Annotated in this window: 56 protein-coding genes (1 of these 56 running past the window's edge); 40 read left to right on the forward strand and 16 right to left on the reverse strand. The window is 43.8% G+C overall.

Going from position 1 to position 57,671, the window contains the following annotated elements:
* Positions 1-19 precede the first annotated feature (19 nt).
* The 4 genes from hydF to BN3282_RS02980 all read right to left on the reverse strand — a co-directional run bounded on the left by hydF (position 20) and on the right by BN3282_RS02980 (position 4,044).
* Positions 20-1,207, reverse strand: coding sequence for a [FeFe] hydrogenase H-cluster maturation GTPase HydF (hydF, locus tag BN3282_RS02965; RefSeq protein ID WP_059066628.1), 1,188 nt, complete (start codon positions 1,205-1,207; stop codon positions 20-22).
* Between the two features lie 62 nt (positions 1,208-1,269).
* On the reverse strand, positions 1,270-2,691 hold the full coding sequence (gene hydG / locus BN3282_RS02970) for a [FeFe] hydrogenase H-cluster radical SAM maturase HydG (RefSeq protein ID WP_059066629.1): 1,422 nt from the start codon (positions 2,689-2,691) through the stop codon (positions 1,270-1,272).
* 36 nt (positions 2,692-2,727) lie between these two features.
* Positions 2,728-3,777: a [FeFe] hydrogenase H-cluster radical SAM maturase HydE gene (gene hydE / locus BN3282_RS02975; protein WP_059066630.1), complete on the reverse strand. Its 1,050-nt coding sequence runs from the start codon at positions 3,775-3,777 to the stop codon at positions 2,728-2,730.
* A gap of 18 nt (positions 3,778-3,795) precedes the next feature.
* Entirely contained in the window at positions 3,796-4,044 is a 249-nt protein-coding gene (locus BN3282_RS02980) for a TM1266 family iron-only hydrogenase system putative regulator (protein WP_059066631.1), read from the reverse strand.
* 398 nt (positions 4,045-4,442) lie between these two features.
* Here BN3282_RS02980 and BN3282_RS02985 point away from each other — a divergent pair, with 398 nt between their 5' ends.
* From BN3282_RS02985 to BN3282_RS03040, 12 genes are all read left to right on the forward strand, one after another.
* On the forward strand, positions 4,443-5,348 hold the full coding sequence (locus BN3282_RS02985) for a trans-4-hydroxy-L-proline dehydratase activase (RefSeq protein WP_059066632.1): 906 nt from the start codon (positions 4,443-4,445) through the stop codon (positions 5,346-5,348).
* Between the two features lie 15 nt (positions 5,349-5,363).
* Positions 5,364-7,739: a trans-4-hydroxy-L-proline dehydratase gene (hypD, locus tag BN3282_RS02990; protein WP_059066633.1), complete on the forward strand. Its 2,376-nt coding sequence runs from the start codon at positions 5,364-5,366 to the stop codon at positions 7,737-7,739.
* A gap of 78 nt (positions 7,740-7,817) precedes the next feature.
* Positions 7,818-8,087 carry an acylphosphatase gene (locus BN3282_RS02995; protein ID WP_059066634.1) on the forward strand — a complete coding sequence of 90 codons (270 nt, stop codon included), beginning with the start codon at positions 7,818-7,820 and terminating at the stop codon, positions 8,085-8,087.
* A 23-nt stretch (positions 8,088-8,110) separates the two neighbouring features.
* Positions 8,111-8,905, forward strand: a complete 795-nt coding sequence (gene proC, locus BN3282_RS03000; protein ID WP_059066635.1) for a pyrroline-5-carboxylate reductase — start codon at positions 8,111-8,113, stop codon at positions 8,903-8,905.
* A 1-nt stretch (position 8,906) separates the two neighbouring features.
* Positions 8,907-9,509, forward strand: a complete 603-nt coding sequence (locus BN3282_RS03005; protein WP_059066636.1) for a TetR/AcrR family transcriptional regulator — start codon at positions 8,907-8,909, stop codon at positions 9,507-9,509.
* Positions 9,509-10,204 carry an anaerobic ribonucleoside-triphosphate reductase activating protein gene (locus BN3282_RS03010; RefSeq protein ID WP_059066637.1) on the forward strand — a complete coding sequence of 232 codons (696 nt, stop codon included), beginning with the start codon at positions 9,509-9,511 and terminating at the stop codon, positions 10,202-10,204. Before BN3282_RS03005 ends, BN3282_RS03010 begins: the two co-directional genes overlap by 1 nt.
* Positions 10,205-10,355: 151 nt before the next feature.
* A complete protein-coding gene (locus BN3282_RS03015; protein ID WP_059066638.1) occupies positions 10,356-12,764 on the forward strand; it encodes a ribonucleoside triphosphate reductase in 2,409 nt (802 codons plus the stop codon).
* Positions 12,765-12,779: 15 nt separating this feature from the next.
* Positions 12,780-13,688: a thioredoxin-disulfide reductase gene (trxB, locus tag BN3282_RS03020; protein ID WP_059066639.1), complete on the forward strand. Its 909-nt coding sequence runs from the start codon at positions 12,780-12,782 to the stop codon at positions 13,686-13,688.
* A gap of 214 nt (positions 13,689-13,902) precedes the next feature.
* Positions 13,903-14,346: an OsmC family protein gene (locus tag BN3282_RS03025; RefSeq protein ID WP_059066640.1), complete on the forward strand. Its 444-nt coding sequence runs from the start codon at positions 13,903-13,905 to the stop codon at positions 14,344-14,346.
* A gap of 54 nt (positions 14,347-14,400) precedes the next feature.
* Positions 14,401-16,044 (forward strand): dihydrolipoyl dehydrogenase, encoded by a 1,644-nt coding sequence (lpdA, locus tag BN3282_RS03030; RefSeq protein WP_059066641.1) that lies wholly within the window; start codon positions 14,401-14,403, stop codon positions 16,042-16,044.
* Complete coding sequence (locus BN3282_RS03035) at positions 16,044-16,964, forward strand: lipoate--protein ligase (RefSeq protein ID WP_059066642.1); 921 nt, start codon at positions 16,044-16,046, stop codon at positions 16,962-16,964. Before lpdA ends, BN3282_RS03035 begins: the two co-directional genes overlap by 1 nt.
* 45 nt (positions 16,965-17,009) lie before the next feature.
* Positions 17,010-17,417, forward strand: coding sequence for a MarR family winged helix-turn-helix transcriptional regulator (locus BN3282_RS03040; RefSeq protein ID WP_205408512.1), 408 nt, complete (start codon positions 17,010-17,012; stop codon positions 17,415-17,417).
* A 292-nt stretch (positions 17,418-17,709) separates the two neighbouring features.
* Here BN3282_RS03040 and BN3282_RS03045 read toward each other — a convergent pair whose 3' ends face one another.
* The 3 genes from BN3282_RS03045 to BN3282_RS03055 all read right to left on the reverse strand — a co-directional run bounded on the left by BN3282_RS03045 (position 17,710) and on the right by BN3282_RS03055 (position 20,384).
* Positions 17,710-18,210, reverse strand: coding sequence for a DUF6106 family protein (locus tag BN3282_RS03045; protein ID WP_059066644.1), 501 nt, complete (start codon positions 18,208-18,210; stop codon positions 17,710-17,712).
* A 2-nt stretch (positions 18,211-18,212) separates the two neighbouring features.
* Positions 18,213-19,139: a PucR family transcriptional regulator gene (locus tag BN3282_RS03050; protein WP_242866580.1), complete on the reverse strand. Its 927-nt coding sequence runs from the start codon at positions 19,137-19,139 to the stop codon at positions 18,213-18,215.
* A gap of 132 nt (positions 19,140-19,271) precedes the next feature.
* Entirely contained in the window at positions 19,272-20,384 is a 1,113-nt protein-coding gene (locus tag BN3282_RS03055) for an ABC transporter ATP-binding protein (protein WP_059066646.1), read from the reverse strand.
* Between the two features lie 267 nt (positions 20,385-20,651).
* Between BN3282_RS03055 and BN3282_RS03060 the strand changes: the two genes are divergently transcribed.
* The 23 genes from BN3282_RS03060 to BN3282_RS03175 all read left to right on the forward strand — a co-directional run bounded on the left by BN3282_RS03060 (position 20,652) and on the right by BN3282_RS03175 (position 41,433).
* Positions 20,652-21,551, forward strand: coding sequence for a DMT family transporter (locus BN3282_RS03060; RefSeq protein ID WP_059066647.1), 900 nt, complete (start codon positions 20,652-20,654; stop codon positions 21,549-21,551).
* A 12-nt stretch (positions 21,552-21,563) separates the two neighbouring features.
* Positions 21,564-22,199: a hypothetical protein gene (locus tag BN3282_RS03065; protein ID WP_330382134.1), complete on the forward strand. Its 636-nt coding sequence runs from the start codon at positions 21,564-21,566 to the stop codon at positions 22,197-22,199.
* Between the two features lie 61 nt (positions 22,200-22,260).
* The gene (locus tag BN3282_RS03070) at positions 22,261-22,779 is read left to right on the forward strand and encodes a peptidylprolyl isomerase (RefSeq protein ID WP_059066649.1); all 519 of its coding nucleotides are present in this window, start codon (positions 22,261-22,263) and stop codon (positions 22,777-22,779) included.
* Positions 22,780-22,798: 19 nt separating this feature from the next.
* Complete coding sequence (locus BN3282_RS03075) at positions 22,799-23,749, forward strand: DMT family transporter (RefSeq protein WP_059066650.1); 951 nt, start codon at positions 22,799-22,801, stop codon at positions 23,747-23,749.
* Complete coding sequence (locus BN3282_RS03080) at positions 23,715-24,566, forward strand: energy-coupling factor transporter ATPase (protein WP_059066651.1); 852 nt, start codon at positions 23,715-23,717, stop codon at positions 24,564-24,566. The genes BN3282_RS03075 and BN3282_RS03080 overlap by 35 nt, the downstream gene beginning before the upstream one ends.
* Positions 24,551-25,408, forward strand: coding sequence for an energy-coupling factor transporter ATPase (locus BN3282_RS03085; protein ID WP_059066652.1), 858 nt, complete (start codon positions 24,551-24,553; stop codon positions 25,406-25,408). The genes BN3282_RS03080 and BN3282_RS03085 overlap by 16 nt, the downstream gene beginning before the upstream one ends.
* The gene (locus BN3282_RS03090) at positions 25,405-26,229 is read left to right on the forward strand and encodes an energy-coupling factor transporter transmembrane component T family protein (protein WP_059066653.1); all 825 of its coding nucleotides are present in this window, start codon (positions 25,405-25,407) and stop codon (positions 26,227-26,229) included. Before BN3282_RS03085 ends, BN3282_RS03090 begins: the two co-directional genes overlap by 4 nt.
* A gap of 24 nt (positions 26,230-26,253) precedes the next feature.
* Positions 26,254-26,991 carry a tRNA pseudouridine(38-40) synthase TruA gene (gene truA, locus BN3282_RS03095; RefSeq protein ID WP_059066654.1) on the forward strand — a complete coding sequence of 246 codons (738 nt, stop codon included), beginning with the start codon at positions 26,254-26,256 and terminating at the stop codon, positions 26,989-26,991.
* Positions 26,992-27,216: 225 nt separating this feature from the next.
* A complete protein-coding gene (gene nagB, locus BN3282_RS03100) occupies positions 27,217-27,948 on the forward strand; it encodes a glucosamine-6-phosphate deaminase (RefSeq protein ID WP_059066655.1) in 732 nt (243 codons plus the stop codon).
* Positions 27,949-27,981: 33 nt separating this feature from the next.
* Positions 27,982-28,749: a copper homeostasis protein CutC gene (locus BN3282_RS03105; RefSeq protein WP_059066656.1), complete on the forward strand. Its 768-nt coding sequence runs from the start codon at positions 27,982-27,984 to the stop codon at positions 28,747-28,749.
* Entirely contained in the window at positions 28,727-29,617 is an 891-nt protein-coding gene (locus BN3282_RS03110; protein ID WP_059066657.1) for a Cof-type HAD-IIB family hydrolase, read from the forward strand. The genes BN3282_RS03105 and BN3282_RS03110 overlap by 23 nt, the downstream gene beginning before the upstream one ends.
* Positions 29,618-29,888: 271 nt before the next feature.
* Positions 29,889-30,821: a GntR family transcriptional regulator YhfZ gene (gene yhfZ, locus BN3282_RS03115; protein ID WP_059066658.1), complete on the forward strand. Its 933-nt coding sequence runs from the start codon at positions 29,889-29,891 to the stop codon at positions 30,819-30,821.
* A 226-nt stretch (positions 30,822-31,047) separates the two neighbouring features.
* On the forward strand, positions 31,048-32,367 hold the full coding sequence (locus BN3282_RS03120) for a YhfT family protein (RefSeq protein ID WP_082667444.1): 1,320 nt from the start codon (positions 31,048-31,050) through the stop codon (positions 32,365-32,367).
* Positions 32,368-32,389: 22 nt separating this feature from the next.
* On the forward strand, positions 32,390-32,752 hold the full coding sequence (locus tag BN3282_RS03125) for a DUF2620 domain-containing protein (protein ID WP_059066659.1): 363 nt from the start codon (positions 32,390-32,392) through the stop codon (positions 32,750-32,752).
* On the forward strand, positions 32,745-33,095 hold the full coding sequence (locus BN3282_RS03130) for a PRD domain-containing protein (RefSeq protein WP_059066660.1): 351 nt from the start codon (positions 32,745-32,747) through the stop codon (positions 33,093-33,095). The genes BN3282_RS03125 and BN3282_RS03130 overlap by 8 nt, the downstream gene beginning before the upstream one ends.
* A gap of 19 nt (positions 33,096-33,114) precedes the next feature.
* Positions 33,115-33,993, forward strand: a complete 879-nt coding sequence (locus tag BN3282_RS03135) for a phosphotriesterase family protein (protein ID WP_205408513.1) — start codon at positions 33,115-33,117, stop codon at positions 33,991-33,993.
* 19 nt (positions 33,994-34,012) lie between these two features.
* Positions 34,013-35,038 carry an amidase family protein gene (locus BN3282_RS03140; RefSeq protein ID WP_059066661.1) on the forward strand — a complete coding sequence of 342 codons (1,026 nt, stop codon included), beginning with the start codon at positions 34,013-34,015 and terminating at the stop codon, positions 35,036-35,038.
* Between the two features lie 16 nt (positions 35,039-35,054).
* On the forward strand, positions 35,055-36,146 hold the full coding sequence (locus tag BN3282_RS03145; RefSeq protein WP_059066662.1) for an aminotransferase class V-fold PLP-dependent enzyme: 1,092 nt from the start codon (positions 35,055-35,057) through the stop codon (positions 36,144-36,146).
* A gap of 2 nt (positions 36,147-36,148) precedes the next feature.
* Positions 36,149-37,324 (forward strand): alanine racemase, encoded by a 1,176-nt coding sequence (locus BN3282_RS03150; RefSeq protein ID WP_059066663.1) that lies wholly within the window; start codon positions 36,149-36,151, stop codon positions 37,322-37,324.
* Entirely contained in the window at positions 37,321-38,541 is a 1,221-nt protein-coding gene (locus BN3282_RS03155; protein ID WP_059066664.1) for a phosphopentomutase, read from the forward strand. Before BN3282_RS03150 ends, BN3282_RS03155 begins: the two co-directional genes overlap by 4 nt.
* Before the next feature lie 459 nt (positions 38,542-39,000).
* Entirely contained in the window at positions 39,001-39,630 is a 630-nt protein-coding gene (locus BN3282_RS03165) for a DUF3267 domain-containing protein (protein ID WP_059066666.1), read from the forward strand.
* Positions 39,631-39,663: 33 nt separating this feature from the next.
* Positions 39,664-40,887: a tyrosine--tRNA ligase gene (tyrS, locus tag BN3282_RS03170; protein ID WP_059066667.1), complete on the forward strand. Its 1,224-nt coding sequence runs from the start codon at positions 39,664-39,666 to the stop codon at positions 40,885-40,887.
* A gap of 36 nt (positions 40,888-40,923) precedes the next feature.
* Positions 40,924-41,433 carry a flavin reductase family protein gene (locus tag BN3282_RS03175; protein ID WP_059066668.1) on the forward strand — a complete coding sequence of 170 codons (510 nt, stop codon included), beginning with the start codon at positions 40,924-40,926 and terminating at the stop codon, positions 41,431-41,433.
* A gap of 529 nt (positions 41,434-41,962) precedes the next feature.
* Here BN3282_RS03175 and BN3282_RS03180 read toward each other — a convergent pair.
* From BN3282_RS03180 to ymfI, 5 genes are all read right to left on the reverse strand, one after another.
* On the reverse strand, positions 41,963-42,829 hold the full coding sequence (locus BN3282_RS03180) for an Rpn family recombination-promoting nuclease/putative transposase (protein WP_059066875.1): 867 nt from the start codon (positions 42,827-42,829) through the stop codon (positions 41,963-41,965).
* 488 nt (positions 42,830-43,317) lie between these two features.
* A complete protein-coding gene (locus BN3282_RS03185; protein WP_059066669.1) occupies positions 43,318-45,327 on the reverse strand; it encodes a DUF6449 domain-containing protein in 2,010 nt (669 codons plus the stop codon).
* Complete coding sequence (locus BN3282_RS03190; RefSeq protein WP_059066670.1) at positions 45,302-46,204, reverse strand: ATP-binding cassette domain-containing protein; 903 nt, start codon at positions 46,202-46,204, stop codon at positions 45,302-45,304. Before BN3282_RS03190 ends, BN3282_RS03185 begins: the two co-directional genes overlap by 26 nt.
* Positions 46,205-46,249: 45 nt before the next feature.
* The gene (gene pduB, locus BN3282_RS03195; RefSeq protein ID WP_059066671.1) at positions 46,250-46,975 is read right to left on the reverse strand and encodes a microcompartment protein PduB; all 726 of its coding nucleotides are present in this window, start codon (positions 46,973-46,975) and stop codon (positions 46,250-46,252) included.
* A 97-nt stretch (positions 46,976-47,072) separates the two neighbouring features.
* The gene (ymfI, locus tag BN3282_RS03200) at positions 47,073-47,804 is read right to left on the reverse strand and encodes an elongation factor P 5-aminopentanone reductase (RefSeq protein WP_059066672.1); all 732 of its coding nucleotides are present in this window, start codon (positions 47,802-47,804) and stop codon (positions 47,073-47,075) included.
* A 156-nt stretch (positions 47,805-47,960) separates the two neighbouring features.
* Here ymfI and BN3282_RS03205 point away from each other — a divergent pair, with 156 nt between their 5' ends.
* From BN3282_RS03205 to BN3282_RS03225, 5 genes are all read left to right on the forward strand, one after another.
* Positions 47,961-48,530, forward strand: a complete 570-nt coding sequence (locus BN3282_RS03205; protein WP_059066673.1) for an HD domain-containing protein — start codon at positions 47,961-47,963, stop codon at positions 48,528-48,530.
* 60 nt (positions 48,531-48,590) lie between these two features.
* On the forward strand, positions 48,591-49,376 hold the full coding sequence (locus BN3282_RS03210) for a ParA family protein (protein ID WP_059066674.1): 786 nt from the start codon (positions 48,591-48,593) through the stop codon (positions 49,374-49,376).
* An 8-nt stretch (positions 49,377-49,384) separates the two neighbouring features.
* Positions 49,385-50,365: an AraC family transcriptional regulator gene (locus BN3282_RS03215; RefSeq protein WP_059066675.1), complete on the forward strand. Its 981-nt coding sequence runs from the start codon at positions 49,385-49,387 to the stop codon at positions 50,363-50,365.
* Between the two features lie 111 nt (positions 50,366-50,476).
* Complete coding sequence (gene rhaB / locus BN3282_RS03220; protein ID WP_059066676.1) at positions 50,477-51,877, forward strand: rhamnulokinase; 1,401 nt, start codon at positions 50,477-50,479, stop codon at positions 51,875-51,877.
* Positions 51,878-51,897: 20 nt separating this feature from the next.
* Positions 51,898-53,316, forward strand: coding sequence for an arabinose isomerase (locus BN3282_RS03225; RefSeq protein WP_059066677.1), 1,419 nt, complete (start codon positions 51,898-51,900; stop codon positions 53,314-53,316).
* Positions 53,317-53,461: 145 nt separating this feature from the next.
* Here the strand turns inward: BN3282_RS03225 and BN3282_RS03230 are convergent, their stop codons facing one another.
* From BN3282_RS03230 to BN3282_RS03245, 4 genes are all read right to left on the reverse strand, one after another.
* On the reverse strand, positions 53,462-53,959 hold the full coding sequence (locus tag BN3282_RS03230) for a DUF6512 family protein (RefSeq protein ID WP_059066678.1): 498 nt from the start codon (positions 53,957-53,959) through the stop codon (positions 53,462-53,464).
* Positions 53,960-54,009: 50 nt separating this feature from the next.
* Positions 54,010-54,729: a phosphatase gene (locus BN3282_RS03235; RefSeq protein WP_059066876.1), complete on the reverse strand. Its 720-nt coding sequence runs from the start codon at positions 54,727-54,729 to the stop codon at positions 54,010-54,012.
* Between the two features lie 93 nt (positions 54,730-54,822).
* Entirely contained in the window at positions 54,823-56,565 is a 1,743-nt protein-coding gene (locus BN3282_RS03240; protein ID WP_059066679.1) for an ABC transporter ATP-binding protein, read from the reverse strand.
* 1 nt (position 56,566) lies between these two features.
* Positions 56,567-57,671, reverse strand: the 3' portion of a protein-coding gene (locus tag BN3282_RS03245) for an ABC transporter ATP-binding protein (RefSeq protein WP_059066680.1). 620 nt of this gene lie beyond the right edge of the window; 1,105 of the gene's 1,725 nt are visible here — the last part of the coding sequence; the start codon falls outside the window, past its right edge; it ends in the stop codon at positions 56,567-56,569.

Genomic DNA, 57,671 nt, shown 5'->3' on the forward strand with positions numbered 1-57,671 from the left:
CTTTAATGTGTAAAAAATTCTATAGAGAGAATATACTTGTACTGCGTTTTAAGATCCCTTTCATGTGCGCGATGGCAGTGCCGTAATTGGTGATCGGAATACCCTGATCCTTTGCGCAGCGAAGGCGGTATTTCATTTCTCGGTCATTGAGCATGCAGCCTCCGCAGTGGATGACGAGCTGATAAGGGGACAGATCATCCGGGAATTGCGTTCCGCTTGTAAAGGCAAAACGGAGCTGTCTGCCTGTATGTTTTTGGATCCAGTTAGGCAGTTTGACAGTGCCTATATCATTACATTGCCGGTGGTGCGTGCACCCCTCAGAGATGAGAACCGTGTCATTTTCTTTTAATTCATCCAAAACAGCGGCGCCTTCAGTCAAAATTTTCAAATCCCCTTTATATCTGGCAAATAGGATAGAGAAAGAAGTAAGGGGGATATCGGGCGGAGTAACGGCGGCAGCTTGTTCAAATACCTGACTGTCGGTAATGACAAGAGCAGGCTGTCTGTCCAAGCGCCGCAGGGTATCTTCTAACTCTGTGTCCCTGACAGTAACGGCAACAGCGCCGGAATCTAAAATATCTCGGATCGTCTGCTGCTGCGGCAGAATCAGACGTCCTTTTGGCGCTGCGGAGTCAATGGGGACTACAAGAACGACAAAATCGCCGGGAGAGAGCAGATCGCCTACGATTTTTTTGTCGATATTTTCTGTCGCAGCACAGCGGGCGATCAGTTCTTTTAACTGGTGTATGTTCTTTCCGGTTGCGGCGCTGACGTGTATGACATTTTCTTCTGCCGCAGGGGAGAGAGGCGTCCTATCGCATTTATTGTAGGCAATGACATAGGGGATTTCTTTTTCCTGTATTTTGCGTAGAATCTCCCGATCTTTTTCTGTTAGTCCCACACCGGCGTCTACTACGAGAACGGCAATATCTGTCTTATTTAACATCTGGAAGGCTTTTTTGACACGGAGCGCCCCCAATGCTCCTTCATCATCCAGTCCCGGAGTATCGATCAGGACGACGGGGCCCAGAGGCAGAAGCTCCATAGCTTTTAAGACAGGATCGGTAGTGGTTCCTTGTATATCGGATACGATTGCCAGATCTTGTCCGGTGAGCGCATTGATGATGCTGGATTTTCCAGCGTTTCTCCTGCCGAAAATACCGATATGAAGGCGGTTAGCAGACGGTGTGGCATTTAAGTTGCTCATAGGATCCTCCTTTTTGCAGTATGTATTTGTGCTGCGTATATCTGCGTGAAAGACTTGTTGTGTCAGAAGCGGAAATCTCGGCGATTGTCCTGTTCGATCAGCCGCAGATTTTCCAGCACCACAGAGCGTGCTTTCTCATTGGGGACATTGAAGACTTCCTTTTCAATGAGCGCGTCGCCGATTGCCTTTGTTTTTGGAGAAGCGTAGTCCATGAGATATTCTTTCAGCGTCATCAGTGCGTTCGGGTGGCAGCAGTTCTGGATCTGTCCGCTTTTACACAGGGACATGAAACGATCTCCGGTTCTTCCTTCACGGTAGCACGCAGTGCAAAAGCTGGGAATATAGCCCATCTCCATCAGCCAACAGACGACTTCATCGAGTGTTCTTGTATCGACCACGTCAAACTGTTCTGACTTTTCTGTATCCGGTTCCGGCTCACAGTAGCCGCCTACACTGGTACGGGAGCCGCCGCTGATCTGAGAAATACCCAGGTGCAGCACCCGTTCTCTTGTTTTCTGGCTTTCTCTTGTGGAGATGATCATGCCTGTATAAGGAACGGCGATACGGATACAGGCAACTAATTTGGCAAAAGTATCGTCATCAATACCGTTTTTAAATGAGGAGGAGTCGATATCATCCGCGTCACGCAGGCGGGGAACACTGATCGTATGTGGTCCTACACCGAAAGCAGCCTCTAAATGTTCTGCATGCATCAGAAGTCCGGCGAATTCGTAGCGGTATTTATCCAGACCAAATAAAACGCCGATTCCGACATCGTCGATACCGCCTTCCATAGCTCGGTCCATTGCCTCGGTGTGATACGCGTAGTCATGCTTTGGACCTGTCGGATGTAATTTTAGATAGCTTTCTTTGTGATAGGTTTCCTGGAATAAGATGTATGTTCCGATCCCTGCTTCTTTTAATAAACGATAGTTATCTACAGTCGTCGCAGCAATATTGATATTGACCCGCCGGATCGCGCCGTTTTTGTGCTTAATGCTGTAGATGGTATTGATAGAGTCCAGATAATAATCCATTGTATTGCGTATCGGGTCCTCTCCGGCTTCCAGGGCAAGACGTTTATGGCCCATATCCTGCAGTGCGATGACTTCTCGGCGTATCTCTTCCTGTGTCAGCTGCTTTCTGGCGATATGCTTATTTTTTGCGTGATAAGGACAGTAGGTACAGCCGTTGATACAGTAATTAGACAGATAGAGCGGAGCGAACATAACGATGCGGTTTCCATAGAAATCTTTCTTGATCTGTTCTGCCAGACGAAAGATTTCTTCATTTTTTTCTTTTAAGTCACAGGCAAGCAGTACAGAAGCTTCTCTGTGGGAGAGTCCTTTTCGTTTCTTCGCCTTTTCGATCAGAGTGTCGATCAAAGCGGCATTATGTTTGTTTTCGTCGGCATAGGCAAGTGTTTCTAAGATTTCCTCGTGATTGATAAAGTCTTCGGCATGTTTTGAATGTACATCATACATAGTTGCATCCTCCTTCATTTTTATTAAGCAATGGTTTTAAATATTTAAAGAATCTCCGCGGGCAACGACGGTGCGGCAACCGATGCTGTTCATGCGGCGTTCCAGGCATTGTCTGCATTCTGCCGCTTCATCCCCGGTACAGATCTTATTATCGTAGAGCAGATAATCTTTGCGCACATCCTGCGGGGAAAGATTGGGCATTACCACGTTTGCTCCGGCGAGGATCCCCTGTTCTCGTCCGTCCGGCGCTATGGTGCCAAGTGCTGTTGTAGCAGGCAGCAAGACTTTGGGAAGCATGACCCGGATGAGTGCGAGCATAAAGAGCGTTAAGGAAAGCGTACCCGCCTGTTCTCTGGCAAAAGGCGTCTCCTGGTGCGGAATGAAAGGTCCTATCCCTACCATATGTGGATCCAGCCTTTTTAAAAAGAGCATGTCATCTGCCAGATTTTCGGGTGTTTGGAAAGGAGAACCTACCATAAAACCTGTTCCCACCTGGTAGCCGATCTCTTTTAGATCCCACAGGCACTTTTGGCGGTTCGCAGCGCTTAAAGCGGCAGGGTGCAGCCTGGCATAGTGGGAAGCGTCAAAGGTTTCGTGGCGCAGCAGATAACGGGAGGCACCGGCGTCAAATAAACGCTGATAGCTTTCAAGGGAGCGTTCTCCAATGGATAGAGTAATGGCACAATCGGGATAGGAGCTATGGATCGTACTTACGATATCTTCCATTACTTCGTCGGTATAATAGCCATCCTCTCCGCCTTGGAGCACAAAAGTACGAAAACCAAGCGCATAACCTGTGCGGCAGCAGGAAAGGATTTCTTCTTTTTTGAGCCGGTAGCGTCGAGCGTTTTTATTACTTCTGCGAATGCCGCAGTAGAGACAGTCGTTTTTACAATAATTGGTAAACTCGATCAGCCCGCGTATATAGATGTCGTGTCCGTAATATTTTTCACGAAATTTTCGTGCCAGTAAAAACAGATATTCGCTGTTTTCTTTCGTTCTGCCCCGAATAAGCTGTACCCATTCGTCTTTGGAGAGAGTATGGGCACGGGCAAGCTTGTCGATCAAAATTTTCATATTGTCCATAGTAACTCCTGCTGTTTGTTATTTTGGTTTTGCATAGATTGTCTTTGTGCTGATTCCGGGAAGCATGCCCAGCTTTCCGGACAGGGCGCTGATGACGTCGCTGGGAGCGTCAAGCGTGATACTAATGATAGAAATTCCCTTTTCCCGGTAAGGAATTCCCATTCTGCCGATAATGTAGGCAGAGTATTGACTCAATAGATGATTTAGATCGTCTATGGCTTCATTGGAATTGACTACAATACCGATCAAAGCAATCCTGGTATCCATGGAAAACCTCCTCTCATAGATGGAATCAGAGAAAAAAATACCTGTGCCCAGAAAGCACAGGTATGACAAAAACAGGGGACTCCCCTGTCAGCTTTTCCTATATGTGCCTTCTTACTTAGGAAATCCCTTTGTAATCAGAACAAAAGTATGAGTATAGTATAGCATAGGGAAGAAAAATATACAATCATAGAGTTGTTTTGCATAGATATATTCTATGTATTCAAAAAGAGAGGCGACATGGTGTTAAAAAATATAAGACAGAGCTGACGCAGCGGAGATTTTTCTGCGGCACCGATTCTTTTTCCTATTGTAACTTACGCAGTTGTATGGTATTATTAGACTAAAGTACAAACAATAGTCTAAAATGAAAAATCAACAGATGAGAAAGGAAAAAAGAAATGAGCTTGATCACAGATATACAGAAGTATTCCATCCATGATGGGGATGGGATCCGTACGACTGTATTTTTTAAAGGCTGTGCTCTGCGCTGTCAATGGTGTCACAATCCGGAGACGCAAAATACCGGACGGGAGCTGCTCTGCCACACGGAATCTTGTGTTGGATGCGGAGCATGCGTAGAAATCTGCCCTGCGCATGCCGTGTGCATACAGGAAGGCAAGGCATGGACAGACAGAGAGATCTGTACAGCGTGTGGAAGATGTACGGAAGTTTGTAATCTGAATCTGCGGGAGATTGCGGGAAAAGAATATACAGTGGATGACCTTGTAAAAGAGCTGAAAAAGGACGAAATGTTTTACGAAGAGTCTGGCGGCGGGGTGACACTGTCCGGCGGCGAGGTGATGCTTGCGGACATGGATTTTGTGGAGGCAGTGGCAAAGAGGCTGAAAGCCGCCGGGATCCATGTGGCGATAGATACGTGCGGCTATGCGCCTCGCGCAAATTTTGAAAGACTTCTGCCCTTTGTGGATTTATTTCTTTATGATATAAAGACCATGGATACAGCCGTACATAAGAAGTACATGGGGTTTGGAAATGAACAGATACTGGAAAATCTGGAATATCTCAATCATGCGGGCGCAGATATATATATACGGATACCGACGATCAAAGGAGTTAATGCGGATGAAAAGAGTATGAGGGCGATCCTTTCCTATCTGAAAGAAAAACAGATCCGGGTCTTGCAGATCAATCTGCTTGCGTATCACAATACGGGAAGCGCAAAATATGCAAGGCTGGGCAGAGCGTATGAGGGAGACGCACTTTGTGCCCCATCGGGGGAAGAAATGCAGACATTTGCAGATTTATTTCAGGAAGCAGGATATAAAGTAAAAATAGGTGGATAAAAGGAGATGGGTAAGATGGAAGAAAGAGGAATGAATGAAAGAATCAAAAAATTGAGAAAAGTCAGCCTGGATACAGAGGCACATATTGACCTGGAACGGGCAAAAAGCGAGACAAGGACATATCAAAAATATGAAGGGGAAATATCGGTGCCAGAACTGCGGGCGCAGGTGCTCAAAGAGTATTTTGCGACAAAGACACTCTATATCGGAGAGGGAGAGCTGATCGTGGGAGAGAAAGGGGATTCTCCCCAGGCTGCGCCTACTTTTCCCGAATTGTGCTGTCATACTGTAGATGATATGCGTGTGATGAATGACCGGGAACTGATCAGTTTTAAAGTGAGAGAAGAAGATTATCAAGTACAGGAAGAAGTGATGATTCCCTACTGGGAAAAACGTTCGATCCGTCATAAAATACTGCGGCAGATGACGCCGGAATGGAAGGCGGCATATGAAAGCGGTATTTTTACAGAATTTATGGAGCAGCGGGGACCGGGACATACAGTGGGTTCTGTGAAAATCTATGAGAAGGGGTTTTTAGATTATAAAAAAGAGATCGAGGAAGCGATCGATAGACTGGACTTTTTAAATGACAAAGAGGCATATGATAAAAAAAATGAACTAGAAGGAATGAAGATCGCGTGTGACGCGATCATGGTTCTGGGAGAACGATATGCGGCATATGCAAGGGAATTGGCGCAGACAGAAAGAGACGAGACAAGAAAGGCAGAACTGCTTCAGATCGCTGCCAACTGTGATGTCGTTCCGGCACACAGACCGCAGACGTACTGGCAGGCGATCCAGATGTACTGGTTTGTACACTTAAGCGTGACAAGCGAATTAAATCCATGGGATGCGTACAGTCCGGGACGCTTTGACCAGCACTTAAATCCATTTTACCAAAGAGATATAGAGGCAGGGATCTTAGACGAGAAACGTGCCCTAGAGTTATTAGAGTGCCTGTGGGTAAAATTCAACAATCAGCCGGCTCCTCCAAAAGTGGGCATCACGCTGAAAGAGAGCGGGACGTATACAGATTTTGCCAATATGAATACAGGCGGCATCACGCCGGATGGGGAAAATGGTGTTAACGACGTCAGTTACCTGATCTTAGACTGCATGGATGAAATGAAACTGCTGCAGCCAAGTTCAAATGTGCAGATCAGTAAAAAGACGCCGCAGAAATTCTTAAAACGCGCCTGCGAAATTTCTAGAAAAGGCTGGGGACAGCCTGCCTTTTATAATACCGAGGCGATCATACAGGAACTGCTCAATGCTGGAAAATCGCTGGAAGACGCAAGACGAGGCGGAACAAGCGGATGTGTGGAGACGGGGGCTTTCGGAAATGAAGCATATATCCTGACAGGCTATTTTAATCTGCCTAAGATCTTTGAATTGACACTGCATAACGGATATGATAAAGTGGCAGGAAAACAGTTAGGACCCAAAACAGGCGATGTGACAGAATTTACGACATATGAGGAAGTATTTGAGGCATATAAAAAACAGATTGCCTATTTCCTGGATATTAAGATCAAGGGAAGTAATGTGATTGAAAAGATTTATGCAGAGCATATGCCTGTTCCGTTTTTATCTGTGATCACCAATGATTGTATCAGCAAAGGAAAAGATTACAATAGCGGAGGCGCCAGATATAATACAAAATATATACAGGGCGTGGGGATCGGAACCATCACGGACTGTCTGGCAGCAGTCAAATATAATGTATTTGATGAAAAGAAATTTACAATGGCAGAGCTGTTAGAAGCGTTGGAAGATAATTTTGAAGGACATGAGAGGATTTTAAACCTGGTAAGGAATAAAACGCCGAAGTATGGCAATGACGACGATTATGCTGACGACATTATGAAGGCGGTATTTGCGTACTACCGGGAACAGGTGACTGGCAGACCGAATATGCTGGGAGGGACATATCGTATCAATATGCTGCCGACTACCTGTCATGTATATTTTGGGGAAGTTATGATGGCGAGCGCCAATGGCCGCCTGGCACATAAGCCTGTTTCAGAAGGGATTTCCCCGGAAAAAGGAGCGGACATAAACGGACCGACGGCAGTCGTAAAATCGTGCTCTAAGATGGATCATCTCCAGACGGGAGGCACGCTTTTGAACCAGAAGTTTACACCGAGTGTGGTGGCGGGCGAGGAAGGCCTTGATCAGATGGCGAACCTAGTCCGTACGTATTTCAATATGGACGGACATCATATCCAGTTTAATGTGATCGATAAGGAGACGCTGATAGAGGCACAGAAGCATCCGGACGACTATAAAGATTTAATCGTCAGAGTTGCAGGATACAGCGATCATTTCCGGAATCTAAGCAAGGCTTTGCAGGATGAGATTATTGAGCGGACGGAACAGAGCTTTCACTAAATGATAGAAGAACTTCCGGCAGGGTAGTGACTTTTTTTGAAATTCGTAATAGAATGATAAGAAAAGGACGGTGGGACCATGTCGGAAGTAAGACAGCATATTGTATTCCACGGCAGAGTACAGGGAGTGGGCTTTCGCTATACTGCGAAATATCTTGCCCAGTCTTTGGAGCTGACCGGCTGGGTGAAAAATGAATGGGACGGCACTGTGACAATGGAGATCCAGGGCCGGGAAGCTTTGATACATAAATTATTAAAAGGTTTAAATAACGGACATTTTATTTCGATTGAATGGATGGATACTATAGAACTTCCGTTGGAGGAAGAAAGGGGTTTCTACGTAAAATAAAGGCTGAAGGAGGAAAAAATAAGATGAAACTGGGCTTTATCGGAACAGGAAATATGGCAGGTGCTATTATGGGAGGCATTATCAAAAAAGGGATTTTTAAACCGGAAGAGATAATGGGCTCAGATATAAGCGAACAAGGAAGAAAACGTGTGCAGGATATGTATGGCATCTGCGTGACGGGAGATAACCGGGAGGTAGCTTCAAAAGCAGAAGTACTGCTTCTCTCTGTAAAACCGCAGTTTTATGCAGAGACGATAGCGGAAATAAAAGATGTTGTTGCAAAAGAGCAGATCGTGATCACGATCGCACCGGGGAAGACGCTGGACTGGCTGCGGGAGCAGTTTGGAAAAGAGGTAAAGATCGTTCGTACAATGCCAAATACGCCTGCCATGGTGGGCGAAGGAATGACGGCTGCCTGCCCGAATGAATTTGTGACAGAGGAAGAAAAAGCGTATGTGCAGAAGATATTAGAGGCTTTTGGAAAGGTAGAGATCATTCCGGAAAGACTCATGGATGCGGTCGTTTCTACGAGCGGAAGTTCTCCTGCCTATGTATTTATGCTGATCGAGGCAATGGCAGACGCGGCTGTTGCGGATGGAATGCCAAGACCACAGGCGTATAAATTCGCGGCGCAGGCAGTGTATGGCAGTGCAAAGATGGTGTTGGAGACGGGAAAACACCCGGGAGAATTGAAAGATATGGTCTGCTCGCCGGCAGGTACTACGATAGAGGCCGTGAGGGTATTGGAAGAAAAGGGCTTCAGAAGTGCTGTAATAGAAGCGATGAAGACATGCGCGGAAGTTTCAAGGAAGATGTAACATGGATAAGGAAGAGAAAAAGAAAAGCGTAAAGACTAGGATCGTATCTGCGGCATGGCAGTTGTTCTATGAGAAAGGGTATGATCAGACGACAGTGGACGATATCATCGCACTGTCGGGAACTTCCAAGGGGTCTTTTTATTACTATTTCAGTACAAAAGATGAACTGCTTGGCACATTGTCCAATGTCTTAGATGATTTCTATGAGGAATTGGCTGCCAGGATGGAACCGTCTATGAACAGTTTTGATAAGCTGTTATATCTAAATGAAAAAGCACATGAGATGATTGAGAAAAAGATCCCGCTTGATCTTTTGACTTCTCTGTATTCTACGCAGCTTACGTTTAAAGGCAACCGTCATCTTCTGGATAAAAACAGAGTATACTATCAGCTTATCACAGAGATTGCGGAGGAAGGGCAAAAGCGGGGAGAGATACGCACGGACAAGCCGGTCAGTGAGATCGTGAGATATTATTCTTTGTGTGAGAGGGCGTTGATAACAGATTGGTGTTTAAATCAGGGAAGTTATTCTCTGCATGCTTACACGAAGGAATATATGCCTGTTATGTTGGCGTATTTCAGACAAAAATCGGAGGAAGCATAATGGTGATACAAGGACTACAGAAGTTGACGCTTTTAGACTATCCCGGAAAGGTGGCCTGCACGCTCTTTACGGCAGGCTGTAATTTCCGCTGTCCGTTTTGCCACAATGCTTCGTTAGTGACACATGTAGACAGAAAAAATGATATACCTGAAGAGGAGGTACTTGCCTTTTTAAAAAAGCGGCGGGGACTTCTGGACGGGGTATGTATAACAGGAGGAGAGCCGCTGCTCCAGCCGGATATAGAAGTATTTATAAGAAAGATACGGGATCTTGGCTATCTGATCAAGTTGGATACAAACGGAAGCAACATATTGTTGCTTAAGCGTCTGGCAGAAGAAGGATTACTGGATTATGTAGCAATGGATATTAAAAATGCGCCTGATAAATATGGAGTGACTATCGGAATCGAGGAATATGATCTGGAAAATATACTGCAAAGTGTAGAGTTTCTCCTCTCGGGTTCCATACCGTATGAATTTCGCACCACTGTTGTAAGAGAATTTCATAAACGAGAAGATTTTGCGGCGATTGGAAGATGGATAAGAGGAGCGGAAAAATATTATCTGCAAAGCTTTCAAGATTCCGGGGATCTGATCGCTCCGGGACTGCGGGGATATACGAAAGAAATTATGGAACAGGCGCTTGAGATCGTCAGAAAAAATGTACCGAACGCAGAATTGCGAGGGGTTGAATAAACACCAATATCTAGTGTATTGTTTTGGCAACAAAAACTAGATATTGGTGTTTTTGATTGACATGATTTTAGAAGGATGATACAATAGATACAGTGTCTGACGAAATACAATATGTAAATATTATTAAAAAGAAAGGGGACGGAATAAAAATATGTATCAGGTAACAAAAAGGGATGGGAAGATTGCCGAATTTAATCTGGTAAAAATCAGCGAAGCGATACGGAAGGCTTTTGAGGCGCAGGAGAAACAATATAACCAGGATATCATAGATTTGCTTGCACTGAAAGTAACGGCAGACTTTGAGCCCAAGATCAAAGATGAGCTGGTGTCTGTGGAGGATATCCAGGACAGTGTGGAATCTGTGCTGATCAAAGCGGGTTACGCAGATGTGGCAAAAGGCTATATTTTGTATAGAAAGCAGAGAGAAAAGATCCGAAACCTAAATTCTACCCTTTTGGATTATAAAGAAATTGTGGACAGTTATGTGAAAATCACGGATTGGCGTGTAAAAGAAAATTCTACTGTGACCTATTCCGTAGGCGGACTTATTTTGAGTAATTCCGGCGCGATCACGGCAAATTACTGGCTTTCCGAGATTTATGATGAGGAGATTGGAAAAGCGCATAAAAATGCAGATATACATATCCATGACCTTTCTATGCTGACAGGATACTGTGCAGGCTGGTCTTTAAAGCAGCTGATACAAGAAGGGCTTGGGGGGATTCCGGGAAGGATCACTTCTGCGCCGGCAAAGCACTTGAGTGTTCTGTGCAACCAGATGGTGAATTTCTTAGGAATCATGCAAAATGAGTGGGCAGGAGCACAGGCGTTTTCCTCTTTTGATACGTATCTTGCCCCCTTTGTGAAGGCAGATCATCTGACCTATCCGGAAGTGAAAAAATGTATTGAATCGTTTATTTATGGTGTGAATATTCCGTCACGCTGGGGAACACAGGCTCCATTTTCCAATATTACGCTGGACTGGACAGTACCGGAGGACTTAAAAAATATCCCGGCTATCGTAGGCGGAAAAGATCAGGACTTTACATATGGGGAATGTAAAGCGGAGATGGATATGATCAATAAGGCCTTTATCGAGACAATGATCGAAGGCGACGCTGAAGGAAGAGGGTTTCAGTATCCGATCCCTACGTATTCGATCACAAGTGACTTTGACTGGTCTGATACAGAGAATAATCGGCTGTTGTTTGAAATGACAGCAAAATATGGGACACCGTATTTTTCCAATTATATCAACAGTGATATGAAACCAAGCGATGTGCGCAGTATGTGCTGTCGTCTGCGTCTGGATCTACGTGAGTTACGTAAAAAATCCGGCGGCTTCTTTGGCAGCGGTGAGAGCACGGGATCAGTCGGGGTCGTGACGATCAATATGCCGCGTATCGCATATTTATCGGAAAATGAGGAAGAATTTTATAAGAGACTGGACCGTATGATGGATATTTCCGCAAGGTCTCTGCACATCAAACGGACGGTTATATCCAAACTTTTAGATGAAGGATTATATCCTTATACAAAGAGGTATCTGGGTTCTTTTGACAACCATTTTTCTACGATCGGTCTGATCGGGATGAACGAGGCAGGCTTAAATGCAAAATGGATACGTAAGGATATGACCCATGAGGAGACACAGGAATTTACAAAGAATGTGCTCAATCATATGCGTGAACGTCTGTCTGATTATCAGGAAATGTATGGAGATCTATATAATCTGGAAGCGACTCCGGCAGAGTCTACGACCTACAGACTGGCAAAACATGATGTGGCGCAGTTTAAAGATATTATTACGGCAGCGGAGTGTAATGGAACACCTTATTATACGAACAGCTCTCATCTTCCGGTAGGCTACACAGAAGATGTATTTGCGGCTTTGGATATTCAGGATGAATTGCAGACTTTATACACGTCCGGTACGGTATTTCATACGTTTCTGGGAGAGAAGCTTCCGGATTGGAAGGCAGCGGCAGCGCTGGTAAGAAAGATCGCACAAAATTACAAATTGCCGTATTACACGATGTCACCTACGTATTCGATCTGTCAGAATCACGGATATCTATCGGGAGAACAGTATAAATGTCCGATCTGTGGAAAAGAAACAGAAGTGTACAGCCGTATTACAGGATACTATCGTCCGGTAAAGAACTGGAATGATGGAAAGACACAGGAATTTAAAGAGCGTAAGGTATATGATATTACAAATTCTCACATGAAGATAAAAACAAAAGCAGCGGCAGAATACGAAAGAAGCATACAGACGGCAGGAGAGAAGGCAGCAGATATAGAGGAAGGCGAGAAAGAGACAAAGACGTTTCTTTTTACCACCAAGACTTGTCCAAACTGCAAAATAGCGGTAAATTCTTTGAAAAAAGCACAGATCCCTTATGAGATCGTGGATGCAGAGGAGAATATGGAACTGGCGCAGAAATACGGAGTTATGCAGGCGCCGACATTGGTGATCGTACAGGAGCAGGAGATAAAGAAACTGGCGAATGCCTCTAATATCAAAGCATATGCAGAAAAAGAACAGAAAGAAAAATAAAGGAGGCAGCAGAGTATGTATGACATTGGAATCATAGGCGGCGGTACAGCCGGGATGACAGCGGCAATCTATGGACAGCGTGCTGGGAAGCGGACAGTTATTATAGAAGGGACAAATTTCGGTGGACAGATCACTTCTTCTACAAACGTGGAGAATTATCCGGGAATAGCCAGTGTAAGCGGCAGTGAGTTTTCCATGAATTTGTTAGATCAGGCGATGAAGTTGGGGGCAGAGACAGTAGTAGATCAAGTAAGTACAGTGACAAAAGAAGAAGGGATGTTTGTCCTGGAGACTTCCGAAAAGGCGTATCCATGCCGTTCGGTGATTCTTGCGACAGGAGTCACTCATCGTCATCTTGGGATAGAGAAAGAGGAAAAACTGGTGGGCGCAGGAGTCTCCTACTGTGCAACCTGCGACGGAGCATTCTTTAGGGACAGAGATGTGGCAGTGATAGGAGGCGGAAATACTGCTCTTCAGGACGCAGAGTTTTTGTCTAATTACTGCCGGAAAGTATATTTGGTACACAGAAGAGATGAATTTCGCGGTGAAAAGAGTCTGGTGAAACGTCTAGAAGAAAAGGAAAACGTAGAGTTTGTTTTAAGCGCTACAGTAAAAGACATTTTGGGAGAATCTATGGTGGAAGGTCTTATCCTGCATAATAAAAAGACAGAGGAAGATTTTCAGATAGAAGTGTCCGGCGTGTTTGTCGCGATCGGGCATATTCCGCAGAATGACAGATTTAAAGAGTTAGTGGAGTTAGATGAAGGGGGCTTTATTGAGGCGAAAGAGGATTGTCTGACTTCCTGTCCGGGTGTATTCGCGGCAGGGGACTGCCGGACAAAAGAAGTGCGGCAGCTTACGACTGCGGCAGCGGACGGTGCTGTAGCGGGACTGGCGGCATGCAAATATTTGGCGGGAGAGTAAGAACTGGAAAATCGGATTTTTTAAAACAGAAATATATAAGGTTCTTCTATGAGGAGTCATAGAAGAACCTTTTTTGTATAAAAAACGAAAAATTTGCAAAAAGGTTGACAGTTTTTAGACAATACTATATGTTAGTGGTAAGAAAACATAGTATACTAAGTATTAGCTAGCTAAGAAAAATGCATTGGGAAGAAGCAAAAGAAAGGAGAAAAAAATGAAAGAAACCTTTAGGGTAATTGCAAGAAAAACAACAGCAGGTTTACAAGTGGAATCTGAAGCCAGAGGCTTTAAGCTAATCATGGATGAACCGGAAGGATTGGGCGGCACAAATACTGGCATGAATCCGGTTGAAGCTTTATTATGTGCATTAGGATCTTGCCAATCAATAGTAGCATTTGCATTTGCAGAAGCGAATGGAATACATCTTGAAGGCTTTCACGTAGAACTTGAAGGAGATTTGGATCCTGATGGTTTTATGGGGCTTGCTGAAGGTGTAAGAAACGGTTATCAAGAAATTCGTTATTCTATGCATTTTAAATCCAATGCGAGTGAAGAAGAATTAGAAAAATATGCTGCGTTTATCGAGTCCAGATGCCCCGTTGGAGATTGCTTACAAAATGGAGTACCAATGAAATTAACAAAAGTAGTTGTAGAATAGATTTACTTAGGGCTGTTTGATAACAGCCCTCTATTTGAAGAGGATATATATGCTATGATAGAAGTAAAAGTCCCTATAATCCCAGGTAAAAAGCCTGGTATTGTAGGTAAGATCGATATTAATGTAGGCGAAAAAGTTAAAAAAGATCAAATTTTGTGCTCAATAGAAACAGCAAAAGGCAATCGGCAGATAAAAGCCAGTGCAGACGGCTACATTAAAGAGATACTTGTAGAAGAAGGTCAAGAAGTAACAGCAAATGAAGTGTTGATATTGCTGGATGAAATTTTACAAGTAAAAGTTGAAGCTGATGTTAAGACCATGGAAAAGGATTTGTTGGTTATAGGCGCCGGACCCGGAGGATATGTTGCAGCCATTTATGCCTGCAAAAGAGGCTTGGATGTAGTATTGGCCGAAAAATCTAAACTTGGAGGAACCTGTTTAAACATGGGATGTATCCCAACGAAGTCTCTTGTCCAATCGGCTCATTGTTATAATGCATTAAAAGAAATGGATTTATTTGGTATAGAAGGAGATTTTCATGCGTCTGTTAATATCGAAAAAGTTTTACAGAGGAAAAATTCTGTAGTAGATACATTGGTTTCAGGCATAGAGTATCTAATTGATAAAAATAAGATAGACTGCATTGAGGGAAAAGCTGAATTTATAAATGACAAATTAGTAAAAGTTGGCGATAAAAGAATACAGGCAAAAAATATTATCATTGCTACAGGATCTGTGCCGGATACATTAAAAGTAGAAGGATATGATCTGGATGGTGTGATCGATTCGACAGAAGCCTTACGTTTAAACAAAATACCAGACACACTTTTGGTGATCGGGGGAGGGGTGATCGGATCAGAATTTGCATTTATATATAATACATTTGGCTCAAAAGTACATATTGTAGAGTTTCAAGACCGCCTTTTGCCAATGTTGGATCCGGATGCCGGTAGAGAAATGGAAAGAGTATGTAAAGAAAAAAATATTCATGTAAGCACTTCAAGTAAAGTAGTAAGTATTAAGGAAACTGTAGAAAAAAAGTATGTAGTTAGTTTTGAAAAAAATGGAAAACTGTATTCATCGATTGCTGAGAAGGTCTTGATGTCTACGGGCAGAAAAGCGAATATTGATGGACTTGGCCTCGGAAATACATCTGTTAAGTTTAATCCTCAAAATGGCAGTATCATAGTCAATGAATATAAACAGACAAATGTATCAAATATATATGCGATTGGCGACGTGTCCTCCGGGTTAAAATTAGCCCATTTAGCATCGCATGAAGCTATGGCGGCTGTTGATCATATGCTGGGAGAAAAAAGAGAAGTAAAAGAGATACATGTACCATCCGTTGTATACACGGATCCGGAAATAGCGGTTATAGGTTATAGTGAGCAAGATTTAAAAAATCAGAACAGGAAATATAAATCTTGTCGATTTCCATTTACTGCAAATGGTAAAGCATTGACTATGAATCAAAACAAGGGAGTTATAAAACTTCTGACATCAGAAAAAGGGGAAATATTGGGAGCTGTAATTTGTGGACCGGATGCGTCCTCCTTAATTGCCAGTATTACAATAGCTATGAAAAACAATGTGTCAGTTACCCAACTGACACATACTGTATTTGCTCATCCGACAACTGCGGAAGTAATCCATGAAGCATGTCTTGCTCTAATTGACAGAGGAGTGCATATGTAATGGATGCAAAAATTGTTGTTTTGAATTCCACGGATCCTTATACCAATATCTCACGGGAATATAGTTATTATAATCATTTGTCAGAGGATGAAGTTATTTTTTTATTGTGGCAAAACAAACCTTGCGTCGTAATGGGAAGAAATCAAAATATATATAAAGAGCTGGATTTAGAATATATTAAGGAGCAAAACATTCTTCCGGTAAGAAGATTTACTGGCGGAGGTTGTGTATATCATGATTTAGGTAATCTTAACTTTACTTTTATATCTGATCAGAAAAATAAAAATGTAGATAAATGGATGCGTATCATTTTAAATGCGTTAAAAAAAGAAGGGGTTGAAGCAGAATTAAAAGGTAGAAATGACTTATTGTCAAATGGAAAAAAATTTTCAGGAATGGCCTGGCTCGAGGATGAAGAAAAATTTTTAATTCATGGTACTTTAATGATAGATCTTGATTTATCCATGCTTTTAAAATGCTTAACACCTGATATGAGTAAATTTGTTGGCAAGGGGATAAAATCTGTACAAAGCCGGGTCGTAAATTTAAAAGAATTGGTTTCTTCTATTTCTGTCGAAAGTTTAAAAAACAGTCTGCTTATATCGTTTAAAAACATATATACAAACGCAAGATTCATCAAACATGTCGTACATTCGGATGAGATACATACATGTAAAATGTTAAAAAGTCATGAATGGCTATTTGGCAAAAAAGAAAAAGCACAAATACAGCGTGTTTTTATAATAAAAGGAAAACCCTTAACCCTTGATATTTATATAAATAATGATATAATTAATAATGTTGATGTTTTTAGCGATACGTTGGACTTGAAAAAAGTTGAAAAGTTAAAAGTCAATTTACTGGGAAAAATCTATAAGGATTTATATATTGAAAATATCATTAAATCAATATGGATATAGAATGGGGAAATCTTCTTGTTTGATTTGGATTGCTGTGTAGCGTTTGTGACAAATGTTGCATCTAAAACTTTATCAGATTCATTAAATAACAGACTTATAAGGCATGGTGTTACAAAATCACAATGGATTGCCATGTATTATATAAATCGAGAAGGTAATCTTACTCAGAAGCTGTTAGCTGATCTAATGGGTGCAAAAGAGCCGACTATTACGGGCATACTTGATCGACTAGAAAGAGAAGGATTAATATTAAGACAAGGGGATGTCAATGATAAAAGAAAGAAAATACTTGTATTAACTGATAAAGGTCGCTTGATAAACGCTAAATTAACAGATATAGCACAAGAGTTCAGAGATGTTTGTTTGGCAGGTATTTCTGAAAAAGATCAAAAAACATTTTTAGAAATTCTTGATAAAATGGTGGCAGCTGCTACAAATTGGAATAAAAAATAGAAAGGAATCTAAAAATTACGGTATAGTCGTTCGTGGCTATACCGTTTTTTTGGAACACCTATGTTTCAAGCTTAATGAATAGTGTTTTGAGCAACTTTTTTGGAAATACTTCATATAAAAGCTGTAAAAAATTACGTTGAATTAATAAAAATTTTTGATTGATAACATCATTTTGTACAGTTTATGGACGTTGTACAGTGAAACTTATATAGAACAAAGCCCCCCCCCTGTCCTCTCGATTTTGAGAGGCAGGGGGAATAGGCAAAACTTAAGTTTTTTCAATATATGATTTTTAATCTTGATATAATTTCATACCCATCCATTGTTTCATGTGATCGAGCATCTTGTCATCCGGTTCGATCAAAACACAGGAATTTTTCTGCTCCAGGGAAATCATGATCGCGTATACTTTGGCAGCCGCCTCACCTGAGGTAAAGTCATATGTCTTTTCCGCATGGTAGGACTGCAAGCGCGGAGATTTTGCAGGAGCGATGATCTCTGCCTGCTGGATGTCAAATCCCAGTTTTGCTTTTCTTTTGGCTTTGCTATAAATGGCATCGATCTGTATATCATGGTTTAAAATAGAATACTCATATTCCACATTCAGGCGTGGAAAGATGATATAGTAAGCAAGAAATCCTACCACGAGTGCCGGGAGTAAAGCGAGCATACCGATCAAAGGCATGCCAAAGAAAATGATCGCGACGATCAGGAGTACGATCAGGATCCTGACAAGCAAATCATAGGGTCTGGGTTTCCGGGCAACAATTTGTTCATACATAGCATCATTCATAATTAAAGGTTCCTTTCTGTCTGTAAATAGTTCATGACCATCATGGCGATCTTAAATGTCATTGCATCTTCAAATCTTCTAATATCCAGACCTGTTCGTTTTTCTACCTGTTCCAATCGATATATAAGCGTATTCCTGTGCATATGCAGCTGTCTGGACGTTTCTGCTATATTCAGATTATTTTGGAAAAACTTATTGATCGTGACAACTGTATCTTCTTCAAATGTGTGAGGAAGTTCTTCCCCAAAAAGTTCTTTCAAGAAGTTTTCACATAACGGTACCGGAAGCTGATAGATCAGACGGCCTATGCCCAATTTGTTATAGGGAAACACAGTTTGTTCTGAGAAAAAGAGTTTCCCGACTTTGAGGGCAAGACTGGTTTCTTCATAAGCGCCCGGCAAGTCTGCCAGAGAATGAAGAAGAGAACTAAAAGACACCTGCACATGGATCAGCGCTTCTGTATTCAATGTATCTACAATCATCCGCGCGCTTTTGGTACAATCATCCGGACTGCCTTCTGTTGGGGCTGCCGGTTTTAAAACAGCGATTCTTTGCGCGTTTACGGGGATCAGATAGGTCTTTGCCTGTGCAGGAAATATATTTTTTAAAATCTCCAGTACAGTATCATCATAGGCGGTTTTCGTTTCTAAAAGAAATAAAATCCGCAATTGTTCCGACTGAATATGCAGACGAGACGCGCGTTCCTTAAGCTCGCATGTCTGGATGTTCCCGCTTAAGAGGCTGTATAAAAAATCTGTTTTATTATACTTCTCTTTATAAGCAGTGGTCAGACAGTGAATCTGTCTGACTGCTGCTTCCATCTCCTCATTGGAAGCAGGGTGCATATCTAAGGAAATACCGGTAATCCTTTTTAACTCGCCCAGTGCCTTCTTTAATGCAGGTGTCTGTTCCATAAATACCTCTTCCATACAATGTTTTTATAAAAAAGGCCGCACATGAAGTGCAGCCTTTTAGTATTTTAGGTCATCATCTGTGCAGTATGTATCTGCACGGAATAGCTTCTTCGCGTTCGCTAAGCTGCTATTCTTCATTGTAATGCATTAGTTTGTAATCGTCAATTCAGTTTCTTTGTCAAAAAGATGAATCTTTTCCATATCCAGAGCAAACACAGCTTTGTCTCCAGTTCTTAAAGTTGTACGTGGATTTACACGAGCAGTCATCTGTGTACCTTCTACATCGAAATACAAGTAAACTTCTGCACCAAGAAGTTCGTACACTTTGATCGTAGATTTGATGACACTTTCAGGAGAGTTGCTGATAAATGCCTCAGAATCATGTACATCTTCCGGACGGATACCAAGAACAACTGTCTTTCCGTCGTAACCGCCGTCGATCAGAGCTTGTTTCTTAGAAGCTGGAACTTTCAATACATGTTCTCCGATAGTCAGAGTAACGTCATTTCCTTTTACGCCTACAACAGCGTCTAAGAAGTTCATCTGCGGAGAACCGATAAATCCTGCAACAAATAAATTGCAAGGTGTATTGTACAGGTTCTGCGGTGTATCTACCTGCTGTACGACACCGTCTTTCATAACAACGATTCTTGTACCAAGTGTCATAGCCTCGGTCTGGTCATGTGTTACGTAGATGATCGTTGCGCCCAGGTTTTCATGCAGCTTGGAAATCTCGATACGCATCTGCACTCTTAATTTTGCATCCAGGTTGGAAAGTGGTTCGTCCATAAGGAATACTTTTGGATTACGAACAATCGCACGTCCCATGGCAACACGCTGTCTCTGTCCGCCGGAGAGAGCTTTTGGTTTACGGTCAAGAAGTTTTTCCAGATCAAGGATACGAGCTGCTTCTTTGACCTTTTTATCAATTTCAGCCTTAGGTACTTTACGAAGCTTCAGACCGAAAGCCATGTTGTCATATACAGTCATGTGAGGATACAGAGCGTAGTTCTGGAATACCATCGCGATATCACGGTCTTTTGGCTCTACATCGTTCATGACCTTTCCGTCGATCTCAAGAGTACCGCCGGAGATATCTTCCAGGCCTGCGATCATACGAAGAGTTGTAGATTTACCACATCCTGATGGTCCTACAAAGATGATAAATTCTTTATCTTCAATATCGAGATTGAAATCTTTTACTGCATGGAATCCATTCGGATAAATTTTTTGAATTCCTTTTAATGATAAACTTGCCATTTGTATAGCCTCCTTGGAAATTTGCTTTTCGTTATTTTCTGTAATCAGTATAATCCCGGATGTCTAAATGGACAATGTCATCAGTAACTAAAAAAAAACAAAAAAAATGTACATATCGACCAGGAAGTTATTTTTATATAGACAAAATATAAAGACATTTTCAGAAGAAATACAGGTGTTCAATACGTTTTATCCTTGTTTACATATCCCTTTCTTCTATGGTATTCTTTTTACAGGGAATATGTAAAATACAGGAGGGTGAGATAAATGAAAGGAGAAAAGCAAGGCTTAGCCGTTTTGCATACATCGGTGTTCTTGATGAGTCTTTCGGGACTTTTCGCGAAGTGGTTAGACCTTCCGTCAGCAGTGATCGTATTTTGGCGGGTGGTATTTTCCTCGTTGTGTCTGCTGTTTTTCTTAAAGCTGCGAAAAGAAAAGACGCGGCTGGCGCGCCGAAAGGATTATCTGCTGCTGATGGCGGCAGGCGCTGTGCTTGTCATACACTGGACCACGTTCATGCAGTCGATCCAGACCTCCACGGTAGCCATAGGAACATTGACCTTTTCGACATTTCCGCTTTTTGTGACATTTCTGGAACCTGCCTTGTTTAAAGAAAAGCTGAAAATGCAGCAGATCATATCAGCGGCGGTGATGCTGGTCGGCGTCATCTTTATCGTGCCCCGGTTTGAAATGGGGAATTTTATGACGCAGGGTATTCTATGGGGGATGGCGGGGAGTCTCAGCTATGCGGTATTATCTTTGATGAACCGGAAATTTATGGAGCAGTATTCCAGTACGCTGACTGCCTTTTATGAGCAGGCGACAGCCAGTATCCTTTTACTTCCGGTGTTGTTTTTCAGTCCGCAAAGAGCGCAGGGAAGTGATTTCCTGATCCTCCTCACACTGGGAATGGTATTTACGGCAGTGGCGCATACTTTATATATAGAAAGCCTTCGGTATGTGAAAGTGCAGACTGCCGGGATCGTATCGGGTATGGAGTCTGTCTATAGTATTGCGGCGGCGTTTTTCCTCTTAAAAGAAACACCGTCGATACGGGAGCTGATCGGGGGGAGTATTATACTCGGGGTTGTATTTTATTCCAGTATAAGATCGGTGCGGGAGGACTTTGGGAGACAAAATACAGAATCCTGTAAATCGCAAGGATAAGAAACAAGAGGCGTGATAAAGAAAATGGAAAAAGTACTGAAATATTTTACAATCGATGGAGCAGTCGGAGGAAGTCAGGCATGGTTTAGCAACGTAGTCATGAATATGGGCGGGTGTGCGGCGGTGACTGCCTGTGACAGCAGTATTTATTTTGCGCTTCACGGCGGCTGTACAGAGATTTGTCCTTTTGCTGTACAGGCTCTGACAAGAGAAGAGTATGTGCGGTTCGGGATGAAAATGAAGCCGTACTTAAAGCCGAGAGTCGGGGGCGTAAAGGAATTATCCATGTTTATAGATGGATATAGAAAATATCTTGCAGATGTAGGGGTGAACGAGCTTTATATGGAAGCGTTTCACGGAGAACATACTTATTCAGAAGCAGAGAGATTAGTAAAACAGCAGATCGATGCAGGATATCCGATCCCTTATCTGCTTTTACGCCACAAAAATAAGAAATTCCAAGATTTTCAATGGCATTGGTTTTTATGTTTCGGATATGAAATAAGACAGGATGGAATATGGATCGTTGCAGCTACATATGGACAGAAAAGCGTGCTGCCCTTAAAAGAGCTGTGGAATACCCAGATGGAAGAAAAAGGCGGAATGATCAGATTTTACAAACAAGGCAGTGTGCATAGATTTTATTGACGGGAAGAAGGAAATTCGTTACAATATGTGCAGTATAGAAAAGTAGAAAAGAGGGAAAATTATGGCAAATCCAATTGTGACATTTGAAATGGAAAACGGAGATATCATGAAAGCAGAGCTGTATCCGGAGATCGCGCCGAATACAGTAAAGAACTTTGTTTCTTTGGTTAATAAAGGCTTTTATGACGGACTTATTTTTCATCGTGTGATCAGCGGTTTTATGATCCAGGGTGGTTGTCCTGACGGAACAGGTATGGGAGGCCCAGGATATACGATCAAGGGAGAGTTTTCTCAGAATGGTTTTGCGAATGACCTGCTCCATGAGGAAGGCGTTTTGTCTATGGCGCGGGCGATGCATCCAGACTCTGCAGGCTCACAGTTTTTTATCATGCACAAGAAGTCTCCCCATTTAGATGGAGCGTATGCGGCGTTCGGCAAGATTACGGAAGGCATGGATGTAGTAAATAAAATTGCAGATACAGCTACGGATTATAGTGATAAACCGCTGGAGACACAGCGAATGAAAAAAGTCACCGTGGAAACTTTCGGCGAGGAATACGAAGAGCCGCAGAAAGCGTAATCTTTTCCGGGAGGATGCAATGAAAAAAAAGCTGACACAGCCGGCAGGTGTATGCCTGCTGGCGCTTTTGTGCTGTGCTCTGTGGGGGAGTGCTTTTCCTTGTATTAAGATAGGATATGAATGGTTTGCGATAGAAGGAGTAGGAAGTCAGATCCTCTTTGCTGGATATCGTTTCTTCCTGTCCGGGGTGTTCACGTTTCTTCTTGGCTGTGTGCTGGAAAAGAGAGTGCTTACAATGAAAAGAACATCTTTTCCCTGCATTTTACGGCAGGGTATCGTACAGACGACGATACAGTACGTGTGTTTTTATATAGGACTTGCGCATACGACAGGGACAAAGGGCTCTATTATAAACGGTTCGAACGCCTTTTTTTCTATTATAGTGGCACATTTTCTTATAAAAAATGAAAAAATGACCTGGACAAAATCCCTAGGCTGTCTGTTTGGTTTGATGGGTGTGGTTGTGATCAATCTGGCGCCGGGAGCTCTTGCCGGAGGCTTCCATATAATGGGTGAAGGCATGGTACTGCTGTGCAGTCTGGCATACGGGGTCAGTACAGTACTTTTGAAGATGATCTCAGACAGGGAGAGTGCAATGACGATCACGGCATATCAGACATTGCTGGGTGGTTTTCTCTTGATACTCATAGGTTTTGCGTTAGGCGGAAAAGTTGGCGGAGGCGATCTTAAGAGCCTGTGTCTGCTTGTGTATATGGCATTGCTTTCCACGGGGGCATTTAGTATATGGACGCTTCTTTTGAAATATAACCCGGTAGGTAAGGTAGCCATATATGGCTTTACGATCCCGATCTTTGGCGTAGTACTTTCGGCGTTGTTTCTTGGCGAGCAGATCATATCTTTCCAGAATATTCTGGCACTGGTGCTTGTCAGTCTGGGAATCTGGATCACATATAGGGACATGGAGGCAAAGACAGATGGAAATGGTAGAGACAGAGAAACTTACGTATGAATATGAAAAACGAGATGAAAATGGAAATATAACAGGGACAAACAAAGCAATCGACGGCATTGACATGCAGATCAGGCCGGGCTCTTTTGTCGCGATCTTAGGGCATAATGGTTCCGGAAAGTCTACCCTCGCTAAGCATATGAATGCAATCCTTGTACCTACAGGCGGCACTATGTGGGTAGATGGAAAAGATACAAAAGATGCAGAAGAACTGTGGAATATACGACAGAGTGCAGGCATGGTATTTCAAAATCCGGATAACCAGATCATTGGTACGGTAGTAGAGGAGGATGTAGGGTTTGGACCGGAAAATTTAGGCGTACCTACAGAGGAAATCTGGAGGCGGGTAGAAGAAAGTTTAAAATCTGTCGGAATGATCCAATATCGGACACATTCTCCAAATAAACTTTCTGGTGGACAGAAACAGCGGGTAGCGATCGCTGGTGTGGTCGCAATGGAGCCAAAGTGTATCGTACTGGACGAACCGACCGCTATGTTGGATCCTAATGGGCGCAAAGAAGTGATACGCACAGTAGAAAAGCTCAGAAAAGAAAAACAGGTGACGGTCATCTTGATCACCCACTATATGGAAGAAGTCATAGATGCAGATGAAGTGTTTGTGATGGACAGCGGGCATATCGTGATGCATGGAACTCCCAGAGAGGTATTCAGCCAGGTGGAGAAACTGAAACAATATAGGATGGATGTGCCTCAAGTGACGATGCTGGCAGAGGAACTTCGAAAAAGCGGGCTTACACTGCCTAGAGGGATATTAAAAAGGGAAGAGCTGGTGAAAGCATTATGTCAATTAAATTAGAAGATATCAGTTATGTATATAGTCCGGGCACAGCTTATGAGCAGCATGCTTTGAAGCATATCAGCCTGGAGATACCACAGGGACAGTTTGTCGGTATCATTGGACATACAGGCTCCGGAAAATCTACGCTGATCCAACATTTCAACGGGCTTATGAAAGCGACTTCCGGTAAGTTGTATTATGAGGGAAAGAATATTTATGAGGAAGGGTATGACCTGAAAACATTGCGCAGCCAGGTGGGGTTGGTATTTCAATATCCGGAACATCAGTTGTTTGAGACGGACGTATTAAGCGACGTCTGCTTCGGACCTAAGAATCAGGGACTTTCTGCCGCGCAGTGTAAGGAAAGAGCAGTTGAGGCGCTGGAACTGGTTGGACTTCCTGAAAAATATTATGACAGATCTCCTTTTGAATTATCCGGCGGACAAAAGCGCCGTACGGCGATTGCCGGCGTACTCGCCATGCATCCGAAAGTGCTTGTACTGGATGAGCCCACAGCAGGGCTGGATCCCCGAGGACGGGACGAGATCTTGGACCAGATAGAGGCGCTTCACAAAAAGACAGGGATAACCGTTATACTGGTTTCCCATAGTATGGAGGATATTGCCAGATATGTAGAGCGTATCCTTGTCATGAACCAGGGAGAGAAGATGCTGGACGGCGCCCCGAAAGAAGTATTTGCACATTATCAAGAACTGGAAGAAGTGGGACTGTCAGCTCCGCAGGTGACGTATATCATGCATGATCTGAAGAAACATGGCTTACCGGTGCGTACAGACGTGACTACGGTGGAAGAAGCGGCACAGGAGATTCTAAACAGTCTGAAAAAGGAGAGACTATGATCAGGGATATTACGATAGGACAATATTATCCGGCAAAGAGCGTGATACATCGCCTGGACCCAAGAACAAAGATCGTATGTACACTTTTGTTTTTGGTGTCGCTGTTTGTGCAGAATAGTTTTCTGGGATATGTGACAGCTACCGTTTTTCTGGGTTTTGTGATCTATTTGAGCCGGGTACCATTTAAGTTTATCGTCAAAGGTTTGAAGCCTGTCGTTATTTTATTGCTATTTACTGTTTTAATGAATCTGTTTTTGAATAAAGGAGGCGAGGTGCTGGTTTCTTTCTGGATCTTCAGGATTACAGAAAAGGGACTTAGAATCTCAGTATTTATGGCAGTCCGTTTGATGTATCTGGTCATAGGATCGTCTCTTATGACATTTACGACAACGCCAAATGCATTGACGGATGGAATTGAAAGGGTTTTGCATCCGTTGAACAAGATCCGGGTTCCGGTACATGAAGTGGCTATGATGATGTCTATTGCACTCCGTTTTATTCCGATTCTTTTGGAAGAGACAGACAAGATCATGAAAGCGCAGATTGCCAGAGGAGCAGACCTGGAGAGTGGAAATATTTTGCAGAGAGCAAAAGCTATGGTGCCGGTTCTGGTTCCTTTATTCGTATCCGCATTCCGGCGCGCAGGTGACCTGGCTATGGCAATGGAAGCACGCTGTTATCATGGCGGTGACGGAAGAACAAAGATGAAGCCGCTTGTATATCAGAGAAGAGACAGAGCAGCGTATGTGTTTGTTGTCTTATATCTGGCTGTGGTCTTTTATGTGGGGCGGTTGATAGATTTTTCAGTCTGGATATTTTAAAAGAAAAGCTGGAGAAGAAAAAAGATGAAGAGAATTAAGCTGATCGTTGCATACGACGGTACGAATTACTGCGGCTGGCAGATACAGCCGAATGGACTTACGATAGAAGAAGTCCTCAACCGGAAGCTGTCAAAGGTTCTCAAAGAAGATATCCGTGTGATCGGTGCCAGTCGGACAGATTCAGGAGTCCATGCGCTGGGAAATGTGGCGGTATTTGATACAGATACAAGTATTCCGCCGGAACGGATCGCCTATGCTGTCAACCAGAAGATGCCGGAAGATATTGTGATCGTAAGATCCGAAGAGGTTCCAAAAGACTGGCATCCGAGGTATTGTGACTGTGAAAAAATATACGAATATCATATCTGGAATGCCCAGACGCCAGATCCTACAAGAAGACGTACCACATATTTTGTTTCTTATAGACTGGATCTGGATAAGATGAGACAAGCAGCATCTTATCTGATAGGAGAACATGATTTTGCCAGTTTCTGCAATGTGCGGACAAATGTGGAAAATACAGTACGGACGATTTATGAATTGACCGTCGAACAAAAGGAGTGCGAGTGGATCATCCGGATCCGAGGAAATGGTTTCCTCTATAATATGGTCCGTATCATTGTTGGGACGCTCTTGCGTGTCGGAAGAGGTTTCTATACGCCGGAAAAGGTGCGGGATATTTTAAAAGCCCAGGATAGGCAGGCGGCAGGCGTCACAGCGCCTCCTCAGGGACTTATTTTAAAAGAAATTTTGTATAAGTAATAAGAGAAGGATTGACAATAGAGCAGGTACTTGATAGTATGAGATTAATTCGAGAAACGAAAACAGGATGAATGGAGGCAGACCAGATTTTCAAGAAATAAAGCAGGTTCTTTATATTCAGGAGATCTGGTTTTTATTCTATGGGAAAGGGAAAGCGGGCTTGCCCGCTTTGTTCTCTGTAGAAATGCCTTTCCGACAATCGGAAAGCAGAAGGAGGAAGAAAAAATGAAGATTTATGAAGCAAACGACTACCAGGAAATGAGCCGGATCGCCGCAAATATTATAGCTGCACAGGTTGTTTTAAAGCCGGATTGTGTATTGGGATTGGCGACAGGTTCCACGCCGATCGGCACATATGACAGACTGACAGAATTGTATGAAAGCAACGATGTAGATTTTTCCAAGGTAAAGACAGTAAATCTAGATGAGTATAAGGGATTGGATCATGCAAATGATCAAAGTTACTATTATTTTATGCATAAAAATTTGTTTGACCGTGTAAATATCATGGAAGAAAATACAAATGTTCCCAATGGAATGGAAGCAGATTCCGCTAAGGAGTGTGCAAGATATGAAGAACTGATCCGGTCTCTGGGCGGGATCGATCTGCAGCTGCTTGGTCTGGGACATAATGGGCATATTGGGTTTAATGAACCGTCTGCTGTTTTCGAGAAGCAGACACATTGTGTAGACCTGACAGAAAGTACGATCGAAGCAAATAAGCGTTTCTTTGCTTGCGCGGATGATGTGCCGAGACAGGCATATACAATGGGGATTGGGACGATCATGTCGGCCAGGAAAGTACTTTTAGTTGCAAATGGAGAAGCCAAAGCAGACATTGTGGCAAAGGCCTTTTTTGGAGAGATTACACCGCAGGTACCGGCATCTATCTTGCAGCTGCATAAAGACGCTATTTTAGTTTGTGATAAAGCCGCTTTATCCAAGATACCGCGGTAATACTCGCTGGAAACTAAAGAAAGGAATACAATAATGAAGTATACGCTGGAAGTATGTGTGGACAGCGTAAGGTCAGCGTTGGAAGCCCAGGAAGGAGGGGCTGACCGGATCGAGCTGTGCAGCAATCTTATCATAGGAGGCACATCACCGGGTAAAGCGTTATTTCAACAGGTGAAGCAATACACGGATTTAGAGATCCGTGTATTGCTTCGTCCAAGATTTGGAGATTTTTGTTATGACTCATATGAGTTTGCGCAGATGAAAGAGGAAGCCCAGATGTACCGGGAATTAGGAGCTGATGCGATCGTAACAGGGATAGTACGTCCTAACGGCACGCTGAATATCGAACAGATGCAGGAACTGCTGGACATGGCAGAAGGAACGGATTTTACACTGCACAGGGCCTTTGATATGTGCCGGGATCCTTTTGAAGCGTTAGAACAGGCGATATCTTTGGGGATGAAAACCATTCTTACGAGTGGACAGAGAAATTCTGCATGGGAGGGGCGTGATCTTTTGAAAGCCTTGGCAGAAAAAAGTGCCGGGCGTATAGAGATCTTAGCAGGAGCAGGGATTACATCAGACATACTTGTAAAGCTGATTTCCTATACGAAAGTGAGTGCTTACCACATGTCCGGCAAGATCGCGAAAGACAGCACTATGTTATACAGAAGAGAGGGCGTAAATATGGGACTGCCGGGTTTTAGCGAATATGAAGTCTGGCAGACAGAGGCAAAAAACATCAAAAATGCGTCAAAAATATTAGAGGAGTGTGCAGATGATCAAGGTAATTGCGTCTGATTTAGACGGGACGCTTTTAAATGAAGAACATAAAATAGCAGAGAGGACGATCCGGGCTGTAAAACGTGCCCAGGAGGAAGGTATTCTTTTCGTGGCCGCCACGGGAAGAGGATACGAGGAGGCAAAGCTAGCCTTAGAGCCGGCAGGGATCCGCTGCAGCCAGATCGTGACGAGTGGATCGGAAGTACGGGATGCAGCAGGGAATATCATCCGAACGATCTCCATGGAAAAGGAGGCGGCAGGAAAGATCCTGGAAATTTCTGAAAAGGCCGGGATAGCGGCGTATGTATTTACAGACGAACTGGACGGTGTCATCGGCACGCCGGAGGAAGTAGAGGACTTTCTTGTGGCGCAGGTGCAGACGTTTCACTTAAATGGGACAAAAGAAGAAATCTTAAAGGATCCTTTGTTTCAGGAATACAAAAAAAATACGAATGTCCTCTCGGATAAAGAAGCTATTTTAAATTCAGAGTGTATCATTTATAAAATTTTTTTGTTTTCTACTAATTTAGAGATCATTAGGAAGATAAAAAAAGAAGTAGAAAAAATACCGGGAATCGCTTCTGCCGCTTCCTCTCTGGATAATGTGGAGATTACCAGTATAAAGGCACAGAAAGGGCCTGTATTGAAATGGTACGTAGAAAGTCTGGGATACAGCATGGATGAAGTTATGGTCATGGGAGACAGTTTAAACGATTATTCCATGCTCTCTATGGAATTTGGTGCCTGTGTGGCTATGGAAAACGCCGCAGATATATTAAAAAAGACAGCGGCCTACCGTGCGCCTTCCAATGAGGAAGACGGAGCGGCAATTGCCATTGAAAAACTATTGGAAGGAAAACTGGAAGAACTTCGGGTAAAAGGGTGAATGGCGCCGTGTTGCTTGTGATTTTTATATCCAGCTGCTTCTGTGAATATTCCTAAAGAAATGAATCGGAGTTTTTCGATAAATTTTTTTGATGCTTTAGAGAAAATTTGATTATTCCGGAAGCAGAGCATACGTATCTGTATGCGCATAGGGGACTAATCTTATTTGAACGAATGAAATAATTTTCAGCAAAAATAATAGATTGACAAAGAAAATAAGATGCAGTATAATTCAAATATACAAAATTTTGAACAATAGAAGGATAACATATATGGAAACAGATAAAAACAATGTGTTGTATCAGAAAATCGGAGTTACGATTAACAGTCTGGCACTTAGTTTCCTCTCTAAGAATGAAGGAGAACGTATTGCGTCTATTACGCAGTATCAGGAAGAACTGGGTGTTTCTAGGGGAACAATACAAAATGCATTGAATTATCTGAAAGACGTACATGCCATACAGTTGGTTTCACGAGGGCATCTGGGTACATATATTGAACATATCGATTATATAAAACTGCAGGAATGTTCTTTGGTAAGAGGTCTTATGGGGATCATGCCGTTTCCATATTCTTCTGCCTATGAAGGTTTTGCTACGGCCCTGTATGAGCAGCTGAAGAATTTTCGCTTTAATATGGCATATGCCCGCGGCGCAAGAGGGCGTATGGAATTGGTAGAATCCGGAACATATCAGTTTGCGGTGTGTTCGCAGTATTCAGCACAGCATGAGATAGAAAACGGGAGAAATATCGAGATCGCATTGAATTTTGGGGCAGGCAGTTTCTTGTCACGGCATGTGCTTTTACTGAAAGATACAGAAAAAGACGGGCTTGAGGACGGTATGCGAGTGGCGTATGACAAAGAATCTTTAGATCAGAGTCAGATCACAAAAAGTGTTGTAGGAAAAAGAAAAGTGGAATTGATCAATATCCGTACCCAACAGACGGTGAATGCGCTGCAGGACGGAGTAATTGATGCAGGCGTATGGAATTATGATGATATTCTGGAAAATCATTATCTGGATAATCTGAAAGTGGTGTTTTTGCAGAAAGAAGAATATGAGGAGTCTTTTTCTGCGGCTGTTTTGGTCGTGAAGAAGAACAGTCGTTATTTACAGCAGATATTAGAGAAAAATATCAGTGTAAAAGAGACATTGAAAATACAAGATGAAGTCCGCAGAGGAAAAAGGAGATCTATTTGCTGATGGATCGTCCGTAAGAGAAAGAAGTTAGATAGTTGGAAGGCGTTTATTTTACAAATATACAAAAAAATGTACAATGAGAAATAAGGTATTTGAAAATGGGAAGATACTATTTTTTGTTTTCTCAAAATACAATATTTTGTATTTTGAGAAAACGTCTGCGGAAGAGAAAGGAGGTATTAAGAGTCCGCAGAGAAAATGAATATGAGAATATGAAGGAGGAAAAAAGATGATAAATTATGTGTTGGCAGCAGGGATCGGTGCAGTTTCTTCGATTTTGGCAAATCGAAACGTGGCGGTGTATAATGATGGTTTCAGACCGGTATACACAGAATATTTTAATGGAAATATGGACAGAAAGTCTCTGGCAGCGACTTCTTTTGCTGTAAGTTTTGGTCTGATCGTAGGTTTTGGGTTTACAAATTCCATAGCAATGGGAATCATTATTATCCACACTTTTTTATTGATGGGGGATATCATAGGGACTTGGTGTCCGGATACACCGGTTGGAACTGTTATATCCGCTGTTGTCGGAGCGGCATGGGGCATTATCGTCGTAGCTTTTATGTCTACGATCGCAGATTTGTTTTCTATGATGCCGGTAGATTTTCTGCCTTATCTTGGAAATGTAGCAGATATTGTTGTAGCGACCTTTGCTATTTTCCCTTCTTTGGCAGTAGCATTCCAACATGGGGTAAAAAAAGGCGGGATCACAGCACTTATTACGTTAGTGGTCTATATTTTAGTTAAGAATTTCGGCGTATTTCATTTTGGAGATTTTACATTATCTTTAAATGCGGACGGGATGGCAATGCTTGCAGGAACAATCACAATGATCATTTTTGCTGTACGTACAAAGCAGGAAGCGATCGGCGCTGATCTGACGAATATATTTTCTGTGAATGTGGAAAGGATCAAAAAGAGCTGGTATTGGTTTGCGCTGATGGGCGGACTATTATCGATGGCTGCATCCCAGTGTATTTTGACGACAGATGTTATTTCCGGTCCGCTGCAGATGCAGAATGAATTTGCGCAGGCCGCAATGGTTGCCTGTGTACGGGCTATTGGATATATTCCGCTGGTTTATACGACAGCGATCGTAACAGGTGTGTTTTCTCCGGCAGGTTCTTATTTTTCTGTTGCTGTCGGTATGTTGTGCGGCTCATTTGGACTTTCCACAACTATGACATGTGTTCTTGCGTTTGCATTTGGAGCAGCTGTGATCACATTGGAAACATTCTTCTTGGGAAGCATCGGAAGCTTATTAGATCGTTTTCCTGCCCTTAGAGAATTGGGAGACCATATCCGAAACGCTATGTCACAGATCCTCGAATTGGCGCTTCTTGTAGGAGGTTTTACAGCATCGGGTATGATCATGAATGAAGTGGGCATGTCCTATATAGGTTCTATGATCGTTATGATTGTCTGGATGATCAACAAATGTGCAAAAAAACCATTCCTGGTACCAATGGCGGTAGGACCTGTAGTTACGATAGGTATGGGAATACTGGCAAATATTATCAAGATTCTGGGACTGTCAATTGCATAGTAAATGGAGGAGATGATAGAAAATGAAAATCGTAGTAGGCGGAGCTTTATACAAAAAAGAAAATGCAGAGTTGATCGAAAAGTATGGAAATGGAAAAGTAGAAGTAGAGATCATGCCTGACCTGCAGGCGGCAATGGCATTAAAAGCAGGCAAAGCAGACTATTATCTAGGTTCCTGCCAGACGGGCGCGGGCGGTGCTCTGGGTATGGCTATCGCTATGAATGGCATGGAGAAATGCATTACAGTGGCTATGGTGGGAAAGGTATTGGATGAAGAGGAAATCCTTAAGGCTGTAAAAGAAGGAAAAAAAGCGTTCGGCTTTGTGCCGGAGGCGGCAGCTCGGGTTATCCCTGTTATTATGAAAGGAATCCTTGAGAATGAATGAAGCAAAAGAGAGAATAAGAATCTTGACAGAGGGAAAGGTAATCTCGCTTAAAACGGGCAAATATGTCTGTCAGGTTATCGACTATCTGGAGGCATCTGATTTAAAAACAGATCAGGATAAATTAAATACGATGCTGACGCATCTGGCAATGGCAACCCAGAGGCTCTTAGAAGGGAAAGAGGCGGAGATGCCGGATGAGGCAGTCTGGAAAGAAGTAGAAGAGGATTCTTGTTATCAGGAAGCAGAAAAGTTGGTGAAAACAATAGAAAACTTATCCTTTCTGACTTATCCGGAAAGCGAACGGCGCTATCTGCTGATACATATATGTAATATGCTGCATTAGATAAGAGGATACAAAGAAAATGAATATATTAAATGACGGATATACATTGATGCACGAGCATATGACCCTGGATCTGTCTCGCATAAAGCAGGAAGAAGACTGCCGGCTGGACTGTAAGGAAGAAACTATACGAGAATGCAGGCAGTTGTATGAGTTGGGAGTGCGTAATATTGTGGATGTAACCAATACAGGGATGGGGCAGAATGTACCTTATGTAGAAGAAGTAGAGAGGCGGACGGGCATCCGCATCCTGCAGTCTGCCGGATATTATAAAGAACCGTTTTTTCCAAAGGAGGTATATACACAGTCTGTGGAGGAACTGGCAGAGAATATGGCAGATCAGGTGCTGAATGGATTTAAGGAAAGCAGTAGTAAAGCGGCGCTTTTAGGCGAAATCGGTACATCTGCGGAGGCAATCAGAGACAGTGAGCGTAAGGTGCTCGATGCGGCAGTCCTGGCACATAAGAAAACGAAAGTACCCATTTATACGCATACGACGAAAGGTGTGTATGCAAAAGAACAGGCGGAATATTTAGTCTCTCAGGGAGTAGACCCTGGAAAACTCGTGATCGGACATGTAGATCTGATCGGTCGTATAGACTATATCCGTGCGGTTTTGCGGCAGGGCGTCTTTGTAGGATTTGACACTATTGGAAAAGAGAATTATCTCTTAGATGAGAAGCGGGCAGCATTGTTATATGAACTGGATCAGGAGGGGCTGCTTGCTCAGGTCGTATTATCTATGGATATTACAAGAAAATCAGGATTAAGATACAAAGGCGGCAGAGGGTACATGTATCTATTTACGCATTTCCTTCCTATGCTGAGAGATGCCGGCATACAAGAATCCCATATCCGCCAGATGCTTGTGGATAATCCACAGAGAATCTTTTCATAAAGAAGGGAGACAGAAAAGGATGGAAAAAGAAAAAACAGAGGCAGTGATCGGTGCAGCGAAGAAAACCTTTCTGGCGATACAAAATCCATACAAAACAGTGGAAAAAGTGTTCCCTTTGGCGATCAATGCTTATCAAACTGGGGTACCTGCTTACATAGGGGTAAAAGACCATAAGTCGATCCCGCTCCACCTTATAAAAACATTAGAAGATACAGGAAAATATGCGCTGCATACCTTGGACTGCAATAGTCTGGGAGGCAGAGCGGTGGATATGTGTGTGCGTAATCCGCTTACGGGTAACCCTATGACGGGTTCTTCCAGCGGTACAGCATTAAATGTTTTTTATCATATGAATGACCTGGGGATTGGTACCGACGGCGGCGGAAGTGTTCTTGCACCTGCTTTGAGCCTGCAGTTGTTCGGTTTTATCAGTTCTCAGATAGAAAAAGAAGAAATGGAAAAATTTCATCGGGTCTCTACAGATGGGCTTGCTTTTTCCCCATCTGTCGGATTGATCACCAGGGAATGGGAACTTTTGAAAGAGACGGTTCGGACTGTTTTGCATCTTCCGGAAGACAAAGAGAAAGCCTCCTGTATTTTGGCATCAGATAAGAGTACGATTTCCTGGAAAGAAGTGCAAAAGATTTCTTATCCGGATCTGGATTCGGATCGGGAAACTTTGATCCGGTTTTTGAAGGATACGTTATCTCAGTGTGATTTTATGGTCTCCTATGAAGGCCCCGTAGATGTGCGGGGAATGGGAGACAGTATATTCGGACATTTCGATCCTTGGACAGCAAAGAGACAGCGGGAAGCCGGAAAAGGTCTGCTGCGGGTTGCCAATATGGTGAATGCAGATGCCGTCTGTATACCGGGAAAAGAATTGGGATGTGGATGGGTGCTCTTATGTGAAGGGACACCTGTGAAAACAAAGATCATGTTGGAATATGCCGAAAAGCTGGTTGGTGGAAAGGATGAACTGCTGGGCAGATATTTTGGAAATTTGGATTTGTATTTTGACAGAGGATATGGAAAATTTTCATAAATGAAGAGGTGAAGATATGCGGACTTATCCGTTAAAAACTATAAGTTTAGAAGAAGCACTGCGGCTGCAGTTTAAGGTAGTAGATTGTATAACACGGGAATTTGAAGGACAAGAGATCCTTAGCAGAGGAGACTTGGGCGTGGTTCCGGGTTTGAATAAGCCTGTTACGACAAGAAAAGCAGAAAAGGCAGTAGCGGCTGTGTTTGACGCAGAAGCAGCCTGCTTTGTGCGGGGCGCAGGTACAGGAGCGATACGATATGCCCTGTGCGCGTTGGTTACACCGGGGGATACACTGCTTGTACACACAGCGGCTGTTTACAATACAACACAAAACAGCCTGGACATGATGGGGATACGAACTGTACGCGCAGATTTTAATGATCTGGACAACATTCGGACAGTTCTTACAAAACATCCGGAGATAAAGGCTGCATTGGTACAGTATACAAGGCAGAGCATGGAAGATTCTTATGAAATGGAAAGTGTGATCCAGACGATCAAATCTTGCCGTGAGATTCCTGTTATAACGGATGATAATTATGCCGTCATGAAGGTAGAGAAAATGGGCAGCCAGTGCGGCGCAGACGTATCTTGTTTTTCTGCGTTTAAGCTGCTTGGCCCGGAAGGGATCGGCTGTGTCGTCGGAAAAAGAGCGGTCATTGATAAAATTGTGAAAATGCATTATTCCGGCGGAAGCCAGACACAGGGACACGAAGCACTTGACGTGCTCAGAGGAATGGTCTATGCACCTGTGGCTTTGGCCATCCAGGCGCAAGTCAATGAAGAGTGTGTGCAAAGGCTAAATGGAGGAGAATTAAAAAGCGTAAAAAAAGCATTTCTGGCAAACGCGCAGTCAAAAGTACTGCTGGTAGAATTCCATGAAGAGATTGCAAAGGCAGTACTGCGAGAGGCACAGAAATTAGGCGCTGCTCCCAATCCCGTAGGGGCGGAGTCTAAATATGAGGTAGTGCCCATGTTTTATAGAGTATCCGGTACATTTTTAGCGGCAGATCCTACTTTGGAAAACAGAATGATCCGGATCAATCCGATGCGTGCCGGAGCGGACACAGTACTGCGTATTTTGCGGGAAGCGATAGAGAGGGTGTAAGCATGTTTCTAAATAGAATAAAACAAGAGAATATTCCTTTGCTGGAGACTGCTTTTTCTCTGCACCAGGAGGGGCGAGTCTTGCCGGATTCTTTTGTGATCGACACAGATACGTTGTTTGAAAATGCAGGAAAAATACTGGCAGAGGCGAAGAAGAAAAATATCCGCTTGTATTTTATGCTGAAACAGATCGGAAGAAATCCCTATATTGCAAAAAGATTGACAGATATGGGATTTGACGGAGCAGTCGCAGTGGATTTTAAAGAGGCCCAGGTTATGATGCGTCATCATATACCGATTGGAAATATAGGACATCTGGTACAGATTCCGGATGCTATGATCGAACAGGTGGTGAACTATGGTCCGGAGGTCATAACCGTCTATTCTGTGGAGAAGGCAAAGAGGATAGCGGATGCCGCCGTAAAGCAAAGGAAAGAACAGAAGATCCTGCTCCGGGTATATGATCAGGGCGATCTTATATATGACGGACAGACAGCAGGATTTGCTATGGCAGATTTAAATCATGTATTAGATATACTATGCCGTATGCCGGGAATACAAGTGGCAGGAGTGACGTCTTTTCCTTGTTATCTTTATGACGAAAAGGAAGAATGTATAAAAAAGACGCATAATCTATCTTCTGTGTTAAGAGCTGTGGAAGTATTAAATAGAAGAGGCATCGAGGCGGAGATCATCAATACCCCATCGGCCAGCTGCTGTGAGACTATCAGACACATGCATGTAGACGGGGGGAACTGCGCCGAGCCGGGACATGGACTGACCGGGACTATACCGGCTCACACGGCAAATACGATGGAAGAGAAAATCTGTGCAGTGTATGTCAGCGAGATTTCGCACAATTTTTTCGGAAAGGCGTATTGCTTTGGAGGCGGACATTATAGACGTTCCCACATGGAACGCGCACTTGTAGGCAGAAGTCTGGCGAATGCTAAGGAAGCGGATGTGCAGACACCGTCCATGGAAAGTATTGATTACCATCTAGGTTTAGATAGAGAATTTGCAGTGGGAGATACGGCTGTGATGGCGTTTCGTTTTCAAGCGTTTGTCACAAGAGCGGACGTTGTTTTGGTGAAAGGGATTTCCAAAAGCAGACCAGAGATTATCGGTATCTATGATAGTCTGGGAAATGAGAAGAAAGGAAGCGTAGGACAGGCATGAAACGATTTGTTGTGATCGTATTAGATGGCTTTGGCATCGGCGCTATGGCAGATGCCAAGACCGCAAGACCGGGAGATGAGAAGGCGAATACATTGGGAAGTATTTTGAAGGAATTTCCAGAGTTAAAACTTCCCACTCTGGAAAAACTGGGGCTTATGAACGCGTTTGGGAAAGAAAGTGCAAATATGCGGTTTTCCGGAACGGCCTGTTGGGGGAAAAGCGAATTATTACATGATGGAGCAGATACTTTTATGGGACATCAGGAAATCATGGGAACATTTCCTAAAAAGCCGGTCCCGCAGCCTTTCCAGCAGAAAATAGAACAGATCAGAACCATTCTTTTGCAAAACGGTCACAGCGTAGAAGTAAGAAGCACAGCGGGACTGCGCTATCTGCTTGTAGATGGCGCAGTCACTGTGGCGGATAATATCGATGCGGATCTTGGGATGGCATATAATTGCACGGCGCCTCTGGATAAGATTTCTTTTGAGAGAGAAGTGGAGATTGGACGTCTTGTACGGAAAATCGCAGCGGTGAACCGTGTGATCGTATTCGGGGGAAGAGGCAATACCATAGAAGATATATTAAAGGCCGAAGAAACAAGGCCGGGAGGATATATAGGGATACATGCAGTAAAGTCAAAATCCTATGAAAAAGATTATCATTGTATTCATTTAGGGTATGGCGTAGAGAAAAGCGTGCAGGCGCCGACGATACTGACGGAAGCAGGCATACCCGTCTCTTTGTTCGGAAAAGTGGCGGATATTGTGGCGAATGAAAAGGGGAAAAGCGTCTCCTGCGTGGACACCGCAGAAGTGCTGGATCTGACATTGGAAGAAATACAGCATATGCAAAAAGGTTTTATCTGTACCAATGTACAGGAGACTGATCTGGCCGGGCACAGCCAGGATGCAGGATGGTATAAAAGACTATTGGAAACGGCAGATGAAAAGATCGGTATCATGCTACCGCTGCTCACAAAACAAGATATTTTGATCGTGATGGCAGATCATGGAAATGATCCGGAAATCGGACACAATAAACATACACGAGAGAATGTTCCGCTTTTGGTATATCAGAAAGGAAAAAGCAAAATACAGCTGGGGCTGCGCAGGACGCTTTCGGATGTGGGAGCAACTGTATGTGAATTTTTCGGAACGCGCAAACCCGAGAATGGAACTTCTTTTAAATGCCTATTGACAAATTTGCGGGAATAGGATAAGATTTCAGCATATATGGAACAGGCAGAGAAGGGAACAAGTAGTAGATGTATTTCCGGCAGAACGGAATCAGGTGAAAACAGAAAGCAGCCGGCCGATGAGAGGCGCATGATACCTGCATATATGAATACATCCCAGAGCCGCGCATGGAAAACACATGTAAATAGTGAAGATAAGCGATGCTGGAAAAAGCGTTGTGGAAAATATTTGTATGTGTGAGTAGACTGCGACGCGGGCACGCGTTATTGTGCAGGAGTCTTCACAGGGAGACTTAGTAAGACTGACAGTGTGAATTGTCAGTGAAGCAAGGTGGTACCACGATATATTCGTCCTTATCTTTTTAGATAAGGGCGTTTTTATTACATAGAAAATTGTTTTCTATATAATAAAAGATACTCGGTATTGCAGCAATAAGATAAACATAAAAAATCACAATGGAGAATATGGGTCTGAGATATGGAAAAAGAAAAGAAAGGCAGATCGGACAGACAAAAGATCGTAGAAAACTATGAGCGGCAAAAAGCAATACTGTTAAAACAAGGATATCGGGAGAAGGCAGAGATCATTTCCGTAATACGGGCGAATGTAATGGTAGCTGTTACGTCTCTTCCTCTGGGCATAGCAGTACTTTTTGTGTGGAAAGTATTTGACAGAGGAAGTTGGTGGACGCAGGGGTGGGATACTGTTCTTATGTGGTTTTTATTTATCTTGTCTGTTATCATGCATGAAGTTTTACATGGAGTAGCTTGGTGCATAGGAGCAAAGGAAGGATGGAAGAGTATATATATAGGGATGATGTGGGAAACTCTTACTCCGTACTGCCATTGTAAAAAGCCGCTGTCGCCGGGCACATATTTATTTGGCTGTCTCTTTCCGGGAATGATTTTGGGTATAGGCATATATGTTGCCGCATTTATAACGGGAAGCGCGGTACTCTTGTGGCTGAGTATACTGAATATTTTAGGTGCAGGAGGCGACATATGGATTGCCTGGCGGGTAAGAAAGTATCATACAGGATATGTGTTGGATCATCCTATGGAATGTGGATTTTTGATATTTCAGAAGCAGGATTCGAACAATGCCTGAAAGTAAGATAAAACTAAGAAAAGGAGAGAAAAAATGGGAATTTATGAAGAATTGCAGGCGCGCGGACTGATCGCGCAGGTAACAGATGAAGAGGAGATCAGAGAACTGGTCAATCACGGAAAGGCGACTTTTTATATTGGTTTCGACCCTACTGCGGACAGCCTTCATGTAGGGCATTTTATGGCCTTATGCCTGATGAAAAGACTGCAGATGGCAGGAAATAAGCCGATCGCTTTGATCGGTGGAGGAACCGGATATATAGGGGATCCATCAGGGAGAACGGATATGCGTTCTATGATGACGCCGGAGCAGATACAGCATAACTGTGACTGTTTTAAAAAGCAGATGAGCCGTTTTATTGATTTTTCGGAAGGCAAGGCTTTGATGGTAAACAATGCGGACTGGCTTTTAGATCTGAATTACATTGAATTACTCAGAGAAGTGGGTGCGCATTTTTCAGTCAACAGGATGTTGACGGCAGAATGTTATAAACAAAGAATGGAAAAGGGATTGAGTTTCTTGGAATTCAATTACATGATTATGCAGGCATATGACTTCTATGCATTGTACCAGAAATATGGCTGTAATCTTCAGTTCGGCGGGGATGATCAGTGGAGCAATATGCTGGCAGGTACGGAATTGATCCGGCGCAAGCTGGGAAAAGATGCAAGCGCTATGACGATCACGCTGCTTTTGAATTCAGAAGGAAAGAAAATGGGGAAGACACAGTCTGGCGCAGTGTGGCTTGATCCAGAAAAAACGTCTCCGTTTGATTTTTATCAATATTGGAGAAATGTGGCAGACGCAGATGTGTTAAAATGTATCCGTATGTTAACATTCCTTCCATTGGAAGAAATCGACAAGATGGACAGCTGGGAAGGCGCACAGCTGAATACGGCGAAGGAAATTTTGGCGTATGAACTTACCAAGCTGGTGCACGGGGAAGAAGAAGCAAAGAAAGCACAGGAAAGCGCACGGGCGCTGTTCAGCCAGGGGAATGCGGCGCAGATGCCGACAACAGAATTGGAAGATGGAGATTTTACAGACGGAAGGATTGACATTCTTACCTTATTGGTAAAAAGCGGACTGGTGCCTTCTAAATCAGAGGCACGCCGTGCGGTACAGCAGGGCGGAACGTCTGTAGACGGAGAAAAAGTGACAGATATTGCGGCAGCCTACGGACAGGAAGCATTCGAAAAAGAAGGTATCGTTCTTAAAAAAGGAAAGAAAAATTTCCGGAAAATTGTGCTGAAATAGTGACTTGCATTTGCTATAGGAGAAGGAGGAAATGATATGGGTTTTAGAGAAGTAAATATTGAGACGTTGGAATTTAACCCTTTTACAAAAATTGGGGAAGAGTGGATGTTGATCACTGCCGGAGATGAAAAAAAGCATAATACGATGACTGCCAGCTGGGGCGGTGTGGGGATCATGTGGGGAAAAAGTGTAGCCACTGCTTATATCAGACCTCAGCGGTATACAAGGGAATTTGTAGAGGATCAGGAGATGTTTACGCTATCTTTTTATGATGAGACATATCGCAAAGCCTTAAATATATGTGGAAGCAGATCAGGACGGGACTGTGAGAAAGAAAAAGAGGCAGGACTGACTCCGTATTACGTGGATGGGACAACCGCTTTTGAGGAAGCAAACATGATCTTTGTTTGCCGTAAATTATACCGTCAGGAAATGGGACCACAGTGTTTTACCCAGGAAGACGGAATAGATGAAAAATGGTATCCGAAAAAAGATTATCATGTGATGTATATGGCAGAAATCCTTAAAGTACTGGTAAAAGAATGATAAATTTAACTGACGAAAGAATGGGCGCGCGCTAACTGCATATTACAACGCTCGTCAGGGCTTTGCCGAAATTTCTCGCTTTTGTAACATACAGTTATCGCGCTTACGTTCTTTTGCACTTAAGTTTATATTCAAAACGGAAAAAACTATAGAAGGTACACAAAGAAACACTGTGTCAGAACACAGGGCAGGACCCGCTTATCTGACACAGTGTTTCTTTGCTGTCTCTTCCGATCAGAAGTTTCACTCCACTATCAGAAGGAAATAAATACTTCTGTTTGGAAGTCCGCAGCAGCGTGAAGTCGATTTTTTTTAAACAGAAATGTGAACTTAAGCGTCCCCGTTGCCGTTTGACTTCCTATTTCTTTTGATTACTTCCGCAGTGTTAGCTCAATTCCGCTTACGCTTCATTTCGCTATCGGCAGTCGCCGAATGAAAAGAAACAGATCATACCCTGTTTACATGCAAGCATGACACATGGCATAATCTGTTTTTTTCGCACTGCTTGTTGCTTCGTTAAATTTCTATTCTATTTTTTTATGAACTTCTGGACGGTTTCTATATCTGTTTCCAGCATTTCCGCTATATCCTCAGCGGAATATCCCTTCCGAACTTTCTTTTCTATCTGCTCCTGCAATTTTTGCAGTCCGCCCTGTACCATCCCTTCTTTTAATCCGGAAGCACGGCCTTCGCGTATTCCTTCCTCGCGCGCTTCATTGCGTTCCATGATCTTTTCTTCCCAAGCCTGCATATACCTCACTCCGATCTTTTCACTGGATTTGATCGCCCGGATGCGCTTCTGGATGTTATGGATCCGCTCGCTGGCACAGGTCCTGCTCACTTCTTCTGTAGTGTGCTCCATATACTTGAGAAGTTCTATCAGTTCTTTTGAAACGCCCCCGGTATTCGTTCCATGGGTATTGAGGAAGATACGGACAGCGTCGTCTCCCAGAGAGAGTTCCGGTACTTCCTCACACTGCATACGGAAGGTATAGCGGTACAGTCCGTATCCGAACAGGTCAAAGGGACAGATCAGGATGATATACACGGGATTTAATTTCTGGAAGCCGACTTCTCCCGGAGCCAACAGATTAGAGTCGATCAGTGCCTGATAGAAGCGGCTCCGTTTTGGAATGTTTCCCGTGTTCTCTTTTTGGACTTCTGTATTATATACCGTGTCCTCTTCATCCATGGCCCATACATCCAGCCGTACATAGCGGTTTAAAGGATGGGAGCGCTGTTCCTTTTCCGTCTGGGGCAGCAGTTTTAATACAACCTCTTTCCCCAAGATGATCTCCAGCATATCCCGCATGGTATCCGGGTCGTCCGCCGCCTGTGCGAATAAAAACCGATCCAGCAGGTTCAAATCCTTCAATGGCTTTTGTTTTAGTTTCATCTGTACTTTTCTCCTTTCATTATAGGGAAAAGCCCGCCGGTTTACAACACTTTTCCCTAAATTGCCTGTGACGTAAAATTTCTCCGGCACAAATATGTGATTTTGTTTCTTTGGGTAAATGTTTGCGAATATCTCGGATAAAGATCCGGATATATCGACGATCCGGCAACCGGATAAAACAGAATGATCTGTACAGAGCAGATCAACAGACTGTGCTTTTGGAAAAACACAAGACTCTTTCTTATAGATGCGCATCTAAAAAGATAGTTTTACCTTAACACAACAGAAGATAAACTACAATAAAATTAAATTTAATTGACTTCATATTTCTTTGATTACTTCCGCAGTGTTAGCTCAATTCCGCTTACGCTTCGTTTCGCTATCGGCAGTCGCCGAATGAAAAGAAACAGATCACACCTTGTTTACATGCAAGCATGACACATGGCATGATCTGTTTTTTTCGCACTGCTTGTTTCTTCGTTAAATTTCTATTTCAGCCGGCATTTGATCTCATTATAGGAGGTTGTTTCTGTGTTTTCTATTTTGACTCTGCCCTCCTGTGTCAGGGGCGTAAGGAGAGGCTGTATATCAAATGTCTCCGGAACCAGGCTATATTTCCATTTTTCAATCTCTTCTGGGGTCTCATAGAAATGGTGTATGGTTCCTCCGCTGGAATCGGCAGGGACAGCATAGGAAGAGTGTATCTCAATGGAAGCGATCGGATAATCGGCAATCGTCTTGTCTGTATCCGTTCCAAAATCGGTCAGTAAGGAGCAGGTCTGTGTAAAAAACGGATATATGGGAAGTTCCTGTACATATCCCGTCTGCTGGGAGGTGATGCTTAATATCCCGGCAGGTACGGTCTGCGTAAGAGACTGCATTTTTAGCTGCTGTATATCAGCGGCGTAAGCGCGCAGTAAGTTTTGTTTATCTTCGGCAGACAGTTTAAGAGGCAGCTTGCTTACGCCGTCAGACCAAGTGAACAGATCTTTGCCGGTATCTGCCAGATAAGTCGGTGAGGAGGCGGGGTAGGCAGCCTTTTTATATTCGTCTGATTCATAGACAGAGGCAAAAGCAGCAAACATTTCTTTACTTAGAGGATAGACACGGTAATACTTTTGTCCATGCTCCATATGGTAGCATATGGTGACAGTGGTATAGGCAGAATCCTTTGAAAGGAATTGCCCGTCGATAGAGACTTGCCTGTTTGATTCTATAACAGAAGAAATCCAGGACATGCCAAGGGCTTTAGCATCTTCTGTAAAACAATACTGTTTCAATTGCTGCTCTGTAGGATAAGAATCCCCATACAGGATCTGGGAGTAGGTATCGCCATCCATATCCAGTCCTGCGACACTGATACTTAAAGCGGATACCTTTTGGCTCTCAGGGAAATAGGTATCATATACAGGAGCGCACGCAAGAAACAAAAATCCCGTTATAAGAACAGCAAAAGCAGTAAGAAAAGGCTGCGCTTTGCGGCGCAGAAGGACTCGGTGAGACTCCTGTACAAGCCATTCCAAAAGGAAATGGATAAGAGCGCAGGCGATAATGGAGCTGCTGAAAAAAACAATTCCCCAAAGAAGAAAGTTCGCCGGTGTCAGATGCATTATATCCAACAGAAATGCACCGCATAGAAGTCCGCCGAGGAAAGTCAGCAGAATCTGCACGATTCGTTCAGCTATGCCAAAAGTAAAAATCCTGCCGATCATTTCAGGCTTTCGTCTTTTTTGTCCCATAGTCATGATGAGAAATAAAACCGTGTTCCATACAAGTATTCCAAGGATGATGTCTGCCTTGGGCGTGTAGGAAAGGATCTGCTCTTTGTCAAATAATTGTGTGCCGCAGAGTATCTGGCAGAGTTGGATGGGAACTAGATGTGCAAGGAGCGATTCCAGAAGAGGCGATCTATAATACGTTTGGAAACAATTCGTGATCAAAGGCAGAAATACATAGTTAAGCAGCAATTGGAAATAAGATAAGAATCCTACGGACAAAAGCAGGGATGCGACCATATTTCCGCACAGGATGACGGAGCAAATAACGATATGGTAGAAAAGCAGGAAGATCATCAGGCAGACAAACATACTTTTTGCGGGGTAGGATAGAATATAAAAAGAAAATGCACTGTCCATGCTGCTTTGATAAATACTTAAAATAGAAAGGACAAGTGAAAGGGGCAATAGGAAGTGAAAAAGACCGTGTAAATAGCGGCTCCAGAAAATGTAACCTTTCCTGACAGGGAGGCTATAGTAGAAATCCAGTTTCTTAGGCTGCAGCAGATAGAAAAATTCGAGAAAACCTATGGCTGCGCCAAGACCTGCGCATATGTACAAAAGTTCCGTGCTTCCTATGCCGGTATACGTATAGACATTAAAATTCAAGCCGGCTGCTTTTATCATGCCGTAAATGCAGAATGCTCCCCAGGCAAGAAATGTCGTGAGATGCCCTCGTCCAGCCTCTTTGAACCAGTTAAAGAAGTGTTTTGCGGATGTCATAACCATTTTCCTCCATTTGGATCATAAAAAGTTCTTCTAATGTCAAGGCAACGTTTGCGGAAAAGACGGGATCTTTTTCCCGGATGAGGCGGTGTATCGCGGATGATTCACCTCGTACGAGTAAGGTCGTGAAATAGCCGTCTGTCTGACAGCGTATCACAGGAGGTTCTTTTTGCAGTTCCTCGACTGCCGACGCATCAGAAAAAACGCATTGTATTTTATGTATATCTGTCAGATTCTGCGTGAGATCGGCAGATGTGACGAGCCCTCCTTTGTGGAGTATGCTGATATTTTGACAAATATCCTGCAGATCATCCAGTTTATGAGAAGCGACGATCACCGTAAAATCCCGGCATTTCATTTCTTGCAGAAATAAGTTCTTCATCAGTTCTGTGACAAGCGGATCCAGACCATCGAACACCTCGTCGCAGAACAGATATTTTGTGCCGGCGTTAAGAGCGAGTAGGAGAAATGCCTGCCTTTTCATACCTTTAGAAAAGGTGCGTAAAGGAAGCTGTATATCCAGGTTCAGGGAGCCTGCCATATAAGAGACGGCGTCGGTATCCAGGCTGGGATACTGTTGTTTATAAAACTGTATCATCGTTTCCAGAGATGCATTTGGAAAGTAATAGGGATCGTCCGGAAGATAGAAAAAATTTTGTTTAAAGGCAGGGGAAGAACAGGACTGTTTTGCGTCTATTTTGACGGTTCCTTCATCCGCAGTCAGGATACCGGACAGAATTTTCAGAAGCGTACTCTTCCCGGCTCCGTTTGTGCCGAGAAGACCAAAGAAGCTTCCGTTTGGTATGGTAAAAGAAATGTGATTGACGGCGCAAAGAGCACCGAAATATTTTGTCAGATTTTCTATCTCGATCATCTTATACCTCCTGCATATTGCAGTGTAGTCAAAGAAGTGTACTTCCTACAGGTAAGGGATGGAAGGTGTCTTAGGGTAACTTCCTAAAGATACAAGCAGTCTAAGACCAATCTCACGGGCGGTAAGCACGGCGTTTTTGACGGCGCTCGCCTCTCCGGTGACGGCTGCGATCACTTCGTTGGAATGGCTCGTTCCTACATCCGGCGTCATATAGCGGATGATCTGGACCGGAGAAGATTTGACGGCGAGATCAGCCATGACAAGTCCGATAGCGGCAGGGGAACCACAGAAGAAACCAAAGGGTTTTCCAACAGGTGCGTCAAAGGCAAAAGAAAGCGCTTGATCTGCACTGGAGGAATAGGTAAATTCCAGATGTCCCGCCTCACTGATATATAGCTCCCCTGCATATTTTTCCGTAAATTTCAGCGCGATCTCTATCGCGCGTCGTACATCGGAAACATTTTCTCCACCGAGAATGATGAAGTTTCCATGACCGCCCCAGCCTTTGGTATCTCTTGGAAGCTGGATAGAGAGGACTTCCGTATTTGTTGATTTTACTGCCTCGTCTACTGCGTTGATCTGCCCTGCGGCGCCGGTGCGGGAACTTAAGATACCTAGACTTTTATAGGGCTTCTTAAGCTGCATCTGTGATAAGAGAGAAGCTTCCGCGCCTGGTATGACAAGTCCAATCGTATCAAGAACCGTAGTTCCTACAAATTCAGGAAGTGTACATTCCATAGGGATTTTTGTGAGTTCATTTACATTTATCATATCAAAAGTACTCCTTATATAGCTGATATAGGCTGCTTGTCTGCAAGTTTTGACAGAGAATATAGATAGTTTTCTGTATGTGGAATATCCTGCTGTATCACAGAAAACCACCGTCCAGTCCGATGATCTGTCCGGTCAGATAAGGGTGTCCGCTGCACACAGAGAAGGCAAGTGACGCGACCTCCTCAGGAGTGCCAAATCTGCCGGCGGGAATTTCCTCCTTGAGCGCAAGGCGTTCCTCTGTTGAAAATTGGGCATTCATGTGTGTGTCGATGACACCGCAGGAAATAGCGTTTACCTGGATATTTGAAGGCGCCAGTTCTTTGGCCAGTGCTTTTGTCAGGCCGTCCATCCCCGCTTTTGTCGCAGAATAGGCAGCCTCACAGGAAGCGCCGGACGTACCCCACATAGAAGAAATGTTTAAGATTTTTCCCTGCTTTTGTCTGATCATATAGGGAATAGCAGCACGGCAGCAGTAAAATACAGAAGATAAATTGGTGTGAAGTATTTCTTCCCACTGTGTATCCGACATATCTTGCAGCAATCCTATATGGGAAATGCCGGCGTTATTGATAAGAACATCCAGCCCAGGACAAAGTTTGAAAATTTTGTCAAAAATCTGCGACACATCATGAGGATTTCCCACATCTCCTGGGACAACTGTACAGGAGGAACCGATCGCTTCCAATTCCTGACGTACTGTCTCTAATTCATCCAGAGATTTTTTGCAGTTTAAAAATACGTGGTATCCTGCTTGGGAAAAGACAAAAGCGCAGGCTCGTCCAATCCCACGGGAAGCGCCTGTTATCAATATATTTTTGCGGTTCATACGTCACCTCAGCTTTTCTGTCTATAAGTTATATCGTATCACCAGTATAACGTATCGGATAAAATTTGTATACTGTTTTCGTTGTGATTCTAAAGGGCATATGGTATGATTTTATTAGATAGGAAGTGATTCTCAGGTGAGGAGGCGGCACTAAGAATGATTGATGAAGCCATAGAGTTTGCAACGCAGGCGCACGCAGGTCAGTTCAGAAAAGGAACAAAAAGACCGTATATCGTCCATCCGATAGAGGTGGCGGATATTGTTGCTACAATGACACAGGATGAGGAGATCATCTGTGCGGCAGTGCTGCATGATACGATTGAGGACTGCGAAGGGGTCACAGAAGAACTGCTAAAAGAGAAATTTGGAGAACGGGTGGCGTCTATGGTGGCTTCCGAGAGCGAAGATAAGACAAAGTCCTGGGAAGAAAGAAAGGGAGCGACGATCGTACGTCTGAAAAGCGCGTGCAGACCGGTGCAGATGATCGGTCTGGCGGACAAGCTGTCCAATATGAGAGATATAGACAGAGATTATCCGACAGAAGGAGAAAATCTTTGGAAACGATTCCGTATGCAGAGTAAATCTGCGATCGCTTGGTATTATCGGGGGGTTCAGGAAGCCTTAAGGCAGGACTTTACGGGAACAGAAGCCTACGAGGAATACTGCAGGCTGGTGGAGAAGAATTTTGGATCGGATGTAGAGCCGTTCCTCATTTGTCATCCATAGAAAACATCCATAAATGACAGCTAGGGAAAAAGTACAGACAGCAGAAAGGAGCGGCGCAGAATGGGAAAAACAAAGGTGATCTGTTTTGCAAATAATAAAGGCGGAAGCGGAAAATCGACAACGTGTTCCAACGTAGGGTACGGGATGACAGAACTGGGGAAAAAGGTGCTGTTGGTAGATGGAGATATGCAGATGAATTTGTCCTTGTCTCTTTTTGATGAAGAAAAGGTATTGGCATTTGCGCAGAGCAGCCGTAATCTCTACGAAGGAATCAAAAAGCAGGATGATCTGACAGAGTATATCGTGCAGTCTCCTTATAAAAATCTGGATCTGATCCCGTCTTCTACATTGATGAGTTCTATAGAATATGAATTGTTTACAAAATGGCAGAGAGAATATATATTAAAAAAAAGCATGAAAAACATTGTGGGATCCGGCGTATATGACTATATCTTGATCGACGCGCCGCCTACGCTTGGCGGCTGGGTGATGAATATACTTTGTGCGTCAGATGAAGTGATCCTTCCGGTAGAATCGACGCCGTGGGGGTTGTTCGGACTGGGAAATATGTTTGAATTCCTGGAAGAAGTACGTCAGATCGCTCCGGAACTAAAATTAGGTGGAATCGTGATCACAAAAGTGGATACGAGAAAAAATTATTTTAAACAGACTTTAGAGACATTAAAAGAATTGGATAAAGTAAGAGTGTTTGATACATATATACGAGTGGACAGTGCTGTCGAATGGTCACAGGATAATAATACGCCGGTCATTGCATACAGAAAGAGCAGCCGCAGTGCCGGAGAATATATGGAACTTGCCAAAGAGATCATAAGGCAGGTTTAGGAGATACGATGGATGCTGAATTGCTGAGAGAATTGTCGGTTATCACAGAAGAAGAAAAGAAGATCCTGGCTGGAAGAAAGGGGATCGACCCCGGTATTTATATGGAAAAAAATGATATGGTGATAGACTGTGAGAAGCTTCTGCAGAAAGGGAAGTTGATTTCGGTGCGTCCCCATACAAGATTTGTGCATTTTCCGAAACATAGACATAATTATATAGAAGTGATCTATATGTGCCAGGGAACGACGACACACATTCTGAATGGCAATCAGGTTGTACTGGAAGAGGGAGATCTGCTTTTTTTAAATCCTAATGCAGTGCAGGAGATCCTGCCTGCGGGGGAAGCAGATATAGCTGTGAATTTTATCATCCTGCCAGAATTTTTTGACACAGCCTTTTCCATGATGGACGGAGAAGAAAACTTGCTGAAAGACTTTCTGATCGGAGCTTTGTGCGGAAGGGATGAAGATACGGCATATTTGTATTTTCATGTGGCGGGTATCCTGCCGGTACAGAATCTGATCGAAAATATGGTCTGGACTTTTTTTTATGATTCATCCAATAAAAGAAGTTGTAATCAGATTACGATGGGTCTTCTTTTACTGCAGCTTTTAAACTATATGGATAAGATGGAGTTGGGAAACCGGCAGTTCGATACAGAACTGACAGGTAATGTGCTGAGTTATGTAGACGAGCATTATAAGAACGGCACCTTATCGGAACTGGCAGAAATGATGGGGTACGATGTATATTGGCTGAGCAGAGAGATCAAAAAACGGATGGGAAGAACTTATAAAGAACTTCTGCTTTCGAAGCGGCTGCAGCAGGCGGCATATCTTTTGTCAAAGAGCAGCCTGCCGGTAACAGATATCATTGAATTGGTAGGATATGATAACAGCAGCTATTTTTATCGGAAGTTTAAAGAGAGATATGGAGTAAGTCCGAAGGAATATCGAAAGGGACAATCACAAGTGTACAGTCAGATATAATAGATCATACTGCAAATGAGGACGGTGTTTTTCATAAATAGCGTCCTTTTTTTGTCCTTGTTTTTCTTTTATAATATGAGTAGAGTGAAAAATTGCAAAGGAGGCACAAAAATGGATACATACTATTTAGCCATTGATATTGGGGCATCCAGTGGACGGCACATGCTGGCGTCCGTTCAAGAGGGAAAGATGCGGCTCGAAGAGGTATACCGCTTCCCGAATGGAATGGATAATAAGGACGGTATGCTGTGCTGGGATGTAAACCGCCTGTTTACAGAGATCAAAAACGGTCTGAAGAAATGTAAAGAAGTTGGCAAGATTCCTGTGTCTATGTCCATCGATACATGGGGGGTGGATTATGTTTTGCTGGACAAGGATGACAACATTTTAGGAGATACAGTCGGATATCGTGACAGCCGCACAAATGGTATGGATGAAAAAGTGTACGAAAAGATTTCTTTGGAAGACCTGTATAAGAGAACCGGTATTCAGAAGCAGATGTTTAATACTGTTTATCAGCTGATGGCAGTGAAAGAGACGCATCCGGAATATATGGAGAATGCAGAAGCGCTGCTTATGATTCCAGATTACTTTCATTTCCTGCTGACAGGGGTGAAGAAAAATGAATATACGAATGCTACAACAGGACAGTTGATCGATCCTAAGACAAATGACTGGGATTATGAACTGATGGAGTTGCTGGGCTTTAATACAAAGATGTTCCAGCCGGTATCTATGCCGGGTACTGTCGTTGGGAATTTTACAGAAGAGATCCAAAAAGAGGTCGGGTTTGATTGTACAGTCGTGCTTCCGGCTACACACGATACAGGTTCGGCAGTGCTTGCGGTGCCGACAAATGATGACAACGCGATCTATATCAGTTCCGGGACATGGTCATTGATGGGAATTGAACGGAAAGAAGCAGATTGCTCTTTGGAGAGCATGAAGGCGAACTTCACAAACGAAGGTGGTTATGACCACCGTTTCCGCTTTCTGAAGAACATTATGGGTCTGTGGATGATCCAGTCTGTAAAAAAAGAATTTACGGAAAATCTATCCTTTGCAGAAATTTGCGCGAAAGCTTCAAAAGAAACAATCCCGTCTATCGTAGACTGTAACGATGATTGTTTCCTGGCACCGAAGAGTATGATCGAGGCTGTGCAGAAGTTCTGTAGGGATACAGAACAGCAGGTACCAGAGAGTGTGGCGGAGATTTCTGCGGTCATCTACAACAGTCTGGCAAAATGTTATGGCGATACAGTAAAAGAGATCGAAGCGATCACCGGGCATACATATGACACGATCTATGTAGTAGGGGGAGGCTCTAACGCAGGGTACTTAAACGAGTTGACAGCGAAGTATACGGGCAAGAAAGTATCCGCGGGTCCGGGAGAAGCGACTGCTATCGGCAATGTGATCGTACAGCTTCTGCATGACGGCGTATTTCAGACTCTTGCAGAGGCAAGAGCATGTGTAAGGGATTCATTTGACATAAAAGAGTATGCATTTTAAAAGAGTTAGGAGGAGAAAAAATGTTAGTTGAGACAAAAGCAAAAGTAGGTGTATTTTCCATTGCGTTAGGAGCATATTTGCCGCAGTTCCCGTCATTGGTGCCGGAATTTGAGGCGCAGTATGACGCGTTTAAAAAAACACTGCCGGATACAGTAGAGATCATCGACGGCGGGATGGTGACGACAAAAGAGCAGTCCCAGGAAGCAGGAAATTTATTCCGCGCAGCGGATGTAGATCTTGTATTTATGCAGCTTCTTACATATGCTACATCCTACAATATGCTTCCGGCAGTCAAAGATCTGGATGTTCCGGTGGTACTTGTAAATGTGCAGAAATTAAAAGCATTGGATTATGATCATACAGATATCGCGTCCTGGCTGGGAGAAGGCTATGCATGCGGTGCCGTCGGCGAGATGGTGGCTGACCTGGAGAGATATGGCAAGAGACATGCCGTGATCACGGGTGTGGTAGAAGGCGGAGACCCGGCAGTACAGACAGAAATTGAGAGCTGGTGTCGTGCCGCGCAGGTAAGAAGAAGATTCCGCGATACGAATATCGCGCAGATCGGAAGACCATATCCGGGTATGATGGATCTGTATATTGATGAATCCAACTTGTACAGACGTATGGATCTATATACAAAACAGTTTGACTGGGAGAAGATGTGGGCCATTGCGGATGATATTACAGACGAAGACGCAATCCGCGCAAAGGCTCAGGACATCTTGGATACTTTCGATATCGAAGGCGGCGGAAGTATTGAAGAAGTATGGGAGATGGCAAAGTATGTCGTAGCATTTGAAAAATGGGTAAAAGAAGAAAAAATTGGTCTGATCGCTTCCCATTATGATGGTTTTGCACAGGGAAAAGCAGGTGTTCTTGACAGTATGCTGATCCCGGCCTTTTCTATGCTGATCAAACAGGGAACGGCATGTGCGGTTGAAGGAGATATGAAAGTCGCAATGGCGATGAGCATTTTAAAGACGATCTCCGGGACAGGTCAGCTGGCAGAGATGTACTCCATTGATTTTAACGACGATATTGCCATCATCGGACACAGTGGATCCGGAGATGCGGATATTTCCGATAAAAAACCTACTATGAAGATTGTAAAGGTATTCCATGGAAAGACAGGTGGCGGTTATCTGACACAGTTCTATCCATATACAGGACCGGTTACTTATCTTGCGATCACCCAAGATGGAGACGGACACTTTAAGTTTATTGTGGCGGAAGGTATCAATGAAGAAGGAAAGATCTTGTCCTTTGGAGATACAAATATGCGGACACGCTTTACCTGCGGAGCGAGAGAGTTTGTAAATCGTTGGAGTGAATGTGGACCAACACATCATTTCGCGGCGGCTACAGGCAGACATATCGATACAATACTGAAGGTAGCAAAGATTTTCAATGTTCCGGTTGATATTGTGACAAGATAAAACAGCCAATAAGGCGAAAGCCTTTTGGAATATAAAAATTATTTTTCAATTTTTCCTCCAAAAAAGTTAGAAAAATAAGAACCTAACCCAAAGAATAAGGATCCGGAGAAGTTATAGGCTGATTTCTCCGGATCCTTGTTCCTTTTTATGCAGAGAAGATCCCTAGTTTCGGCGGATGAAAGGTAAACAAGAAAAAAGCGGAGAAGAAAAGAAGCGTTAAAAATAAGAGAATCGGCAACAGACGCTGCATTTTTAAACATGCTGCCAGGTGATATGTGAGGAAAAAGGAAAGCAAAACTGCCAGCACAAAGGTAAGAATATCCAGCCCTAAAAGATGATAGCCTAGAATGCCTGTATACGTATAAAAAAATACAGGGATAAAAAGCGTTCCGGCCAATACGCCTGCCAGACAGGAAGAAAAAAGCGCCGGGATTTCTTTTTGGCAGAGCAGACAAAGAATGCCGGAATAGAAAAGTACAGGGAAGAATACGAGTTTCATGTGCTCCCAGGCAGACTCGCTGACAGGGCAGAAGATTCCCACGATGGGATTAGAAAGGGTCCACGAATAGAAAAAATGACTAAGAGAACCCAGGATAAGACAAAATAAAATGCCGATCCACACATATTTTTTCAGTTTTTTCATAGAATCACCTCGCAGTTAGACTGTCCGGGATTCTATGAAAATATGTAGGATCAGCTTTTTTTGTGTAAAAAATCAAAGAAATTTTTTACAGAGCGATTTAAGATCAGCTCTTCTGGCAGCTTTGCCTGTGCCGCGAGTTCAGCGGCATAGGTAAAATCACCGACATGCGTTGTGCCATGGCTGTCGCTGGAGAAAATGACAGGATAGTGAAAATGTCTGCACAGATTCAACAGCATGAGATCGTTAAAACGGGTATCTCCCCGGTATCCTTCCGGAGATAGAGAATTATTGTTGATCTCCAGAAGGACATGATGTTCCATGGCGGCTTTTACAAGAGCCAGATAATCTACGGGATATTTCGTGTCATCACAGTGTCCGATGACTGTGACAAAAGGGTGTTCCATAGCAGCGATATAGGCTCTGGTATTCTCCTCTGCAGTACCCGGTTTTTTGGGCGGATGGATACTGGCGATCACGTAGTCGAGACTGGAGAGCAGTCCGCTGTCCAGATCTAGCGTGCCTTTGTTGTCCAGGATACTGACTTCCGCGCCGTAAAGCATACGTATGCCCAGGCGTTCTCTGGGGGCGTTCGCCAGGCTGCGGAAATAAGAAGGCTTTCCCCCGCCCAGCGTAGAGGGACCGTGGTCGGAAATTCCAAGCATTTCCAATCCATTTGCACGGGCAGCTTTTGCCATGTCTGTGATGGTAGCGTGGGAGCCGTGTCCGCTTGCGATCGTATGTGTATGTATATCAAATACGTAAGAAACCATAAATATCAGCCTTTCCATAAAGAATCGGAATAAGATAAAAATCCTTTCTTACTAGTATGCGCAGTTTTGGAACATTTGTCAATGCTAATCCACTTATGCAAACTGACTTTTATAGAGCATGGCGTATTTGCCGTTTTTCTCCATGAGTTCTTCATGGCTGCCGATTTCTTTTATATCTCCCTCTTCCATATAGAGGATCATGTCCGCATCTTTGATCGTAGAAAGTCTGTGTGCGATCACAAAACTGGTGCGGCCTTTCATAAGTTCTGCCATAGCTTTCTGGATCTGTACTTCCGTATGAGTGTCTACGTTGCTGGTGGCCTCGTCCAGGATCATGATCTCCGGATCCGAGGCGATCGCCCGCGCGATCGTCAGAAGCTGCCGTTCGCCTTGAGAAATATTTTCTGCGCCTTTGCTAAGGAGCATGTCGTAACTGCCGGGCAGTGTCTTGATAAAATTGTGGGCGCAGGCGGATTTGGCAGAAGCAATGATCTTTTCTTTTTCCATTCCCTCTTCTGCGTATCCGATATTTTCTGCAATGGTCCCTTCAAACAGCCATGTGTCCTGTAAGACAATACCGAATCGATTCCTAAGTTCTGCCCGGGACATCTCCCTGCTGTCTACGCCGTCTATGGAAATGGAACCACTATTGAGCTCATAGAAGCGCAGAAGCAGATTGATCAGTGTGGTTTTGCCTGCTCCGGTAGGCCCTACGATCGCGACTTTCTGTCCAGGTTTTACTGTCAGATCGACTCCTTTCATCAGGAGATGCTCCTTTGTATAGCCAAATGTTACGTGTTTAAATTCTACACGGCCGCTGCGTTCTTCTGGTATACTGCACGGCTGTGCGTCGGAGCATTCTTCCTCTGCGTCCAACAGGCCGAAGATACGGCTGCCTGCGGCTGCGGCTGCGCCAAAACTGCCCATCATGCCGGCAAGAGTAGAAAAAGGTTCTGCGAAACGCCAGGTATATTCCAACATGGCCTGTACATTTCCTACGGCAATCTTTCCGGCGATAGCCCAAAGACAGCCGATGGCGGCACACAGCACATAGCCCAGGTCATTGACCAGTGTAGTGATCGGGCTTATAGCGCCGGCAGTCGTCTCTGCCTTGCGGGAGGTTTGTTTCAATTCTTCATTCAGGGACAGGAAGTTTTTTCTTGCGCGGTTTTGATAATTGCATGTCTGTACGATAGACTGACCATTATACATTTCTTCCACATATCCATTGAGCCTGCCGATCAGTTCCTGCTGCTGTCCGTAATATTTCTCGCTGGCTTTCATGACCCCTGCGGCGCTGCACAAAGAGAGCGGCACCATAACGATAGGAATGAGAGAAAGGGCAGGACTGATCGTCAGCATCATCACGAGTACGCCGACGGCGGTGGTGATCTGTGCCACAGCGGAAGTCAGATTCTGGCTGATGGCATTGTTCAGCGTATCCACGTCATTGGTGATCACACTGAGAATATCCCCATGGGTATGGGTATCATAGTAATCGAGTTTTAGGCGGTGCATTTTTTCGTTGATCTCCCGCCGAAGTGTCTGCATGACCGCAGATGTGATCTTTGCCATGCCAAATCCTTGCAGAAAAGCGAACAATTGTGAGACAAAATATAAAACGACCAGAGCTGTCAGCAGCCAGAGGATCGTATCCCAGTAAAAGACACCGTCCGCAATGCTGGCGAATAAGGTGGTGGTCACTTTGCCGATCAGAAAAGGCGCCAGCACCATGAAAGCTGTGCTGATCACGGATGCCAGCAGCACAAAAAGAATCTGCAGGCGAAAAGGTTTTAAATAACCGGATAACCTCTTAAATACAGTTATGTTCTTCATATTACAGCGCCTCCTTTCCCAGCTGGATCTCTGCGATCTCCCGATATAAAGGACAAGTCTCCAAAAGTGTGCTGTGTGTTCCGCTCCCTACGATCTGACCGTCATCTACGACAAGGATCCGATCTGCGTCCAGGATTGTGCTGATTCTTTGGGCTACGAGAATAACGGTAGCATCCCCGATGGCTTCTTTTAGATTTTGGCGCAGTTTCCGGTCTGTCTTCATATCCAGGGCAGAAAAGCTGTCGTCGAATACATAAATTTCCGGTTCCTTCATCAAAGCTCTGGCGATCGCCATTCGCTGTCTCTGACCTCCGGAAAGATTGGTTCCGCCTTGGGAGACCGGACTGTGATAGCCATCCTGCTTTTTGGCAATAAATTCTTCAGCGCAGGCAATTCGCGCGGCACGTGTCCACTCGGCCTCTGTCCCTGCTTCTTTGCCAAAATTGAGATTCTCTGCAATGTCTCCGGAGAAAAGGATATTTTTCTGGGGTACATAGCCGATTAAAGAACGCAGATCGTCGACTTTATACTCTTTTGCATTGATGCCGTCGATCAGCACTTCGCCGAACATAGGGTCATACAGGCGTGGGATAAGTTTCAGGATACTGGATTTTCCGCGTCCGGTACCGCCAATGATCGCTGTGATCTCTCCGGGACGGGACACAAAGCTTATATCCTTTAAAACAGGTTCATCTGCATGCGGATAGGCAAAGGTGACATGGCGAAATTCTACGGTAGAGCGCAAGGGGCGCTTGGAAAGCGGGAAGGATCCATCCTCAATACTGCCGGGTGTTTCTAATACTTCCGCGATCCGCTTGGCACATGCATAACTGGTAGGAAACATCATGATCACCAGGGAGAGCATCATCACAGAGGTAAGGACCATGCTGATATACTGGCTGTTCGCTACCAGAGAACCAACTTCCATGGCATTGGTATCTACATAGTAAGCCCCCATACCCAGGACAGCTGCGGTAGTTACGCCGAAGATCACGCTGATCGCAGGCATCAGAAGGCTGGTGATGCGTCCGGCAGTCATAGCGGTCATGGCATGATCTGCATTAGCAGTCTCGAATCGTGCACTTTCTGTTTTCTGCTTGTTAAAA

Origin of the sequence: Mediterraneibacter massiliensis, assembly GCF_001487105.1 — a bacterium.
Classification (GTDB): domain Bacteria; phylum Bacillota; class Clostridia; order Lachnospirales; family Lachnospiraceae; genus Mediterraneibacter; species Mediterraneibacter massiliensis.

Excerpts from the sequence above, each read along its gene's own strand:
- hydF (WP_059066628.1), bottom strand. The coding sequence starts at position 1,207 with ATGAGCAACTTAAATGCCACACCGTCTGCTAACCGCCTTCATATCGGT.
- hydG (WP_059066629.1), bottom strand. The coding sequence starts at position 2,691 with ATGTATGATGTACATTCAAAACATGCCGAAGACTTTATCAATCACGAG.
- hydE (WP_059066630.1), bottom strand. The coding sequence starts at position 3,777 with ATGGACAATATGAAAATTTTGATCGACAAGCTTGCCCGTGCCCATACT.
- BN3282_RS02980 (WP_059066631.1), bottom strand. The coding sequence starts at position 4,044 with ATGGATACCAGGATTGCTTTGATCGGTATTGTAGTCAATTCCAATGAA.
- BN3282_RS02985 (WP_059066632.1), top strand. The coding sequence starts at position 4,443 with ATGAGCTTGATCACAGATATACAGAAGTATTCCATCCATGATGGGGAT.
- hypD (WP_059066633.1), top strand. The coding sequence starts at position 5,364 with ATGGAAGAAAGAGGAATGAATGAAAGAATCAAAAAATTGAGAAAAGTC.
- BN3282_RS02995 (WP_059066634.1), top strand. The coding sequence starts at position 7,818 with ATGTCGGAAGTAAGACAGCATATTGTATTCCACGGCAGAGTACAGGGA.
- proC (WP_059066635.1), top strand. The coding sequence starts at position 8,111 with ATGAAACTGGGCTTTATCGGAACAGGAAATATGGCAGGTGCTATTATG.
- BN3282_RS03005 (WP_059066636.1), top strand. The coding sequence starts at position 8,907 with ATGGATAAGGAAGAGAAAAAGAAAAGCGTAAAGACTAGGATCGTATCT.
- BN3282_RS03010 (WP_059066637.1), top strand. The coding sequence starts at position 9,509 with ATGGTGATACAAGGACTACAGAAGTTGACGCTTTTAGACTATCCCGGA.
- BN3282_RS03015 (WP_059066638.1), top strand. The coding sequence starts at position 10,356 with ATGTATCAGGTAACAAAAAGGGATGGGAAGATTGCCGAATTTAATCTG.
- trxB (WP_059066639.1), top strand. The coding sequence starts at position 12,780 with ATGTATGACATTGGAATCATAGGCGGCGGTACAGCCGGGATGACAGCG.
- BN3282_RS03025 (WP_059066640.1), top strand. The coding sequence starts at position 13,903 with ATGAAAGAAACCTTTAGGGTAATTGCAAGAAAAACAACAGCAGGTTTA.
- lpdA (WP_059066641.1), top strand. The coding sequence starts at position 14,401 with ATGATAGAAGTAAAAGTCCCTATAATCCCAGGTAAAAAGCCTGGTATT.
- BN3282_RS03035 (WP_059066642.1), top strand. The coding sequence starts at position 16,044 with ATGGATGCAAAAATTGTTGTTTTGAATTCCACGGATCCTTATACCAAT.
- BN3282_RS03045 (WP_059066644.1), bottom strand. The coding sequence starts at position 18,210 with ATGAATGATGCTATGTATGAACAAATTGTTGCCCGGAAACCCAGACCC.
- BN3282_RS03050 (WP_242866580.1), bottom strand. The coding sequence starts at position 19,139 with ATGGAAGAGGTATTTATGGAACAGACACCTGCATTAAAGAAGGCACTG.
- BN3282_RS03055 (WP_059066646.1), bottom strand. The coding sequence starts at position 20,384 with ATGGCAAGTTTATCATTAAAAGGAATTCAAAAAATTTATCCGAATGGA.
- BN3282_RS03060 (WP_059066647.1), top strand. The coding sequence starts at position 20,652 with ATGAAAGGAGAAAAGCAAGGCTTAGCCGTTTTGCATACATCGGTGTTC.
- BN3282_RS03070 (WP_059066649.1), top strand. The coding sequence starts at position 22,261 with ATGGCAAATCCAATTGTGACATTTGAAATGGAAAACGGAGATATCATG.
- BN3282_RS03075 (WP_059066650.1), top strand. The coding sequence starts at position 22,799 with ATGAAAAAAAAGCTGACACAGCCGGCAGGTGTATGCCTGCTGGCGCTT.
- BN3282_RS03080 (WP_059066651.1), top strand. The coding sequence starts at position 23,715 with ATGGAAATGGTAGAGACAGAGAAACTTACGTATGAATATGAAAAACGA.
- BN3282_RS03085 (WP_059066652.1), top strand. The coding sequence starts at position 24,551 with ATGTCAATTAAATTAGAAGATATCAGTTATGTATATAGTCCGGGCACA.
- BN3282_RS03090 (WP_059066653.1), top strand. The coding sequence starts at position 25,405 with ATGATCAGGGATATTACGATAGGACAATATTATCCGGCAAAGAGCGTG.
- truA (WP_059066654.1), top strand. The coding sequence starts at position 26,254 with ATGAAGAGAATTAAGCTGATCGTTGCATACGACGGTACGAATTACTGC.
- nagB (WP_059066655.1), top strand. The coding sequence starts at position 27,217 with ATGAAGATTTATGAAGCAAACGACTACCAGGAAATGAGCCGGATCGCC.
- BN3282_RS03105 (WP_059066656.1), top strand. The coding sequence starts at position 27,982 with ATGAAGTATACGCTGGAAGTATGTGTGGACAGCGTAAGGTCAGCGTTG.
- BN3282_RS03110 (WP_059066657.1), top strand. The coding sequence starts at position 28,727 with ATGATCAAGGTAATTGCGTCTGATTTAGACGGGACGCTTTTAAATGAA.
- yhfZ (WP_059066658.1), top strand. The coding sequence starts at position 29,889 with ATGGAAACAGATAAAAACAATGTGTTGTATCAGAAAATCGGAGTTACG.
- BN3282_RS03120 (WP_082667444.1), top strand. The coding sequence starts at position 31,048 with ATGATAAATTATGTGTTGGCAGCAGGGATCGGTGCAGTTTCTTCGATT.
- BN3282_RS03125 (WP_059066659.1), top strand. The coding sequence starts at position 32,390 with ATGAAAATCGTAGTAGGCGGAGCTTTATACAAAAAAGAAAATGCAGAG.
- BN3282_RS03130 (WP_059066660.1), top strand. The coding sequence starts at position 32,745 with ATGAATGAAGCAAAAGAGAGAATAAGAATCTTGACAGAGGGAAAGGTA.
- BN3282_RS03135 (WP_205408513.1), top strand. The coding sequence starts at position 33,115 with ATGAATATATTAAATGACGGATATACATTGATGCACGAGCATATGACC.
- BN3282_RS03140 (WP_059066661.1), top strand. The coding sequence starts at position 34,013 with ATGGAAAAAGAAAAAACAGAGGCAGTGATCGGTGCAGCGAAGAAAACC.
- BN3282_RS03145 (WP_059066662.1), top strand. The coding sequence starts at position 35,055 with ATGCGGACTTATCCGTTAAAAACTATAAGTTTAGAAGAAGCACTGCGG.
- BN3282_RS03150 (WP_059066663.1), top strand. The coding sequence starts at position 36,149 with ATGTTTCTAAATAGAATAAAACAAGAGAATATTCCTTTGCTGGAGACT.
- BN3282_RS03155 (WP_059066664.1), top strand. The coding sequence starts at position 37,321 with ATGAAACGATTTGTTGTGATCGTATTAGATGGCTTTGGCATCGGCGCT.
- BN3282_RS03165 (WP_059066666.1), top strand. The coding sequence starts at position 39,001 with ATGGAAAAAGAAAAGAAAGGCAGATCGGACAGACAAAAGATCGTAGAA.
- tyrS (WP_059066667.1), top strand. The coding sequence starts at position 39,664 with ATGGGAATTTATGAAGAATTGCAGGCGCGCGGACTGATCGCGCAGGTA.
- BN3282_RS03175 (WP_059066668.1), top strand. The coding sequence starts at position 40,924 with ATGGGTTTTAGAGAAGTAAATATTGAGACGTTGGAATTTAACCCTTTT.
- BN3282_RS03180 (WP_059066875.1), bottom strand. The coding sequence starts at position 42,829 with ATGAAACTAAAACAAAAGCCATTGAAGGATTTGAACCTGCTGGATCGG.
- BN3282_RS03185 (WP_059066669.1), bottom strand. The coding sequence starts at position 45,327 with ATGACATCCGCAAAACACTTCTTTAACTGGTTCAAAGAGGCTGGACGA.
- BN3282_RS03190 (WP_059066670.1), bottom strand. The coding sequence starts at position 46,204 with ATGATCGAGATAGAAAATCTGACAAAATATTTCGGTGCTCTTTGCGCC.
- pduB (WP_059066671.1), bottom strand. The coding sequence starts at position 46,975 with ATGATAAATGTAAATGAACTCACAAAAATCCCTATGGAATGTACACTT.
- ymfI (WP_059066672.1), bottom strand. The coding sequence starts at position 47,804 with ATGAACCGCAAAAATATATTGATAACAGGCGCTTCCCGTGGGATTGGA.
- BN3282_RS03205 (WP_059066673.1), top strand. The coding sequence starts at position 47,961 with ATGATTGATGAAGCCATAGAGTTTGCAACGCAGGCGCACGCAGGTCAG.
- BN3282_RS03210 (WP_059066674.1), top strand. The coding sequence starts at position 48,591 with ATGGGAAAAACAAAGGTGATCTGTTTTGCAAATAATAAAGGCGGAAGC.
- BN3282_RS03215 (WP_059066675.1), top strand. The coding sequence starts at position 49,385 with ATGGATGCTGAATTGCTGAGAGAATTGTCGGTTATCACAGAAGAAGAA.
- rhaB (WP_059066676.1), top strand. The coding sequence starts at position 50,477 with ATGGATACATACTATTTAGCCATTGATATTGGGGCATCCAGTGGACGG.
- BN3282_RS03225 (WP_059066677.1), top strand. The coding sequence starts at position 51,898 with ATGTTAGTTGAGACAAAAGCAAAAGTAGGTGTATTTTCCATTGCGTTA.
- BN3282_RS03230 (WP_059066678.1), bottom strand. The coding sequence starts at position 53,959 with ATGAAAAAACTGAAAAAATATGTGTGGATCGGCATTTTATTTTGTCTT.
- BN3282_RS03235 (WP_059066876.1), bottom strand. The coding sequence starts at position 54,729 with ATGGTTTCTTACGTATTTGATATACATACACATACGATCGCAAGCGGA.
- BN3282_RS03240 (WP_059066679.1), bottom strand. The coding sequence starts at position 56,565 with ATGAAGAACATAACTGTATTTAAGAGGTTATCCGGTTATTTAAAACCT.